The organism is Bradyrhizobium sp. HKCCYLRH3099 (genome assembly GCF_051167855.1).
In the GTDB taxonomy this organism is placed as follows: domain Bacteria; phylum Pseudomonadota; class Alphaproteobacteria; order Rhizobiales; family Xanthobacteraceae; genus Bradyrhizobium.
In genome coordinates this window covers 1-54710 of the sequence record NZ_JBNPTW010000022.1, presented here as the reverse complement: position 1 = coordinate 54710, position 54710 = coordinate 1, and the positions used below count along the sequence as shown (strand labels likewise).

At 65.9% G+C, this 54710-nt stretch carries 57 protein-coding genes (1 of these 57 running past the window's edge); 31 read left to right on the top strand and 26 right to left on the bottom strand.

The window, feature by feature from the left end; all coding sequences use genetic code 11:
• A protein-coding gene (locus ACQR1Y_RS30275) for a tyrosine recombinase XerC (protein ID WP_434879318.1) crosses the window boundary here: on the top strand, positions 1-392 show its final stretch. The gene continues 511 nt to the left of window position 1, outside the view; 392 of the gene's 903 nt are visible here — the last part of the coding sequence; its start codon lies off the left edge, out of view; the stop codon is at positions 390-392.
• Positions 393-473: 81 nt separating this feature from the next.
• A complete protein-coding gene (locus ACQR1Y_RS30270; protein ID WP_172184327.1) occupies positions 474-1064 on the top strand; it encodes a DUF4337 domain-containing protein in 591 nt (196 codons plus the stop codon).
• A gap of 227 nt (positions 1065-1291) precedes the next feature.
• Here ACQR1Y_RS30270 and ACQR1Y_RS30265 read toward each other — a convergent pair whose 3' ends face one another.
• The 11 genes from ACQR1Y_RS30265 to ACQR1Y_RS30215 all read right to left on the bottom strand — a co-directional run bounded on the left by ACQR1Y_RS30265 (position 1292) and on the right by ACQR1Y_RS30215 (position 14888).
• Positions 1292-1831, bottom strand: a complete 540-nt coding sequence (locus tag ACQR1Y_RS30265; RefSeq protein ID WP_434879282.1) for a hypothetical protein — start codon at positions 1829-1831, stop codon at positions 1292-1294.
• Positions 1832-1962: 131 nt separating this feature from the next.
• The gene (lpdA, locus tag ACQR1Y_RS30260; protein ID WP_434879283.1) at positions 1963-3366 is read right to left on the bottom strand and encodes a dihydrolipoyl dehydrogenase; all 1404 of its coding nucleotides are present in this window, start codon (positions 3364-3366) and stop codon (positions 1963-1965) included.
• Between the two features lie 47 nt (positions 3367-3413).
• On the bottom strand, positions 3414-4160 hold the full coding sequence (locus ACQR1Y_RS30255; RefSeq protein ID WP_434879284.1) for an SDR family oxidoreductase: 747 nt from the start codon (positions 4158-4160) through the stop codon (positions 3414-3416).
• Between the two features lie 69 nt (positions 4161-4229).
• Positions 4230-5462 carry a 2-oxoglutarate dehydrogenase complex dihydrolipoyllysine-residue succinyltransferase gene (odhB, locus tag ACQR1Y_RS30250; protein WP_434879285.1) on the bottom strand — a complete coding sequence of 411 codons (1233 nt, stop codon included), beginning with the start codon at positions 5460-5462 and terminating at the stop codon, positions 4230-4232.
• A 144-nt stretch (positions 5463-5606) separates the two neighbouring features.
• Entirely contained in the window at positions 5607-8564 is a 2958-nt protein-coding gene (locus ACQR1Y_RS30245; protein ID WP_434879286.1) for a 2-oxoglutarate dehydrogenase E1 component, read from the bottom strand.
• A gap of 136 nt (positions 8565-8700) precedes the next feature.
• The gene (sucD, locus tag ACQR1Y_RS30240) at positions 8701-9585 is read right to left on the bottom strand and encodes a succinate--CoA ligase subunit alpha (RefSeq protein WP_009031544.1); all 885 of its coding nucleotides are present in this window, start codon (positions 9583-9585) and stop codon (positions 8701-8703) included.
• 55 nt (positions 9586-9640) lie between these two features.
• Positions 9641-10837, bottom strand: a complete 1197-nt coding sequence (gene sucC, locus ACQR1Y_RS30235; protein ID WP_434879287.1) for an ADP-forming succinate--CoA ligase subunit beta — start codon at positions 10835-10837, stop codon at positions 9641-9643.
• A 126-nt stretch (positions 10838-10963) separates the two neighbouring features.
• Positions 10964-11932: a malate dehydrogenase gene (gene mdh, locus ACQR1Y_RS30230; protein ID WP_434879288.1), complete on the bottom strand. Its 969-nt coding sequence runs from the start codon at positions 11930-11932 to the stop codon at positions 10964-10966.
• Positions 11933-12156: 224 nt separating this feature from the next.
• Entirely contained in the window at positions 12157-13338 is a 1182-nt protein-coding gene (gene zapE, locus ACQR1Y_RS30225) for a cell division protein ZapE (protein WP_434879289.1), read from the bottom strand.
• Between the two features lie 172 nt (positions 13339-13510).
• The gene (gene thpR / locus ACQR1Y_RS30220) at positions 13511-14050 is read right to left on the bottom strand and encodes an RNA 2',3'-cyclic phosphodiesterase (protein ID WP_008964385.1); all 540 of its coding nucleotides are present in this window, start codon (positions 14048-14050) and stop codon (positions 13511-13513) included.
• A 205-nt stretch (positions 14051-14255) separates the two neighbouring features.
• Positions 14256-14888 (bottom strand): arylesterase, encoded by a 633-nt coding sequence (locus tag ACQR1Y_RS30215; RefSeq protein ID WP_434879319.1) that lies wholly within the window; start codon positions 14886-14888, stop codon positions 14256-14258.
• A 55-nt stretch (positions 14889-14943) separates the two neighbouring features.
• Here ACQR1Y_RS30215 and ACQR1Y_RS30210 point away from each other — a divergent pair, with 55 nt between their 5' ends.
• From ACQR1Y_RS30210 to ACQR1Y_RS30195, 4 genes are all read left to right on the top strand, one after another.
• Entirely contained in the window at positions 14944-15678 is a 735-nt protein-coding gene (locus ACQR1Y_RS30210; RefSeq protein WP_434879290.1) for an ABC transporter ATP-binding protein, read from the top strand.
• A complete protein-coding gene (locus ACQR1Y_RS30205) occupies positions 15675-18245 on the top strand; it encodes an ABC transporter permease (protein ID WP_434879291.1) in 2571 nt (856 codons plus the stop codon). The genes ACQR1Y_RS30210 and ACQR1Y_RS30205 overlap by 4 nt, the downstream gene beginning before the upstream one ends.
• 293 nt (positions 18246-18538) lie before the next feature.
• Positions 18539-19330 (top strand): Bax inhibitor-1/YccA family protein, encoded by a 792-nt coding sequence (locus tag ACQR1Y_RS30200; RefSeq protein ID WP_250172563.1) that lies wholly within the window; start codon positions 18539-18541, stop codon positions 19328-19330.
• A gap of 155 nt (positions 19331-19485) precedes the next feature.
• Complete coding sequence (locus ACQR1Y_RS30195; protein WP_434879292.1) at positions 19486-20013, top strand: GNAT family N-acetyltransferase; 528 nt, start codon at positions 19486-19488, stop codon at positions 20011-20013.
• A gap of 27 nt (positions 20014-20040) precedes the next feature.
• Here the strand turns inward: ACQR1Y_RS30195 and ACQR1Y_RS30190 are convergent, their stop codons facing one another.
• The 3 genes from ACQR1Y_RS30190 to acnA all read right to left on the bottom strand — a co-directional run bounded on the left by ACQR1Y_RS30190 (position 20041) and on the right by acnA (position 24552).
• Positions 20041-20406: a DUF2794 domain-containing protein gene (locus ACQR1Y_RS30190; protein WP_006609304.1), complete on the bottom strand. Its 366-nt coding sequence runs from the start codon at positions 20404-20406 to the stop codon at positions 20041-20043.
• Between the two features lie 450 nt (positions 20407-20856).
• Positions 20857-21642 carry a DUF1223 domain-containing protein gene (locus ACQR1Y_RS30185; RefSeq protein WP_434860421.1) on the bottom strand — a complete coding sequence of 262 codons (786 nt, stop codon included), beginning with the start codon at positions 21640-21642 and terminating at the stop codon, positions 20857-20859.
• Between the two features lie 189 nt (positions 21643-21831).
• Positions 21832-24552 (bottom strand): aconitate hydratase AcnA, encoded by a 2721-nt coding sequence (gene acnA / locus ACQR1Y_RS30180; protein WP_434879293.1) that lies wholly within the window; start codon positions 24550-24552, stop codon positions 21832-21834.
• A gap of 223 nt (positions 24553-24775) precedes the next feature.
• Between acnA and ccmA the strand changes: the two genes are divergently transcribed.
• From ccmA to ACQR1Y_RS30155, 5 genes are all read left to right on the top strand, one after another.
• Positions 24776-25399 carry a heme ABC exporter ATP-binding protein CcmA gene (ccmA, locus tag ACQR1Y_RS30175; RefSeq protein WP_434879294.1) on the top strand — a complete coding sequence of 208 codons (624 nt, stop codon included), beginning with the start codon at positions 24776-24778 and terminating at the stop codon, positions 25397-25399.
• A 207-nt stretch (positions 25400-25606) separates the two neighbouring features.
• Positions 25607-26275 carry a heme exporter protein CcmB gene (ccmB, locus tag ACQR1Y_RS30170; protein WP_434879295.1) on the top strand — a complete coding sequence of 223 codons (669 nt, stop codon included), beginning with the start codon at positions 25607-25609 and terminating at the stop codon, positions 26273-26275.
• Positions 26276-26367: 92 nt separating this feature from the next.
• The gene (locus ACQR1Y_RS30165) at positions 26368-27144 is read left to right on the top strand and encodes a heme ABC transporter permease (RefSeq protein ID WP_434879296.1); all 777 of its coding nucleotides are present in this window, start codon (positions 26368-26370) and stop codon (positions 27142-27144) included.
• 1 nt (position 27145) lies between these two features.
• Positions 27146-27325, top strand: a complete 180-nt coding sequence (gene ccmD / locus ACQR1Y_RS30160) for a heme exporter protein CcmD (protein WP_434860383.1) — start codon at positions 27146-27148, stop codon at positions 27323-27325.
• The gene (locus ACQR1Y_RS30155; protein ID WP_434860384.1) at positions 27322-27918 is read left to right on the top strand and encodes a DsbE family thiol:disulfide interchange protein; all 597 of its coding nucleotides are present in this window, start codon (positions 27322-27324) and stop codon (positions 27916-27918) included. The genes ccmD and ACQR1Y_RS30155 overlap by 4 nt, the downstream gene beginning before the upstream one ends.
• Before the next feature lie 241 nt (positions 27919-28159).
• On the opposite strand, the gene ACQR1Y_RS30150 is transcribed toward ACQR1Y_RS30155, so the two are convergent.
• Positions 28160-28762 carry a septation protein A gene (locus ACQR1Y_RS30150; RefSeq protein WP_434860385.1) on the bottom strand — a complete coding sequence of 201 codons (603 nt, stop codon included), beginning with the start codon at positions 28760-28762 and terminating at the stop codon, positions 28160-28162.
• A gap of 85 nt (positions 28763-28847) precedes the next feature.
• Positions 28848-29795 (bottom strand): signal recognition particle-docking protein FtsY, encoded by a 948-nt coding sequence (ftsY, locus tag ACQR1Y_RS30145; protein ID WP_434860386.1) that lies wholly within the window; start codon positions 29793-29795, stop codon positions 28848-28850.
• A 60-nt stretch (positions 29796-29855) separates the two neighbouring features.
• On the opposite strand from ftsY, the gene ACQR1Y_RS30140 reads away from it, so the two are divergent.
• Entirely contained in the window at positions 29856-30752 is an 897-nt protein-coding gene (locus ACQR1Y_RS30140) for a pseudouridine synthase (protein WP_434879320.1), read from the top strand.
• 93 nt (positions 30753-30845) lie between these two features.
• Here ACQR1Y_RS30140 and mtaB read toward each other — a convergent pair whose 3' ends face one another.
• Together mtaB and dapF are read right to left on the bottom strand one after the other, a co-directional pair.
• Positions 30846-32180, bottom strand: coding sequence for a tRNA (N(6)-L-threonylcarbamoyladenosine(37)-C(2))-methylthiotransferase MtaB (mtaB, locus tag ACQR1Y_RS30135; protein ID WP_434879297.1), 1335 nt, complete (start codon positions 32178-32180; stop codon positions 30846-30848).
• On the bottom strand, positions 32177-33046 hold the full coding sequence (dapF, locus tag ACQR1Y_RS30130) for a diaminopimelate epimerase (RefSeq protein WP_434879298.1): 870 nt from the start codon (positions 33044-33046) through the stop codon (positions 32177-32179). The genes mtaB and dapF overlap by 4 nt, the downstream gene beginning before the upstream one ends.
• Before the next feature lie 171 nt (positions 33047-33217).
• On the opposite strand from dapF, the gene ACQR1Y_RS30125 reads away from it, so the two are divergent.
• Both ACQR1Y_RS30125 and ACQR1Y_RS30120 read left to right on the top strand, forming a co-directional pair.
• Positions 33218-33973: a GyrI-like domain-containing protein gene (locus ACQR1Y_RS30125; protein WP_434879299.1), complete on the top strand. Its 756-nt coding sequence runs from the start codon at positions 33218-33220 to the stop codon at positions 33971-33973.
• A gap of 8 nt (positions 33974-33981) precedes the next feature.
• Positions 33982-34692: an SIMPL domain-containing protein gene (locus ACQR1Y_RS30120; protein WP_434879300.1), complete on the top strand. Its 711-nt coding sequence runs from the start codon at positions 33982-33984 to the stop codon at positions 34690-34692.
• A gap of 230 nt (positions 34693-34922) precedes the next feature.
• Here the strand turns inward: ACQR1Y_RS30120 and ACQR1Y_RS30115 are convergent, their stop codons facing one another.
• Positions 34923-35915 carry an MBL fold metallo-hydrolase gene (locus ACQR1Y_RS30115; RefSeq protein ID WP_434879301.1) on the bottom strand — a complete coding sequence of 331 codons (993 nt, stop codon included), beginning with the start codon at positions 35913-35915 and terminating at the stop codon, positions 34923-34925.
• Positions 35916-36265: 350 nt separating this feature from the next.
• Between ACQR1Y_RS30115 and ffh the strand changes: the two genes are divergently transcribed.
• The 7 genes from ffh (at position 36266) to ACQR1Y_RS30080 (ending at position 42834) form a co-directional block, all read left to right on the top strand.
• Entirely contained in the window at positions 36266-37813 is a 1548-nt protein-coding gene (gene ffh, locus ACQR1Y_RS30110) for a signal recognition particle protein (RefSeq protein ID WP_434879302.1), read from the top strand.
• Positions 37814-37953: 140 nt separating this feature from the next.
• The gene (gene rpsP, locus ACQR1Y_RS30105) at positions 37954-38286 is read left to right on the top strand and encodes a 30S ribosomal protein S16 (protein WP_434879303.1); all 333 of its coding nucleotides are present in this window, start codon (positions 37954-37956) and stop codon (positions 38284-38286) included.
• 213 nt (positions 38287-38499) lie between these two features.
• Positions 38500-39138: a ribosome maturation factor RimM gene (rimM, locus tag ACQR1Y_RS30100; protein WP_434879321.1), complete on the top strand. Its 639-nt coding sequence runs from the start codon at positions 38500-38502 to the stop codon at positions 39136-39138.
• 206 nt (positions 39139-39344) lie between these two features.
• Positions 39345-40118: a tRNA (guanosine(37)-N1)-methyltransferase TrmD gene (trmD, locus tag ACQR1Y_RS30095; protein ID WP_434879304.1), complete on the top strand. Its 774-nt coding sequence runs from the start codon at positions 39345-39347 to the stop codon at positions 40116-40118.
• 107 nt (positions 40119-40225) lie between these two features.
• Entirely contained in the window at positions 40226-40606 is a 381-nt protein-coding gene (gene rplS / locus ACQR1Y_RS30090; RefSeq protein ID WP_006611497.1) for a 50S ribosomal protein L19, read from the top strand.
• A 409-nt stretch (positions 40607-41015) separates the two neighbouring features.
• The gene (gene leuC / locus ACQR1Y_RS30085) at positions 41016-42422 is read left to right on the top strand and encodes a 3-isopropylmalate dehydratase large subunit (RefSeq protein WP_434860396.1); all 1407 of its coding nucleotides are present in this window, start codon (positions 41016-41018) and stop codon (positions 42420-42422) included.
• A gap of 196 nt (positions 42423-42618) precedes the next feature.
• Positions 42619-42834: a hypothetical protein gene (locus tag ACQR1Y_RS30080; RefSeq protein WP_434860397.1), complete on the top strand. Its 216-nt coding sequence runs from the start codon at positions 42619-42621 to the stop codon at positions 42832-42834.
• 83 nt (positions 42835-42917) lie between these two features.
• Here ACQR1Y_RS30080 and ACQR1Y_RS30075 read toward each other — a convergent pair whose 3' ends face one another.
• Entirely contained in the window at positions 42918-43610 is a 693-nt protein-coding gene (locus ACQR1Y_RS30075) for a hypothetical protein (RefSeq protein ID WP_434860398.1), read from the bottom strand.
• A gap of 211 nt (positions 43611-43821) precedes the next feature.
• On the opposite strand from ACQR1Y_RS30075, the gene ACQR1Y_RS30070 reads away from it, so the two are divergent.
• On the top strand, positions 43822-44085 hold the full coding sequence (locus ACQR1Y_RS30070) for a DUF1330 domain-containing protein (RefSeq protein ID WP_434879305.1): 264 nt from the start codon (positions 43822-43824) through the stop codon (positions 44083-44085).
• A 43-nt stretch (positions 44086-44128) separates the two neighbouring features.
• On the opposite strand, the gene ACQR1Y_RS30065 is transcribed toward ACQR1Y_RS30070, so the two are convergent.
• Positions 44129-44617: a hypothetical protein gene (locus tag ACQR1Y_RS30065; RefSeq protein WP_434879306.1), complete on the bottom strand. Its 489-nt coding sequence runs from the start codon at positions 44615-44617 to the stop codon at positions 44129-44131.
• On the bottom strand, positions 44505-44774 hold the full coding sequence (locus ACQR1Y_RS30060) for a hypothetical protein (RefSeq protein ID WP_434860401.1): 270 nt from the start codon (positions 44772-44774) through the stop codon (positions 44505-44507). Before ACQR1Y_RS30060 ends, ACQR1Y_RS30065 begins: the two co-directional genes overlap by 113 nt.
• Between ACQR1Y_RS30060 and ACQR1Y_RS30055 the strand changes: the two genes are divergently transcribed.
• Positions 44683-44889, top strand: a complete 207-nt coding sequence (locus ACQR1Y_RS30055) for a hypothetical protein (protein WP_434860424.1) — start codon at positions 44683-44685, stop codon at positions 44887-44889. The two genes, ACQR1Y_RS30060 and ACQR1Y_RS30055, sit on opposite strands and share 92 nt — an antisense overlap.
• Positions 44890-45043: 154 nt before the next feature.
• Here ACQR1Y_RS30055 and ACQR1Y_RS30050 read toward each other — a convergent pair whose 3' ends face one another.
• Complete coding sequence (locus tag ACQR1Y_RS30050) at positions 45044-45346, bottom strand: hypothetical protein (protein ID WP_434860422.1); 303 nt, start codon at positions 45344-45346, stop codon at positions 45044-45046.
• Between the two features lie 145 nt (positions 45347-45491).
• On the opposite strand from ACQR1Y_RS30050, the gene ACQR1Y_RS30045 reads away from it, so the two are divergent.
• The 5 genes from ACQR1Y_RS30045 to ACQR1Y_RS30025 all read left to right on the top strand — a co-directional run bounded on the left by ACQR1Y_RS30045 (position 45492) and on the right by ACQR1Y_RS30025 (position 48385).
• On the top strand, positions 45492-45890 hold the full coding sequence (locus ACQR1Y_RS30045) for a metallopeptidase family protein (RefSeq protein WP_434860402.1): 399 nt from the start codon (positions 45492-45494) through the stop codon (positions 45888-45890).
• A gap of 94 nt (positions 45891-45984) precedes the next feature.
• Positions 45985-46587: a 3-isopropylmalate dehydratase small subunit gene (gene leuD / locus ACQR1Y_RS30040; RefSeq protein ID WP_434860403.1), complete on the top strand. Its 603-nt coding sequence runs from the start codon at positions 45985-45987 to the stop codon at positions 46585-46587.
• Between the two features lie 85 nt (positions 46588-46672).
• Positions 46673-47470, top strand: a complete 798-nt coding sequence (locus tag ACQR1Y_RS30035; RefSeq protein WP_434879307.1) for a hypothetical protein — start codon at positions 46673-46675, stop codon at positions 47468-47470.
• A gap of 99 nt (positions 47471-47569) precedes the next feature.
• Entirely contained in the window at positions 47570-47986 is a 417-nt protein-coding gene (locus tag ACQR1Y_RS30030) for a hypothetical protein (protein ID WP_434879308.1), read from the top strand.
• A gap of 27 nt (positions 47987-48013) precedes the next feature.
• Positions 48014-48385, top strand: a complete 372-nt coding sequence (locus ACQR1Y_RS30025; protein ID WP_434879309.1) for a c-type cytochrome — start codon at positions 48014-48016, stop codon at positions 48383-48385.
• 12 nt (positions 48386-48397) lie between these two features.
• Here ACQR1Y_RS30025 and ACQR1Y_RS30020 read toward each other — a convergent pair whose 3' ends face one another.
• A complete protein-coding gene (locus tag ACQR1Y_RS30020) occupies positions 48398-49276 on the bottom strand; it encodes an HpcH/HpaI aldolase/citrate lyase family protein (RefSeq protein ID WP_434879310.1) in 879 nt (292 codons plus the stop codon).
• Between the two features lie 102 nt (positions 49277-49378).
• Between ACQR1Y_RS30020 and ACQR1Y_RS30015 the strand changes: the two genes are divergently transcribed.
• A complete protein-coding gene (locus tag ACQR1Y_RS30015; protein WP_434860408.1) occupies positions 49379-50023 on the top strand; it encodes a carbonic anhydrase in 645 nt (214 codons plus the stop codon).
• Between the two features lie 59 nt (positions 50024-50082).
• Here the strand turns inward: ACQR1Y_RS30015 and ACQR1Y_RS30010 are convergent, their stop codons facing one another.
• Positions 50083-50646 carry a TIGR00645 family protein gene (locus ACQR1Y_RS30010; protein WP_434879322.1) on the bottom strand — a complete coding sequence of 188 codons (564 nt, stop codon included), beginning with the start codon at positions 50644-50646 and terminating at the stop codon, positions 50083-50085.
• A 245-nt stretch (positions 50647-50891) separates the two neighbouring features.
• The gene (locus ACQR1Y_RS30005; RefSeq protein ID WP_434860410.1) at positions 50892-51926 is read right to left on the bottom strand and encodes an aspartate-semialdehyde dehydrogenase; all 1035 of its coding nucleotides are present in this window, start codon (positions 51924-51926) and stop codon (positions 50892-50894) included.
• Between the two features lie 114 nt (positions 51927-52040).
• On the opposite strand from ACQR1Y_RS30005, the gene ACQR1Y_RS30000 reads away from it, so the two are divergent.
• Complete coding sequence (locus ACQR1Y_RS30000) at positions 52041-52844, top strand: hypothetical protein (RefSeq protein WP_434860423.1); 804 nt, start codon at positions 52041-52043, stop codon at positions 52842-52844.
• 228 nt (positions 52845-53072) lie between these two features.
• Positions 53073-53453 carry a hypothetical protein gene (locus tag ACQR1Y_RS29995; RefSeq protein WP_434879311.1) on the top strand — a complete coding sequence of 127 codons (381 nt, stop codon included), beginning with the start codon at positions 53073-53075 and terminating at the stop codon, positions 53451-53453.
• The last annotated feature ends 1257 nt before the right edge of the window (positions 53454-54710 follow it).

Genomic DNA, 54710 nt, shown 5'->3' with positions numbered 1-54710 from the left:
ACGTGCTGATCGTGACCGGCAAGGGCAACAAGACCCGGATGGTGCCGGTGCTGCAGAACGTGCTGGCGCTGATCGACGAATACGCCCGGCTCTGCCCCTACCCGCTGCCGCCTGAAGGCCCGATGTTTCTCGGCGCCAAGGGCGGCCCCTTGAGCCCGCGCATCATCCAGCTCGCGATGGAGCGGCTGCGCGGCGCGCTGGGACTGCCCGACAGCGCGACGCCGCACGCGCTGCGCCATTCCTTCGCGACTCACCTGTTGTCACGCGGCGGCGATCTGCGCGCGATCCAGGAGCTGCTCGGCCACGCCTCGCTGTCGACGACGCAGGTCTATACCGGGATCGATTCCGAGCGCCTGCTGCAGGTCTACGCCTCCGCGCATCCGCGGCGGTGACACGGTTTCGTCACATCGTTTCCCTTGCGCCGCCTCCGCCGTTCCGGCAATCGTTCCGTCGCTTGATCCGGAGGGGAACAGATGGGCGCACATGAAAGCATGGAGCATGCGGAGCATGCCGAGCACGCATCGGGCTCGAACAAGAAGATCGCGCTGCTGATCTCGGTGATCGCGCTGTTCCTGGCGCTGTCTGAGACGCTCGGCAAGGGCGCGCAGACCGAATCGATCAGCAAGAACGTCGAGGCGTCCAATCTCTGGGCGTTCTTCCAGGCGAAGACGGTGCGCCGCACAGTGGTGCAGACCGCGGCCGAGCAGGGCAAGCTGAACCTCCCGGCGCTGCCCGACGAGGCCACCAAAGCCAGCCTGCAGAAGCAGATCGACGACTGGCAGAAGAATGCGGCGCGCTACCGCTCGGAGCCGGAGACCGGCGAAGGCAGCGAGCAGCTCGCCGCCCGCGCCAAGCATGCCGAGGAGGAGCGCGACCTCGCCACGGCGAAGTACCACCACTACGAGCTGGCCTCGGCCGCCTTCCAGATCGGGATCGTGCTGGCGTCGGCGACGATCATCACCGGCATGCTGGTGCTCGCCTGGGCCTCCGGCGCACTGGCGCTGGTCGGCATTGCGATGACGATGCTCGGCCTGTTCCAGCCGCATCTGCTTCATCTGCACTGAGGTCGGCAGGCAGTCGCTTTCCCAGAGCCGCTAGCACCGTCATTCCGGGGCAAGGCCGAAAGGCCTTGAACCCGGAATCTCGACGTGGGCTGGGGTTCTTTTTCAACAATCTCGAGATTCCGGGTTCAATCATCAGCGCGCTGCCACGTTGCGGCTGCGCACTGATGATTGCCCCGGAATGACGGACGGATGGTGGGGGATGAACGGCCTCGCCGCGACAAGCAGCGTCAGCGTGCCTGCACGCTGCGGCGGAAGCGCATGATCTGGCGGATGACGCGGGATGACCAGCCGCCGGTGTTGCCGCCGATGAGGTCGTTGAGGATGCCGCGGGCGCGCTGCTTGATCGGGTCGACCAGCTCGGCCGCCTTCCGGCGCAAGGTCAGCACGGCTTCATAGAGCCAGGCGAACCAGCCCATCTGCAGCAGCTTGGCTCGCGTGACGTCGAAGATGAACGCGGTGATGCCGACGCCGGCCATCTTGCCGAACACGATCGTGACCAGCGCCAGCTTCCACTGGTGATGCATCAACAGCCACATGCCGAGTAGCTTGAGCGGAAACAGCAGCACCACCGGCACGGCGAAGACGACCAGGGTCAGCGCCGGCGACAGCGTCTCGATGCGGGCGGCCAGCCACAGCTTCAGGCGGCGCAGCGGGATCGCGGCGACGATGCGCGCCACGATCGGCTCGAGATGGTCCCACAGCCAGGCTTCGATCAGGAAGATGATCGCAAGCAGGACCCAGAACGGCTGAAGCAGGCGGCGCAGCATGGCTCTCCATCTCGGCCCCGGCCTCAGCAGCGAGGCCGCCATGACCATGCGACCTCGAATCTTGCCGTTTGGTTCAGCGTGGCCGGCAGGCCATTTTGTCGCACCTGCCGATCACGCCCACCGGGCGCCGATCACATGTGGATGGCACGCTTGCCCACTGCAAGTGCGGCTTCCTTGACGGCCTCCGAGCGGGTCGGATGGGCGTGGCAGGTGCGTGCCAGATCCTCGGCCGAGCCACCGAACTCCATCAATACGGCGGCTTCGTGGATCATTTCGCCAGCCTCGCGGCCGATGATGTGGGCGCCGAGCACGCGATCGGTCTTCGCATCGGCGAGGATCTTCACGAAGCCGTCAGTGGTCTGGTTGACCTTGGAACGGCCGTTCGCGGTAAACGGAAACTTACCGACGGTATAGGCGACGCCAGCCTGCTTGAGTTCATCCTCGGTCTTGCCGACGGAGGCGACCTCCGGCGTGGTGTAGACCACGCCCGGAATGATGTCGTAGTTCACATGGCCGGCCTGGCCGGCGAGGATCTCGGCGCACGCGACGCCTTCGTCCTCGGCCTTGTGCGCGAGCATCGGCCCCGCGACGACGTCGCCGATCGCGTAGACGCCGGGAACGCTGGTCGCGAAATGATGATCGATCTGGACGCGGCCGCGGTTGTCGAGCACCACGCCAGCTTCCTGCAGGCCCAGGCCCTCGGTGTAGGGCACGCGGCCGATGGCGACGAGCACGACGTCGGCGTCGATCTTTTCAGGCGCACCGCCGGCGGCCGGCTCGATCGTCGCCGCCAGCGTCGCGCCTGACGTGTCGACGCCGGTGACCTTGGCGCCGAGCTTGAACGCAAAGCCCTGCTTCTCGAGGATGCGCTGGAACTGCTTGGCGATCTCGAGGTCCATGCCCGGCAGGATGCGGTCGAGGAATTCGACCACGGTGACCTTGGCGCCGAGGCGGCGCCACACCGAGCCGAGTTCGAGCCCGATCACGCCGGCGCCGACCACGAGCAGGCTCGACGGCACCTTCTCCAGCGCCAGCGCGCCGGTCGACGAGACGATGCGCTTCTCATCGATCTCGATGCCCTTCAGGCGCGCGATGTCCGAGCCGGTGGCGATCACGATGTTCTTGGTCTCGACGGTCTGCGTAGCGCCGTCCTTGGCCGTCACCTGGACCTTACCGGTGCCAAGGATCTTGCCCTTGCCCTGGAGGACGTCGATCTTGTTCTTCTTCATCAGGAACTCGACACCCTTGGTGTTGCCGTCGATGCCCTGCTGCTTGAAATTCATCATCGAAGGCAGATCGACCTCGGGCTTCGACACCTTGATGCCCATCTTGGCGAAGGAATGCCCGGCCTCCTCGAACAGCTCGGAGGCGTGCAGCAGCGCCTTCGAGGGCATGCAGCCGACATTGAGGCAGGTGCCGCCGAGTGTCGCGTTCTTCTCGACCACCGCCACCTTCATGCCGAGCTGCGCTGCGCGAATGGCGCAGACATAACCACCGGGGCCGGTGCCGATGACGACGAGATCGTAGTTAGCCATGATCGAATGTTCCGTAAGCTTGTAGTCTGAGAGGTTAGCGACGGTCGTCAGCGTCCGCCCGACACGTCCAGAATGGCCGAAGTGACGTAAGAAGCTTCGTCCGACAACAGCCAGACGATGGCATTGGCGATTTCCTCGGAGGTACCGACCCGCTTCATCGGCACCAGCGGGGCCAGACGATGCGCGCGATCGGGCTCACCGCCGGAGGCGTGAATCTCGGTATCGATCAGGCCGGGCCTGATCGCGGCAACGCGAATGCCTTCATTGGCGACCTCGTGGCCGAGGCCGACGGTGAAGGAATCGATTGCGCCCTTCGAGGCCGCGTAGTCGACATAGGTGTTGGGCGAACCAAGCTTGGCCGCGACCGACGACAGGTTGATGATGACCCCACCCTGCCCGCCATGCCGCGTCGACATCCGCTTCACGGCTTCACGTGCGCACAGAATGCTGCCGGTGACATTGACCGCCATCAAGCGCTCGATGCGCTCCGCGCTCATCTCGTCGACGCGCGTCGTCGGGCCGACGATGCCGGCATTGTTGATCAGGGCGCCGAGCGTGCCGAACTTGTCGGCGGCCTTGAACAAAGCGAGGATGTCGGGCTCGCGGCCGACGTCGCATTTCACTGCGATGGCTTTGCCGTTCTTGGCCTCGATCGCCGCCACCGTGCTCTGCGCCGCCGCCTCGTTGGAGGCGTAGCCGACCACGATCTTGAAGCCGCGCGATGCAGCCGCAATGGCGGTGGCGCGCCCGATGCCGCGGCTGCCGCCGGTGATCACTGCAACCCTGTCGGTCATGATGGCCCCCGTTAGGTTTGAGGCGCGCTCTTGGGAAGCGCGCCTCATGTGGTCAAGTCGTCGCTCGGCTTAGAGATCCAGAACGAGCCGCGCCGGATCTTCCAGGCTCTCCTTCACGCGCACCAGGAAGGTCACCGCTTCCTTGCCGTCGATGACGCGGTGGTCGTAGGACAGCGCCAGATACATCATCGGGCGGACCTCGATCTTGCCGCCGACCACGACCGGCCGCTCCTGGATCTTGTGCATGCCGAGAATGCCGGACTGCGGCGCGTTCAGGATCGGGGTCGACATCAGCGAGCCGTAGATGCCGCCATTGGTGATCGTGAAGGTGCCGCCCTGCATCTCGTCGATCTTGAGCTGGCCGTCACGCGCACGGCGGCCGAAATCGGCGATGCCCTTCTCGATGTCGGCGATCGACTTATGGTCGCAGTCGCGCACGACAGGCACGACCAGGCCCTTGTCGGTGCCGACGGCGACGCCGATGTGGTAGTAGTTCTTGTAGATCAGGTCGCTGCCGTCGATCTCGGCGTTGACGGCCGGGATGTCCTTCAGCGCCTGCACGACGGCCTTGGTGAAGAAGCCCATGAAGCCGAGCTTGGAGCCGTGCTTCTTCTCGAACACGTCCTTGTACTGGCTGCGCAGCGCCATGACGTTGGTCATGTCGACCTCGTTGAAGGTCGTCAGCATCGCCGCGGTGTTCTGCACGTCCTTGAGGCGGCGCGCGATGGTCTGGCGCAGCCGGGTCATCTTGACGCGCTCTTCGCGGGCGGCGTCATCGGCCGGCGACGGCGCACGCACCTGCACGGCGGCGGCCGGCTGATTGACCGGGGTCGGCGCCGAGGCGGCGCGCTCGATCGCGGCCAGCATGTCGCCCTTGGTGACGCGGCCGTCCTTGCCGGAGCCCGGAACGGTGGTGGCATCGACGCCGCTCTCGGCCGAGAGCTTGCGCACCGACGGCGCCTGCGGCGTATCGGCAGGCAGCGCCTTGGCGGGCGTGGGCGCGGCGGCCGGAGCAGCCGCAGGCTTCGCCGGAGCCGGCGCAGCGGCGGCCGGCTTGGCGGCGACGGCGCCATCATTGATCTGGCCGAGCAGCGCGCCGACGGCGACGGTCTCGCCGTCCTTGGCGATGATCTCGCCGAGCGTGCCGGCCGACGGCGCGGGCACCTCGATCGTGACCTTGTCGGTCTCGAGCTCGACGAGCGGCTCGTCGACGGCGACGGCGTCGCCCGCCTTCTTGAACCAGCGGCCGATGGTGGCTTCGGTGACGGATTCACCGAGCGTCGGAACGCGAATTTCAGTCATGGTCTCTATCCTCAATAACCCGTGCGGTCATACAGCCCGTCCGCCATCGCCTTGCGGCGAGCAAGCGATGCGACACGGACAATCAACGCGATGGACTGGTACTTGCGCCCCGCAAGGATCTGCGGGGCGCCTTCAAAGGCAGGTTCAGTTCAGGGCTTCGTCGAGCAGCGCCTTGAGCTGGGCGAGATGCTTGGACATCAGGCCCGTGGCAGTCGCAGCCGACGCGGCGCGGCCGGCATAGCGCGGACGCTTGCTCTTAGCCCCGGTCTGGTTCAGCACCCATTCGAGATACGGCTCGATGAAATGCCAGGCGCCCATGTTGCGCGGCTCTTCCTGGCACCACACGACCTCGGCATTCTTGAAGCGGCCGAGCTCGACGACCAGCGCCTTGAGCGGCACGGGATAGAGCTGCTCGATGCGCATCAGATAGACGTCGTTCAGCCCACGCTTCTCGCGCTCGTCATAAAGGTCGTAGTAGACCTTGCCCGAGCACAGCACGATGCGGCGGATCTGATCGTCCGGCACCAGCTTGGTCTTGTCGTCCACCTGCATCTGGGCGTCATCGTACAGGATGCGGTGGAACGTCGTGCCCTTGGCCAGCTCCTCCAGCCGCGACACCGCGCGCTTGTGGCGCAGCAGCGACTTCGGCGTCATCACGATCAGCGGCTTGCGGATCTCGCGGTGCAACTGACGGCGCAGCACGTGGAAGTAGTTCGCCGGCGTGGTCGGGTAGACCACCTGCATGTTGTCCTCGGCGCACATCTGCAGATAGCGCTCGAGACGGGCCGACGAATGCTCCGGACCCTGGCCCTCATAGCCGTGCGGCAGCAGGCAGACGAGACCGGACATGCGCAGCCATTTGCGCTCGCCGGACGAGATGAACTGGTCGAACAGCACCTGGGCGCCGTTGGCGAAGTCGCCGAACTGCGCTTCCCAGAGCGTCAGGGCATTCGGCTCGGCGAGCGAATAGCCGTATTCGAAGCCGAGCACGGCTTCTTCCGAGAGCAGCGAGTTGATGACCTCGAAGTGGCCCTGCTCGGGCGCCAGATGGTTGAACGGCGTGTAGCGGCTCTCGTCCTCCTGGTCGATCAGCACCGAATGGCGCTGCGAGAACGTGCCGCGCTCGCAATCCTGGCCTGACAGGCGCACCTTGTGACCTTCGAGCAGGAGCGAGCAATAGGCCAGAGCTTCGCCCGTGGCCCAGTCGAGCCCGACGCCGCTGTCGATCGCCTTGGCGCGGTTCTCGAGGAAGCGCTGGATCGTGCGGTGCAGGCGGAAGCCGTCCGGCACCTTGGTGATCTTGCGGCCGATCTCCTTGAGACGGTCGATCTCGACACCGGTGACGCCGCGGCGCGCTTCTTCTTCCTGGTCGGCGGACTTCAGGCCCGCCCACTTGCCGTCGAGCCAATCGGCCTTGTTCGGGCGATAGGACGTGCCGGCCTCGAACTCGGCGTCGAGACGGGCGCGCCAGTCGGCCTTGGCCTTGTCGACCTCGCCCTCGGTCATCACGCTCTCGGCGACCAGGCGCTTGGAGTAGATCTCCAGGGTCGTCGCATGGCCGGCGATCTTCTTGTACATCACCGGCTGGGTGAACGCGGGCTCGTCACCTTCGTTGTGGCCATGCCGGCGATAGCAGAACATGTCGATCACGACCGGCTTGTGGAATTTCTGCCGGAACTCGATCGCGACCTTGGCCGCGAACACCACCGCTTCCGGATCGTCGCCGTTCACGTGGAAGATCGGCGCGTCGATCATCTTGGCAACGTCGGACGGATACGGCGACGAGCGCGAATAGCGCGGATAGGTCGTGAAGCCGATCTGGTTGTTCACGATGAAATGAATCGAGCCACCTGTCCGGTAGCCCTTCAGGTCGGACAGCGCGAAGCACTCGGCCACGACGCCCTGGCCGGCGAAGGCCGCGTCGCCATGCATCAAGAGCGGCAGCACCGAGATGCGCATGTCAGGCGGATCGCCGTGCTGGTCCTGCTTCGCGCGGACCTTGCCGAGCACCACGGGGTCGACAATCTCGAGATGCGACGGGTTGGCGGTCAGCGACAGATGGATGCGGTTGCCGTCGAACTCGCGGTCCGACGAGGCGCCGAGGTGATACTTGACGTCGCCCGAACCCTCGACCGCGTCGGGATTGGCCGAGCCGCCCTTGAACTCATGAAACAGCGCGCGGTGCGGCTTGCCCATGACCTGGGTGAGGACGTTGAGGCGGCCGCGATGCGGCATGCCGAGCACGATCTCCTTCACGCCGAGATTGCCGCCGCGCTTGATGATCTGCTCCAGCGCCGGGATCAGCGACTCGCCGCCATCGAGGCCGAAGCGCTTGGTGCCGGTGAACTTGACGTCGCAGAACTTCTCAAAGCCCTCGGCCTCGACCAGCTTCTGCAGGATGGCGCGACGGCCCTCGCGGGTGAACGAGATCTCCTTGTCCGGACCCTCGATGCGCTCCTGAATCCAGGCCTTCTGCGCGGCGTTCGAGATGTGCATGAACTCGACGCCGAGCGTCTGGCAGTAGGTGCGCTCGCAGATCGCGACGATCTCGCGCAGCGAGCCGTATTCGAGGCCGAGCACGTGATCGAGGAAGATCTTGCGGTCGTAATCGGCTTCGGTGAAGCCATAGGAGCGCGGGTCGAGCTCCTCGCGATTCTTCGGCGCCTCGATGCCGAGCGGGTCGAGCTTGGCGTGGAAGTGGCCACGCATGCGGTAGGCGCGGATCAGCATCAACGCGCGGACAGAGTCGCGGGTGGCCTGGTTGACGTCGGCCGGCGACAATTCAACGCCCTTGGTCTGCGCCTTGGCGGCGATCTTCTCGCCGACCTTCTTCTCGACCACGGCCCAGTTGCCGTCCAGAGCCGAGGTCAATTCGTCGCGGGGGGAGACCGGCCAGTTGCTGCGCGCCCAGGAGGGGCCCGAGGCGTTCTTCTGAACGTCGGCCGGCGCGTCCTTCAGGCTCTTGAAGAACTCCTGCCACTCCGGGTCGACCGAAGCGGGGTCCTTCTCGTAGCGCGCGTAGATCTCATCGATGTAGGTGGCATTGGTGCCCTGCAGAAAAGACGACAGGGCGAAGGCGGCGTTCGCATCTTGGCGAGACATGGTAGCGTCCTGGTAATTTCGATGCGCCCATCAAAAACGGCGCAATGCCTGACCCCGTGGAAGGGGTCAGGCTCGGGTTAGGACGGTTTACCTTATTCTTTGTAAAGATGCGCCCCGAAAAGTACTAAACCCTGAATCAGGACTTCAACTTTTCGACGAGCGTTTTGCCGAGGCGTGCGGGCGACGGGGAGACCGTAATACCAGCGGCTTCCATCGCCGCGGTCTTGGATCCGGCATCGCCCTTGCCGCCCGAGATGATCGCGCCGGCATGGCCCATGCGGCGGCCGGGAGGGGCGGTGACGCCGGCGATGAATCCGACCATCGGTTTCTTGCGGCCGCGCTTGGCTTCGTCCTTGATGAACTGCGCCGCGTCCTCCTCGGCCGAGCCGCCGATCTCGCCGATCATGATGATCGACTCGGTCTTGGGGTCGGCCAGGAACATCTCGAGCATGTCGATGAACTCGGTGCCCTTAACCGGGTCGCCGCCGATGCCGACCGCGGTGGTCTGGCCGAGGCCCTCGGAGGTGGTCTGGAACACGGCTTCATAGGTCAGGGTGCCCGAGCGCGACACGATGCCGACCGAGCCGGGCTTGAAGATGTTGGCCGGCATGATGCCGATCTTGCACTCGCCGGCGGTCATGACGCCCGGGCAGTTCGGCCCGATCAGGCGCGACTTGGAGCCCACGAGCGAGCGCTTGACGCGGACCATGTCGAGCACCGGGATGCCCTCGGTGATGCAGACGATGAGCGGCACTTCCGCGTCGATCGCCTCGCAGATCGCATCGGCCGCGCCCGGCGGCGGCACGTAGATCACCGAGGCGTCGGCGCCGGTGGCCTCGCGGGCCTCCTTCACGGTGTCGAACACGGGCAGGCCGAGATGGGTCGAGCCGCCTTTGCCCGGCGAGGTGCCGCCGACCATCTTGGTCCCGTAGGCGATCGCCGCCTCGGAGTGGAAGGTGCCGTTCTTGCCAGTGAAGCCCTGGCAGATGACCTTGGTGTTCTTGTCGATGAGAATGGACATCGTGCTTTCTCTAAAAGCGTTGCGGTGAGGACGAAGCGAGCGCCAGAACCGGCGCTCAGCCTCCCTTGACGGCCTTGACGATCTTCTGCGCGGCGTCGTCGAGATTGTCGGCGGGCAGCACGTTCAGACCGGACTCGCTGATGATCTTCTTGCCGAGATCGACATTGGTGCCTTCGAGGCGCACCACCAGCGGCACCTTCAGGCCGACTTCCTTCACCGCGGCCACGACGCCCTCGGCGATGACATCGCACTTCATGATGCCGCCGAAGATGTTGACCAGGATGCCCTTCACGTTCGGGTCGGCGGTGATGATCTTGAAGGCCGCCGCGACCTTCTCCTTGCTGGCGCCGCCGCCGACGTCGAGGAAGTTGGCGGGCTCCATGCCGTAGAGCTTGATGATGTCCATCGTCGCCATGGCGAGGCCGGCGCCGTTGACCATGCAGCCGATGGTGCCGTCGAGCGCGACGTAGTTGAGGTCGTACTTGGAGGCCTCGATCTCCTTGGCGTCCTCTTCCGTCTCGTCGCGCAGCGCGACGACTTCCGGATGCTTGAACAGCGCGTTGGAGTCGAACGACACCTTGGCGTCGAGAACGCGGAGCTGGCCCTGCTTGGTCACGACCAGCGGGTTGATCTCGAGCATCGCCATGTCCTTGGCGACGAACGCGGTGTAGAGCTGGGTCGTGAGCTTCTCGGCCTGCTTGGCGAGGTCGCCGGTGAGCTTCAGCGCCTTGGCGACGGCGCGGCCGTGATGGCCCATGACGCCGGTGGCCGGGTCGACCGAGAAGGTGATGATCTTCTCAGGCGTGCTGTGCGCGACGTCCTCGATGTTGACGCCGCCTTCGGTCGACACCACGAACGCGACCTTCGAGGTCTCGCGGTCGACCAGCAGCGACAGATAGAATTCCTTGTCGATGTCCGAGCCGTCCTCGATGTAGAGGCGGTTGACCTGCTTGCCATCCGGGCCGGTCTGCACGGTCACCAGGGTCGCGCCGAGCATCTGCTTGGCGAAGGCGTTGACCTCGTCGATCGACTTGGCGAGGCGGACGCCGCCCTTGTCGCCGGCCGAGGCCTCCTTGAACTTGCCCTTGCCACGGCCACCGGCGTGGATCTGGCTCTTCACGACCCAGACCGGACCGCCGAGCGTCTTCGCCGCGGCATCGGAGTCCTCCGGACGGAGAACCGGCATGCCCTTGGAAATCGGCACGCCGAACTCGTGCAGCAGTGCCTTGGCCTGATATTCGTGAATGTTCATAAGCGCTTGCTCCCCGAACCCCCGCTGGGGTGGTGACGTCTAAAAGTGTTTTGCGGATGCTTGGTATACCATATACCAATCATCCTGCAACTCATCGGAGCGGGCTAGGCGCCCGCCCTGCACCCTTCAGCGGCCGAGCAGGTCGGGCGCGATCTTCTTGCAGGCGTCGACCAGGCCCTGCACGGCGGCGACCGACTTGTCGAAGGCTTCGCGGTCCTTGCCGGCCAGCTCGATCTCGACGATGCGCTCGACACCCTTCGAGCCGATCACGACGGGCACGCCGACATACATGTCCTTCACGCCGAACTCGCCGTTGAGATAGGCGGCGCAGGGCAGCACGCGCTTCTTGTCGCGCAGATAGCTCTCGGCCATCGCGATCGCCGAGGCAGCAGGGGCGTAGTAGGCCGAGCCGGTCTTGAGCAGGTTGACGATCTCGGCGCCGCCGTTGCGGGTGCGGTCGACGATCTCGTCGATGCGCGCCTGCGAGGTCCAGCCCATCTTGACCAGGTCGGGCAGCGGAATGCCGGCGACGGTCGAGTACTTGGTCAGCGGCACCATGGTGTCGCCGTGGCCGCCGAGCACGAAGGCGGTGACGTCTTCCACGGACACGTTGAACTCATCGGCCAGGAAGTAGCGGAAGCGGGCGCTGTCGAGCACGCCGGCCATGCCGACGACCTTCTTGGCCGGAAGGCCCGAGGCCTTCTGCAGCGCCCAGACCATCGCGTCGAGCGGGTTGGTGATGCAGATGACGAACGCGTCGGGAGCGTACTTCTTGATGCCGGCGCCGACCTGCTCCATGACCTTGAGGTTGATCGACAGCAGATCGTCGCGGCTCATGCCCGGCTTGCGCGGCACGCCGGCGGTGACGATGCACACCTTGGCGTTGTCGAGCGCCTCGTAGGAGTTGGCGCCGGAGTAGTGGGCATCGAAGCCGTCGACCGGTGAGGACTGCGCGATGTCGAGTGCCTTGCCCTGCGGAACGCCTTCGGCAATGTCGAACATCACGACATCGCCGAGCTCCTTGAGGCCGACGAGGTGAGCCAGCGTTCCGCCGATCTGACCGGAGCCAATCAAAGCAATCTTGTCGCGCGCCATGGCAAATTTTCCTTTGAACCCGAAGGGGTGGGGAGGTTGAAAAGTCGAGTGGGTGGTTATCCCTTTCGCCCGGGCCGTTCAAGTCACGCTATGGCCAATTGACGGGCGTGCCTTGATTTCGATCAGGACCGGGCGGCGGGTGCTGATGATCCTTTCAGCATGATTGACGTGGCCTTTTCGCGGCTGTGTGCCCGGAGCCGGGCGCTGCCGAACCCCGGTGTTTGTCAGGTTTCGACCAGCCCCGTAGAAGTCCCGGAAGCGGCCGAGTCCTTGCGACCGTGCGGCAGGGCCAGATAGGACTCCGACCCCATCTCGATCAGGCGCGACGACGTGCGCTTGAACTCCATGGCCTCGATGCCGTCGGCGGCGACATAGAGCGAGATCGGGTCCGCATCCGCCGAGGCGATCAGCTTGACGGCGTTGTCGTACAAGGTGTCGATGAAGGTAATGAAACGCTTGGCGGCATTGCGCTCGGCGTAGTCCATCACCGGGATGTGGTCGACCAGGATGGTGTGATAGTCGTGCGCGAGCCGCAGATAGTCGGACGCCGCAAGCGGCTTCTCACAAAGGTCCGCAAATCCAAAGCGGGCGACGCCATTGGCCGAGCACGAGACGTGCAGCAGGCGCCCCTTGATGGTGATGTCGCGTGACTTGCACGGGGCGTTGCCGGTCAGCCTCCCCCAGGCCTTGTCGAGCGCGGCGCGCGCAGCGGCGTCGGCCGGCACCAGCCACATCTTCACGCCGGCCAGCTTCTCCAGCCGGAAGTCGGTCCGCGCATCCAGCCGTGCCACATCCATGTGATCGGCGATCTGCTTGATGAAGGGCAGGAACAATGCGCGGTTGAGGCCGCCTTTGTAGAGATCCTCCGGAGCGACGTTGGAGGTCGCGACCACCACGGTGCCGAGTTCGAACAGTTTGGCGAACAGCCGTCCCAGGATCATCGCATCCGCGATGTCGGTGACATGGAATTCGTCGAAGCAGAGCAGCCAGGCCTGGTCGAAGATCGCCTGTGCGGTGAGCCCGATGACATCGGCGTCGGCAAGCTCGCCGCGCGCGATGTTCTGGCGATAGCCGTAGATGCGCTCATGCACCTCGGCCATGAATTCGTGGAAATGCGCGCGGCGCTTGTGCTCGACCGGACAGGTCTGGAAGAACAGGTCCATCAGCATGGTCTTGCCGCGGCCGACCTCGCCATGGACATAGAGGCCGCTCGGCGGCTCGCTCTTGTCGGAAAAGAGGCGACCGAACAGGCTCTGCTTTCGCGCCGGCTTATAGGTGGAGAGGCGCCGCTCCAGCGCCGCCAGGGCATCGGCGACCTCGGCCTGGGCCGGGTCGGCTTCGATCGCGCCGGTGTCGACCAGCGACTGATATTGCGCGCGGAACGCGTCTGAGGGAGTGGACAGCATGAGCCCACTCTAGGTCATGAGACTAACGGAAAATGCAATCCGCAAATGGTGGAAGCCGCCATGCAGCCGGGCCGTGGGATCGTGGTATATGGCACGCAAACGCCACCGCGGGAGTTAGTCCGCGGCTAACGACGTCTGGCTTCCGTCAATCTGGCTCGCGTCAGCCGCAACCTCAGGCGGCGCACAGATCGTAGGCGTCCTCGACGACATAGGGCCCGCCTCCCGTGGAAGCACGGGACGAGAACAGCACGAAACGCTCGGCCATGAACACCCGGCTCGGGAAGTAGCCGCGGACCGAGAGATAGTCGGCCACGTCCTGGCTCGACGCATCGTGCAGCCGCGCCAGCGTCACATGAGGCACGAACTTGCGGCCCTCCGGGTCGAGCCCGATCCGCTGCATCATCCGCTCGAGCTCAGCCTGCAGCTCGATCAGCGGCCGGCTCGGCGCGATGTTGGCAACCACCGCGCGCGGCTTGCGGCCGCCGAAGCTGGAGAGGCCCTGTACCGTCACCTCGAACGGCTTGCGGTTCACCCGCCACAGCATCGCGGCGATCTCGTTGGCGGAGGCGCCGTCGATGTCGCCGATGAAGCGCAAGGTCACGTGATAATTTTCAGGATCGATCCAGCGGGCGCCGGGAAGGCCACCCCGCAGAGTGGAGAGGGTCTGGCCGACTTCGGCCGGGATCTCCAGTCCAGTAAACAGACGCGGCATCGTTTCAGGACTCCCGATGCTGGAGGCTGATCTCGAAAGGTGACGAGATCATGCCTTGACGAGATGATCGACGACGAATCGCCGATGCAACATTCCTACCGAACTTATATGACTCCGCGACGGAAGCAGCGTTAACGCCGTGAAAACCTGCGGAAAACCCGGTCCTTAAGGTTATCGCAAATGTCCGGCCGGCGGCTTCGTTCCGTCATTGCCCACGCAACGGACGCAGGAATGCTTCCGCCGTAGGCAGCATCCGGGACACGATGATGTCGACGCCGGCAGCCGTGGGGTGAATGCCGTCCGCCTGGTTGAGCTTGGCGTCGGCGGCGACGCCGTCGAGGAAGAACGGATAGAGCGGGATGCCGAACTCCTTGGCGAGATCGGGATAGATCGCGTTGAATTTCGCAGCGTAGTCGCTGCCGTAATTCGGCGGCGCCAGCATGCCGCACAGCATGACGGCGATGCCGCGCGCCTTCAGCCTGGTGACGATCTCGGTGAGCGCCTTGCGCGTCACGGCAGGATCGATGCCGCGCAGCGCGTCGTTGGCACCGAGCTCGACGATGACGGCCTCGGTGCCGTCGGGCACCGACCAGTCGAGCCGGTCGCGACCGCCCGACGAGGTGTCGCCGGACACGCCGGCATTGGTCAGGTCGATCGGCAGCCCCTTGGCCTGCAACGCCTTTTGCAGCTTGGACGGAAAGGAATCCGACGCCGAGAGGCCGAGCCCGGCGCTCAAGGAGTCACCGAGCACGACGAGCTTGATGGGCTTCCCGGCGTCAGCGCCCGCGAACACCGGTCCGGCTGTCATCAAGGCGAGCATCAACACGAGTATGTGCACGAAGATGCGTCCGCGCCCCTCGACCCGGCTTGCGGAGTTGCCATATGACCGAGCCATGGACAGTCTCATCGAAACCTCGCGTTTGGCCGGCACTGCGCCGGACACCATTACCATCTCCAACGTCAACCTCTCGCTCGGCACCGGCGCGGCGCGGGTTCATATCCTCAAGGACATCAGCCTGCGGGTGGGACAGGGCGAGACGATCGGCCTGATCGGCCCCTCGGGATCAGGGAAGTCCACGCTGCTGATGGTGATGGCGGGGTTGGAACGTCCGGACAGCGGTCAGGTGGTGGTCAACGGCACCGCTTTCAATGCCCTCGACGAGGACGCCCTGGCCCGGTTCCGCGGCCGCCAGGTGGGCATCGTCTTCCAGTCCTTCCATCTGATCCCGACCATGACCGCGCTGGAGAACGTGGCGGTGCCGCTCGAGCTGGCTGGCCATTCCGGCACCGCCGAGCGCGCCGCCCGCGAGCTGGAGCAGGTCGGGCTCGGCCACCGGCTGCATCACTATCCGACGCAACTGTCCGGCGGCGAGCAGCAGCGCGTGGCGCTGGCCCGCGCGCTGGCGCCAGATCCCGCGATCCTGGTCGCGGACGAGCCAACCGGCAATCTCGACGAGTCGACCGGGCGGCAGATCGTCGACCTCCTGTTCACCAAGCATGCCGAGCGCGGCATGACCCTGGTTCTCGTGACCCATGACAGCGGCCTCGCCCACCGCTGCGACCGCGTGGTGCGGCTGCGTTCGGGCCGGATCGAGGCTGATGGCGCGCACGAGCCCGCCGACGCATGAGCACGATGGCTGAGCCGATCCCTGGCCGTCGCGTGGCGGCGCTGCCCGTGCGCTACGCCTTGCGGGAGCTGCGCGGCGGCTTGCGCGGTTTCTACGTCTTCATCGCCTGCATCGCGCTCGGCGTGCTCGCCATCGCCGGCGTCGGCTCGGTGGCGGCGAGCCTCAACGACGGGCTGGTCCGCGAGGGCCGGACCTTGCTGGGCGGCGATGTCGCCTTCTCGCTGTTTCAGCGCGAGGCCAAGCCGGAGGAGATCGCCTTCCTGCGCCAACGCGGCCAGGTCTCGCTGGCGGCCACGTTGCGCGCCATGGTGCGCGCGGGCGATTCCAAGCTGGCGCTGGTCGAGCTCAAGGCCGTCGACAACGCCTATCCGCTGCTCGGCAAGGCCGAGTTGCAGCCCGACCTGCCGCTGGCCGACATCCTGGCGGAACGGGACGGCTTATTCGGCGCCGCCGCCGATCCGGCGCTCCTGGCGCGGCTCGACCTCAAGGTCGGCGACATCGTCAACATCGACACGGTCCGCTTCCAGATCCGCAGCGCCCTGCAGGCCGAGCCGGACAAGCTGTCCGGCGGCATCGGCCTCGGGCCACGCTTCCTCGTCAGCGAAGCCGGCCTGCGTGCCACGCCGCTGCTGCAGCCAGGCAGCCTGGTGCGCTGGACCTACAGGGTCCGGCTGCCCGACAACGCCACCGACGACCGCGCCGCCGCGTCCTTCATCGCCGACACCCGGCAGACACTGCCATCCGCAGGCTGGGAGATCCGCAGCCGCAGCAACGCCTCGCCGCAGCTGGAGCGGACGATCGGCCGCTTCACGCAGTTCCTGACCCTGGTCGGCCTCGCCGCGCTGCTGGTCGGCGGCGTCGGCGTCGCCAACGCCGTGAAGAGCCATGTCGACCGCCGCACCGAGGTGATCGCGGCCTTCAAGGCGCTCGGCGCCACCAGCCGTGACGTGTTCGGCATCTATCTCGTGCAGGTGATGGTGCTGGCGACGATCGGTTCGATCATCGGACTCTGCGCCGGCGCCGCCTTGCCCTTCGCCATCGTCGGCCTGTTCGGCAAGATCCTGCCGCTGCCGGTGATCCCGGCTGTCCATCCGGACGAGCTGGCGCTGTCGTTCCTCTACGGCCTGCTGACCGCACTGGCGTTCGCTCTGTGGCCGCTCGGGCGCGTCCGCGACGTGCCGGTGGCGGCGCTGTTCCGCGAGGCGGTCATCGCCGAATGGCACCGGCCGCGCTGGAGCTATCTGGCCCTGATCGCCGGTACGGTCGCGCTGCTGATCGCGGTCGTCGTCGGCCTGTCCTACGACAAGAAGATCGCCGCGGTGTTCGTGCTCGCCGCCGCTTTGGTGTTCGTGCTGTTGCGCGGGATCGCGGCTGTCGTGATGGCAATCGCGCGGGCCGTGCCGCGCAGCCGCTTTCCGATGCTGCGGCTCGCCGTCAGCAACATCTACCGGCCGGGCGCGCTGACGCCCTCAGTGGTGCTGTCGCTCGGACTGGGGCTCGCGGTGCTGGTCACCATCACCCAGATCGACGGCAATCTCAGGCGGCAATTTTTGGCGCAGCTGCCGGAGCAGGCGCCGTCGTTCTTCTTCATCGACGTGCCCTCCGGCGACGCTGACCGCTTCCGGGACTTCCTCAAGGGTCTCGCGCCGCAATCCACCGTCGACAACGTGCCGATGCTGCGCGGCCGGATCGTCTCCGCACGCGGCGTGCGCGCCGAGGATCTCAAGGCGACCGCCGACACCGAATGGGTGCTCCAGAGCGACCGCGGCCTGACCTATACCGGCGAGATCCCGAAGGGCTCGAAGGTCGTCGAGGGCGAATGGTGGAGCGACAGCTACAGCGGCCCGCCGCTGGTCTCGATCGAGAAGCGGATCGCCGACGGTCTCGGGCTCAAGCTCGGCGACGACATCGTCGTCAACGTGCTCGGGCGCGACATCACGGCGAAGATCGGCAACATGCGCACGATCGACTGGCAGGGCATGGGCATCAACTTCGTGCTGGTGTTCTCGCCGAATGCGTTCAAGGGCGCGCCCCACACGCACGTCGCCACATTGACCGAGGCCAACTCCGATGCCGCCGAGGACGCTCGCGTCATCCGCAAGGTGGCCGACGCCTTCCCGATGGTGACGAGCGTGCGGGTCCGCGAGGTGATGGAGACGGTGGGATCGGTCGTCTCCAACCTCGCACTTGCCATCCGCGGCGCCAGCGCGGTGACGCTGATCTCGGCCATCCTCGTGCTGGGCGGTGCGCTCGCCGCCGGACATCGCCATCGCGTTTACGACGCCGTCATCCTGAAGACGCTGGGCGCCACGCGGCTGCGCCTGCTCGGCGCCTACGCGCTCGAATATCTGATGATCGGATTTGCCACCGCGGCGTTCGGCGTGATCGCAGGCTCCGTCTCCGCCTGGCTGATCGTGACGCGGCTGATGACGTTGAGCTTCGCCTGGCAGGCCGGCAGCGCCGCGCTGGTCGTGCTCGCCGCGCTGGTGGTGACTGTGGGTCTCGGCCTCGCCGGCACGCTGCTGGCGCTCAACCAGAAGCCGGCAACGGTTCTGAGGAACCTTTAGGCCCCGGACGTTCGTGCCATTGTGCGTTCATGCCGCACGGTTAACGGGATTTTCACGGCGCAAACGCGCGCGGAGCGACATTCAGCCGCGCGTGGAAGCTTGCAGCAAATATGCTAGTTTCCCATTTAGGGAATGGGCTCAGAAGGCTGCCAAAGAGATCTGCCAAAAGATGGCGAATTTGCCGATGACGCAAATTTAATATCGATGGTAGCTTTGATGAGATAGGGTTTTTCGAGAACCGGCTGAAGGTCCTGCCAGGACCGGAGCGCCGGGCAACCAACGGGAATTCGACCATGTCGGACCTAGACCGCAACTATGCTTCACCCTTTGGCCGGGTGGCCGGGCGCGCCGATGCCGCGACCGTCGACGCCGGTCTGCGCGCCTACATGCTGCGCATCTACAATTACATGAGCATCGGCCTGGCCATCACCGGCCTCGCGGCACTCGGCGTCTACATGGCGTCGGTGACCGGCGATCCGGCGGCCGGCGTGTTCAAGTTCGGCAACGCCTATCTGACGCAGTTCGGCTACGCGATGTTCGTGAGCCCGCTGAAATGGCTGTTCATCCTGGCCCCGCTGGTCATGGTGTTCGCGATCTCGGCCGGCATCAACCGCCTCGCGCCGTCGACCGCGCAGATCCTGTTCTGGGTGTTCTCGGCCTTGATGGGCATCTCGCTGTCGTCGATCTTCCTGGTGTACACCCACACCTCGATCGTGCGGGTGTTCTTCATCACCGCGGCGACGTTCGGCGCGCTCAGCCTGTACGGCTACACGACCAAGCGTGACATGACGGGCATGGGCTCGTTCCTGTTCATGGGCCTGATCGGCATCGTGCTGGCGAGCCTCGTGAACCTGTTCCTGGCGAGCTCGATGCTGCAGTTCATCGTGTCGGTGATCGGCGTGTTCGTGTTCGCCGGCCTGACCGCCTGGGACACACAGCGCCTGAAGAACGAGTACATCTACGGCTACGCCTCCGCGGGCGGCGACATCGCCGAGCGCGCAGCGATCACCGGCGCCCTGTCGCTGTACTTGAACTTCATCAACCTGTTCACGCTGCTGCTGCAGCTCCTCGGACAGCGCGACTGATCCATCCGCTCGCAACACGAGCGACCTTCGAAGCCCCGGCCTCAGCGCCGGGGCTTTTCGTTTGTCCAGACGACTGAGAGCATGGCTCGCGCCGGGAGCGGCAGCCATGCTGCGACGATGTTGATCGGCTGCTTCGCCCTGGTATTGTTCCACCCATGTCCAACATCGAGATCCGGCCCACCCAGGAGGCCGACCTTCCCGCCATCACCGCCATTTACGGCCAGGCCGTCCGCGAGGGCACAGCCACCTTCGAGCTCGACCCGCCCGATCTGGCGGAGATGACCCGGCGCTTCCGGGCGCTGAGCGACGGCGGCTTTCCTTACGTCGCTGCCCTGCTGGACAGCGAGGTGGTGGGCTATGCCTATGCCGGGCCTTACCGTCCGCGCCCCGCCTATCGCTTCACGGTCGAGAACTCGGTCTATCTCGCGCCGACCAGCCAGCGCCGCGGCATCGGGATGCGGTTGATGCGGGCCTTGATCGAGGCCTGCGAGGAGCGCGGCTTCCGCCAGATGATCGCCGTCATCGGCGACTCCGCCAATGCCGGTTCGGTCGGCCTGCACACCGCCTGCGGTTTCCAGATGATCGGGACCCATCCGAGTGTCGGCCTGAAATTCGGCCGCTGGCTCGATACGGTCATGATGCAGCGGCCGCTTGGCACCGGCAGCAGCGACGTCCCGGCCTAGGTAACCTCGATCAGCGGGAGAGACGGCTCAGACCAGCGCCGGCTTCGGCGCGATCGCCAGCAGCACCCGCTCCAGCTCGTGGCCGCGGCGCAGGATCAGGCCGGTCGCCGAAATCACGCTGTACATGCCCTGCTTGCGGGCCAGCCGCGGGTCTTTCTCGATACGGTAGAGAGGCACCTCGGACGCCCGGCGGAAGACCGAGAACACGGCCCGGTCGCGCAGGAAGTCGATCGAGTAGTCGCGCCATTCGCCATCGGCGACCATGCGACCATAGAGATTGAGGATACGGTTCAGCTCAAGGCGGTCGAACGTCACCCGGGTCGGCGCTGCGGCCGCGTTGCGCGCCGCCGCGCGATTCTCGCTGGGGTCGGCATCCTCCGGGGTGAGGTTCATGAGCGTCCTCCTGTCATCCGTGTGACATGATCGCGCCAACCGGCGGAAGCCGCAAGGGGCCGTTTTCATTATCGAACTTCGCGGCGCCCGCGTCGAACGCGAGTTCCACGAACACGCAGGCGTCACGGGATCGTTAGCGGAATCATAATCGCGCCGCGTTTCCGCCTACGGACCGCCCCCGATCCTGGGCATAAGATTCGTGTGCGTTGGCCCGGTCCTTTCGGTTCCGGATTCCTCAGCCCCCAGCCCCCCGGGGTCGTCAGGATCGGGTCTATTCACAAGTAAGGCAAAGGGCCAACGCAAGTTGGTCCTTTTGCTTTTTGGCGCGAGCCCATCGATCGAGCCCATGGATCGAGCCCATGGCTTGATGCTGTGATGCGGACCGGCTGCCGCGGAGGGACCGGAGCCTTCCGCAGGCGGATGCGCTGCAAAGATGATCGGGGAGAGGTCTCAGCGCTCGGGAGCGCGCGCCGTCGCCGACGCCCGGCTCACCAGCGGCGGCAGATCGGAAAGGGCAGCGCCGAGCATCAGACCCGGCCGGTCGCGGCTGCCGTCCTGCAGATAGACCACGGCGCCATCGACGCCCTCACGGGCGATCTTGTCGAGCGGAACGCTCCAGTTCATCGGCGACCCATTCCAGTCGCCCAGCTTCATCAAGCCACGGACCACGTTGTAATAGGTGAGCTCCCGGCCGCCATTCTCGCCGCGCGCGACCTGGATCGGGACGACGCGCGCAATCGAGCCGACCCAGACCTCACCATGCTTGCGCGGCGCGTGCTCGCCGGCAGCGGCCACCGCCACTGTGAGCTCCTGGCCCTCGATCGACAGGCTGACCGGGACGGACATCACCGCGCCACCTCGGGCCGTTTCCTCGATCGCCCCTTCGATCGCGTCGCGATCGCTGCCGATCACATGCACGGAGCCGTTGACCACCGCCTGCGGGGTGTAGACCTCACGGTCGCCGCGCGCCCGCGAATAAGCGCGCTGCCGCGCCGTGAAGCGGGAATCGGCCAACGTGTCCTTCCAGCCGAGATAGTCCCAGTAATCGATCGGCAGGGACAGCGCGATGATGGTGGGATCGCGCGCGAGGTCGCCGAGCACCTTGTCGGCCGGCGGACAGGACGAGCAGCCCTGCGACGTGAACAGTTCGATCACCGCACGCGGGTCGGCGGCCGCCGGCCGGACGAAGGCAATGACCGCACAGACACCCAGCGCCGCGCGCGACCACCACGACATCTGTCCACTCATCGCCACTGTCCCGTCTGGACCACCGTCCGCTGCGCCCTAGCGCATCACCCTATCCGCGATGCCGTCCTCGTAGTTAACAAACCGAAAATGCAAAGGAGGCGGCCCTTGTCATAGGCCGCCTCCTTCATCACCCGCTACTCACTTCAGAGTGAGCCAAACTGTCGCATCGCGCTGTGGTTAAGCGGCGAGCTTGCGCAGCACGTAGTGCAGGATGCCGCCGTTCCGGTAGTAGTCCAGCTCGTCCAGCGTATCGATCCGGCAGAGCAGCGGCACCTGCTGCGCCGCACCGTTGGCCGAGATGATCTCGGCGGTCAGGGTCTGGCGCGGCTTCAAGTCGCCCTGGAGGCCCTTGATGGTGACCTTCTCGTCGCCCTTCAGGCCCAGCGACGACCACGACGTGCCCTCCTGGAACGTGAGCGGCAGCACGCCCATGCCGACCAGGTTCGAGCGGTGGATGCGCTCGAAGCTCTGGCAGATCACGGCGCGGACGCCGAGCAGGCGGGTACCCTTGGCGGCCCAGTCGCGCGACGAGCCGTTGCCGTATTCGGCGCCGGCGAACACCACCAGCGGCACGCCCTCTTCCTGGTACTTCATGGCGGCGTCGTAGATCGACATCTGCTCGCCGTCGGGCCAGTGCTTGGTCAGGCCGCCCTCGGGGATGTTGCCGTCGGCGCCCTTGAGCATGAAGTTCTTGATGCGGATGTTGGCGAAGGTGCCGCGCATCATGATCTCGTGATTGCCGCGGCGGGTGCCGTACTGGTTGAAGTCGGCCGGGCGGACCTGATGCTCGCTGAGGAACTTGCCGGCGGGCGAGGTCAGCTTGATCGAACCGGCCGGCGAGATGTGGTCGGTGGTGATCTTGTCGCCGAACAGCGCCAGCACGCGGGCCTCGACGATGTCCTTGATCGGCTCCGGCTCCTTCTTCATGCCCTCGAAATACGGCGGGTTCTGCACGTAGGTCGACGACATGTTCCAGCGATAGGTCTCGCTCTCGACGGTCTTGATCTTGCGCCAATTGGTGTCGCCCTTGAACACGTCGGCGTAGCGCTTCTTGAAGATCGACGCCTTGACGAACTTCTTGACGAAGTCATTGACCTCCTTCGTCGTCGGCCAGATGTCCTTCAGGTAGACCGGCTTCTTGTCCTTGCCGATGCCGATCGGCTCGACCGCGAGGTCCTTGGTCACGGTGCCGGCGAGCGCGTAGGCGACGACCAGCGGCGGCGAGGCCAGGTAGTTCGCCTGCACGTCCGGCGAGACGCGGCCTTCGAAATTGCGGTTGCCCGACAGCACCGCCGCCGCGACGACGCCATTGTCGTTGATCGACTTCGAGATCTCCTCCGGCAGCGGACCCGAATTGCCGATGCAGGTGGTGCAGCCGAAGCCGACCAAGTTGAAGCCGACCTTGTCGAGGTCCTTCTGCAGGCCGGAGTTAGCGAGGTATTCAGCAACCACTTGGCTGCCCGGGGCGAGCGAGGTCTTCACCCACGGCTTGGCCTTGAGGCCCTTGGCGGCGGCGTTGCGGGCCAAGAGGCCGGCGCCGATCAGCACGCTCGGGTTCGAGGTGTTGGTGCAGGAGGTGATGGCGGCGATGACGACGTCGCCATGGCCGATGTCGAAATCCTTGCCCTCGACCGGGAAGCGCTGATCGGCGCCATCCGGCTTCTTGTATTCGCCGGCCAGCGCGGTGGCGAAACCCTCGGCCACCGCGGGGAGCGCGATGCGGCCTTCAGGACGCTTCGGACCGGCCATCGACGGCACGACGTCGCCGAGATCGAGATTCAGCGTCTCGGTGAACACCGGGTCTGGCGACTTGGCGGTACGGAAGAGGCCCTGCGCCTTGGCATAGGCTTCGACCAGCGCGACGCGCGGTCCCTTGCGGCCCGAGGTCTTGAGATAGTCGATGGTCGCAGTGTCGACGGGGAAGAAGCCGCAGGTCGCGCCGTATTCGGGGGCCATGTTGGCGATGGTCGACTTGTCGGCGACCGAGAGATGGTCGAGGCCGGGGCCGAAGAACTCGACGAACTTGCCGACGACGCCGAGCTTGCGCAGCATCTGGGTCACGGTCAGCACGAGGTCGGTGGCGGTGACGCCTTCCTTCAGCGCGCCGGTCAGCTTGAAGCCGACGACGTCAGGCAGCAGCATCGACAGCGGCTGGCCGAGCATGCAGGCCTCGGCCTCGATGCCGCCGACGCCCCAGCCGAGCACGGCCAGACCATTGACCATGGTGGTGTGCGAATCAGTTCCGACCAGCGAGTCCGGATAGGCGACCTCGAAGGTGCCCTTGGTGCGGCCGACCGTCATCTTCTCCTTCTTGGTCCAGACCGTCTGCGCCAGGTATTCGAGGTTGACCTGGTGGCAGATGCCGGTGCCCGGGGGCACGACGGAGAAGTTCGAGAACGCCTTCTGGCCCCACTTCAGAAATTCGTAGCGCTCCTGGTTCTGCTTGTACTCCTCGGCGACGTTCTTGCCGAACGCCTTGTTGTCACCGAAGTAGTTCACGATCACCGAGTGGTCGATGACGAGGTCGACCGGCACCAGCGGGTTGATCTTCTCGGCATCGCCGCCGAGCGCCTGCATCGCATTGCGCATCGCGGCGAGGTCGACCACGGCGGGGACACCGGTGAAATCCTGCATCAGCACGCGCGCCGGGCGGAAGGCGATCTCGTGCTCCAGCGACTTCTTGCGCAGCCATTTCGACACCGCGACGATGTCGTCCTTGGTGACGGTGCGGCCGTCCTCGTTACGCAAGAGGTTCTCGAGCAGCACCTTCATCGAGTACGGCAGCTTCGAGATGTCCTTGAGACCGTTCTTCTCGGCTGTGGGCAAGCTGTAATAGATGTAGCTCTTCGTTCCGACCTTGAGGGTCTTGCGACACTTGAAGCTGTCGAGCGAGGTCATGCGTGGGAATCCCAATTGATCTGTATACCCTGAGGGGGTATTTTCGAACCGTCAGCGCGAGGCGCCGGATGGCTTGCAGCGGGCGATTGTGTGCTGCATCAAGGTCGGGCTTATAGAAGCTTTCTAACTGCGTCGCTACAGAGACAATCAAGTCCTGGCGTGGCATCACCCACAAATTCTCGCACGCTAGCCATCAATTTCGTAAGGGCTGTCACGACGCGCCATGCAGCAGTCTCCACCACCGTCTCCAAGGCTGTTCGGACACGACGTCAGATGCGTGCGCGGCGGCCGCGAGGTGTTCTCAAGCCTTGCCTTCGAGGCCCGCGCGGGCGAGGCGCTCGCCGTGACCGGGCACAATGGCGCGGGCAAGACCTCGCTGCTGCGGCTGATCGCGGGCCTCCTGCTGCCGGCCGGCGGCACCATCGCCATCGAGGGCGGCGAGGGTGAGCTGACGGTGCCCGAGCAGGCGCATTATCTCGGCCACCGCGACGCGCTGAAGCCGGCGCTCAGTGTGCGCGAGAACCTGACGTTCTGGGCCGACTTCCTCGGCGGCGGAATGACGCGGCCAATTCCGGATTGCCTGGCCGCCGTCGGCATCGCCCACGCGATCGATCTGCCGGCGGGCTATCTCTCCGCCGGCCAGCGCCGCCGCCTGTCCCTGGCCCGCCTGCTTGCCGTGCCGCGCCTGCTGTGGCTGCTGGACGAGCCGACAGCCGCGCTCGACGTCGCCGGACAGGCGATGTTCGCAGGGCTGATGCGCGAGCATCTCGCCGGCGGCGGCCTGATCGTCGCAGCGACGCATGGCCCGCTGGGCATCGACACGCGAGAGCTGCGGATTGGAAATTGAGCTGATGTTCATGGGACAGGCAACTCTTCGCCACGGCGCCGCTGCGCTCCCCTCCCCCTTGCGGGGAGGGGTTGGGGGTGGGGGTCCCAGCAAAGACTGCCCGTGTGGACCCCCACCCCCGACCCCTCCCCGCAGGGGGGAGGGGAGCGCAGCCAGCTCGGAGCAGCAGGATCGCTCCCAAGCATTTCTCCGGAAGGCCCACTCCGCATGACCGCCCTCGGTGCCCTCATCCGCCGCGACATCCGGATCGCGCTGCGCATCGGCGGCGGTGCGCTGATCGGCGTGCTGTTCTTCCTCACCGTCGTCGTGCTGATGCCGTTCGCCGTCGGCCCCGACCTCGCCCTGCTTACCCGCCTCGGCCCGGCCATTCTCTGGCTCGGCGCCCTGCTCGCCAGCCTGCTGACGCTCGACCGCCTGTTCACGGCCGACCACGAGGACGGCTCGCTCGACCTGATCATCATGAGCCGCACCCCGCTGGAGCTCGCCTGCGCCGCGAAGGCGCTGGCGCATTGGCTCGCCGCCGGGCTGCCGCTGGTGATCGCGACCCCCGTGCTCGGCCTGCTGCTCAACCTCGATGCCACCGCCACCGGCGCCGTCGCGCTGACCCTGCTCGCCGGCACGCCGGCGCTGACCTTCATCGGCATGACCGGCGCGGCCCTTGCGGTGACGATGTCGCGCGGCGGCCTGCTGCTGGCCGTTCTGGTCCTGCCGCTGTCCATTCCAGTCCTTATCTTCGGCGTCGCAGCGTCGCAGGCTGCCATTGTCGGCCCGCTGCCGTTCGGGGCGCCGTTCTCGATCCTCTGCGCGCTGTCGCTGGTCAGCTTCGTGATCGGCCCGTTCGCAGCTGCAACCAGCCTGCGCAACGGCCTGGACTAACGGAACACCGGCGGGGTTTGACCATGATCAACTCTTGGCCAGCCGCGCCGTGCTGATGGACTGCAACCGCTTCCGCCTTTAACAAGGTTTTCATGTCGCTGATCGACCTCGCCAATCCCACCAGGTTCCTTGCGCTCGCCGCGCGCCTCTTGCCGTGGCTGGCGCTGGTCACCGTCGTGCTGCTGGGCGCCGGCCTGTATCTCTCGGCGCTGGCGCCGGACGACTACCAGCAGGGCGCGACCGTCAAGATCATGTTCATCCACGTGCCCAATGCGTGGCTGTCGATGTTCGTCTGGGGCGTCATGAGCATCGCCTCGCTCGGCACGCTGGTGTGGCGGCATCCGCTCGCCGACGTCGCCGCCAAGGCCGCCGCGCCGATCGGCGCCAGCTTCACCTTCCTGGCGCTACTCACCGGCTCGCTGTGGGGCCGGCCGATGTGGGGCACCTATTGGGAATGGGACGCGCGGCTGACCTCGGTGCTGATCCTGTTCCTGATGTATCTCGGCCTGATGGCGCTGTGGCGTTCGGTCGAGGATCCGACCCGCGCCGCGCGCGCCGCCGCCGTGCTGACCTTGGTCGGCGCGATCAACCTGCCGATCATCAAGTTCTCGGTCGACTGGTGGAACACCTTGCATCAGCCGGCCTCGGTGATGCGGATGGGCGGCCCGGCGCTCGACAAGTCGTTCCTGATCCCGCTGCTGGTGATGGCGATCGGTTTCTCGCTCCTGTTCATCACCCTGCATGTGGCCGCGATGCGCAACGAGATCCTGCGCCGGCGCGTACGCAGCCTGCAGATGATGCAGGCGCGCGCGTATCAAGGCAGTGCGCCGTCCGGCGGCACGACCAGCCAGGCCGTGGGAGCGACGTGAGATGGACCTCGGCCCCTACACCTCCTTCATCGCCACCTCCTATCTCGCCGCAGCGCTGGTCGTCGTGCTGCTGATCGCCTGGATCGCGATCGACTACCGCACCCAGAAGGCGCGACTGCGCGCGCTCGAGGAGAGCGGCATCAGCCGCCGCTCCGGCCGCGCCGCCACGGACACGCCATGACCGATCAAACCGCCCCCGAGGCCGCGCCGCGCCGGCGCTCGCTGTTGATGCTGCTGCCGCTCGTGATGTTTCTCGGGCTGGCGGCGCTGTTCTGGTTCCGGCTCGGCAATGGCGATCCCTCGCGGATTCCATCGGCGCTGATCGGCCGTCCCGCGCCGAGCACGCCGCTGCCGGCTCTCCCCGAGCTCGCCAAGGACGGCACGGCTGTGCCCGGGCTCGATCCGGCCGTGCTCAAGGGCAAGGTCAGCATCGTCAACGTCTGGGCCTCCTGGTGCGTGCCCTGCCACGACGAGGCGCCGCTGCTGGTCGACCTCGGCCGCGACAAGCGCTTCCAGATCATCGGCATCAACTACAAGGACGGCGCCGACAACGCCCGCCGCTTCCTCGGCCGCTACGGCAATCCCTATGACGTCGTCGGCGTCGACGGCAACGGCCGCGCCGGCATCGAATGGGGCGTCTACGGCGTGCCGGAGACGTTCGTGGTGGGGCGTGAGGGCACCATCGTCTACAAGCTGGTCGGCCCGATCACGGCGCAGAATATCGACGCCGTGCTGAAGCCGGAGATCGAGAAGGCGCTGAAGACGGGCGGTTAGTCGGCCCACCGTGCAAGCGATGCTGCGCTGACGGCGGACTCCGAATCGAAATGTCGGCCCCGCTCTTTCCTCCCGTCATTCCGGGGCGGCGCGAAGCGACGAGCCCGGAATCCATAGCCACGAGCGGTCATGTGGCGAAGACCAGCGCCACGACCATCTCGCGTCCTATGCTGTTTCGTGGCTATGGATTCCGGGCTCGCGCCGCTACGCGGCGCGCCCCGGAATGACGGCTCTGAGAAAGCTACCCCTTGCTCACATCCCCTTCCGCCGCATCGCTGGCGGCCAGCGAGGCCGGGTCCTGGTGGTAGCGCTTGATCAGCGGCATCTGGGCGATGGCGAAGATCATGGTCAGCGGCAGCACGCCGAAGGCCTTGAAGCCGACCCAGAAGTCCGTGCTCTGGGTCCGCCAGATGATCTCGTTCAGCACCGCCATCGCGGCGAAGAACAGCGCCCAGCGGAAGGTCAGGATACGCCAGCCCGCGGGCGTCAGATTGAACACCTGATCGAACATGATGGCGATGAAGGAGCGGTTGAACAGCAGCCCGCCGCCGAGCACGGCCGCGAACAGGCCGTAGATGATGGTCGGCTTGACCTTGATGAAGGTCTCGTCGTGCAGCACCAGCGTCAACGTGCCGAACACGATCACGACGACGGCGGTGACCAGCGCCATCAGCGGAATGTGCTTCGTCACCACATAGGACGCGATCAGCGCCGCGATGATCGCGACCATGAAGGCGCCGGTCGCGGCGAACAGATTGAACTTGGCGTTGACGACGAAGAAGACGATCAGCGGACCGAGTTCGGTGGCCAGCTTGAACAGCGGATGCGGCTGGGTCTTGTCCATTCCATGTCCTGTTGGCTGTCGTCAGCGGCGACGCAGCTGGTCCCGTGGTCTTCGATTCGCAACACGCCGGAGCGGCGCAGCGACATCAATCCTCGATGCCGGCGATCGCCCGCGCGAAATCCTTGGCGGCGAACGGCTGCAGATCCTCGACGCCTTCGCCGACGCCGATGAAGTGCACCGGCAATTTGAACTTCTCCGACAGCGCCACGAGGATGCCGCCGCGCGCGGTGCCGTCGAGCTTGGTCATCACCAGGCCCGTGACGCCAGCCGTACGATGGAACGCCTCGACCTGCGACAGCGCATTTTGTCCCACGGTGGCGTCGAGCACGAGCAGCACCGCATGCGGCGCCGAGGCGTCGACCTTGCGAATGACGCGCACGACCTTTTCGAGCTCGTTCATCAGCTCGGCCTTGTTCTGCAGCCGGCCGGCGGTATCGATCAGCAGGATGTCGCGCCCCTGCTCCTTGGCGGCAGTAATGGCGGTAAAGGCGAGGCTTGCGGAATCCGAGCCTTGCGCGCCGGCGATCACGGGTGCCCTGGTGCGCTCGCCCCAGACCTTGAGCTGCTCGATGGCGGCGGCGCGGAACGTGTCGCCCGCGGCCAGCATCACCTGCTTGCCTTCGGAGGCGAATTTCTGCGCCAGCTTGCCGATGGTCGTGGTCTTGCCGGACCCGTTGACGCCGACGACAAGAATGACGAACGGCTTGTGGCCGGACTCGATCGTGAGCGGCTTCGCCACCGGCACCAGCACCTTCTCGACCTCGGTCGCGACGACGGATTTCACCTCGTCGGCACTGATCGCCTTGTCGTAGCGCCCGGCGCCGACGGCCTCGGCGATCCGCGCGGCTACGCTGGTGCCGAGATCGGCGCGCAGGAGCACGTCCTCGATGTCGTCGAGCATCGCGCGGTCGAGCTTGCGCTTGGTGACGAGATCGGCCACGGCGGTGCCGAGCGCGCCGGAGGTGCGCTTCAGGCCGTCCGATAGCCGCCGCCACCACGACCGCTTGGGTGTTTCGGAGGTGGTATCGTTCATGGCGTGGTGTTAGCCCTTTCCTCCCGCAAACGAAAGCCTTGCACCCGCAATACGGTTTCCATGGACATTAACCAACCCACCGATGAGGAGATGCTCGCCCGCGTGCTCCACCGCGACGGGGTGATGCTGGTGATCGACAAGCCGGCCGGCATTCCCGTGCACAAGGGACCGAAGGGCGGACCGAACCTCGAAGCCTCGTTCGACGCGCTCCGCTTTGGCCTGCCGCGTCCGCCGGTGCTCGCGCATCGGCTCGACAAGGACACCTCCGGCTGTCTGGTGCTCGGCCGTCACCGCAAGGCAACGGCCTCGCTCGGGCTTTTGTTCAAGCACGGCAAGATTTCCAAGACGTACTGGGCGGTGGTCGAAGGCGGCCCGGAGGCTGACGAAGGCATCATCGAGCTGCCGCTGGCCAAGCTGAATGCGGAGCGCGGCTGGTGGCAGAAGCCGGATCCGAACGGGCAGCCGGCGGTGACGAAATGGCGGGTGCTGGGGCGATCGTACGCGCCTGCCAGTGCGTCCCCACACTCCGCTCCTTCTTGCGGCACCGCCTCCCCTCCCCCTTGCGGGGAGGGGTCGGGGGTGGGGGTCCCCGCAGGCAGTCTCGCCCGGAGCCACCCCCCACCCCAACCCTCCCCCGCAAGGGGGGAGGGAGCAGACCGCGCGGCTGGCGAGGGCGGGGCTTCATCAGCTAAGGCGACCAGACTCACCTGGCTCGCCATGGAACCCATCACCGGCCGCACCCACCAGCTCCGCGTGCACTCCGCCGCCTCCGGCTGGCCGATCTTCGGCGACAACATCTACGGCAACGGCCCGCGCTTCGGCGAGCCGCGGCTGCATCTGCATGCGCGCGAGATTTCGATTCCACTGTCGAAGAACAAGCCGCCGGTGCACGTCGTCTCGCCGGCGCCGCTGCACATGCACGAGCGGCTGCGGCTGTGCGGGTGGAATGGCGAGTGACGCGGCTCAGGCGCATGTGAGACCCTTCACTCTCGCCCACACCACAGCTGTCATCGCCCGGCTCGACCGGGCGATCCAGTATTCCAGAGGCGGTTATTGCTGACCGAAAGGCCGCGGCGTACTGGATCGCCCGGTCAAGCCGGGCGATGACACCGAGGGTGGGGCTGACAGCTTCCCGCCATCATGGCCGGCGATCACTAGCCGCTGCACTGAGCCCGGCTCGGCACCAGTGACTGACACCGGCAGATAATGCTCCGTCCGCCCCTGCGTTGCGCTCTCGATCAGCACCTCGCGCGCGCAGCCGATCTCGACATCCAGCCGCCGCCGCAACGCCGCCTCTCCCGCCGCCCGCAGTCGCCGCGCACGGTCGCGGATGACAGTGCCATCCACCTGCGGCATGCGCGCGGCCGGCGTGCCCGGACGCGGCGAATAGGGGAAGACGTGGAGAAACGTCAGCCCGCATTCCTCGACCAGCTCGAGCGAGCCGGAAAACATCTCCTCGGTCTCGGTCGGAAAGCCCGCGATCAGATCGGCGCCCAGCGCGATGTCCGGCCGCAATTTCCGCACCTGATTGCAGAACGCGATCGCGTCGGCGCGCGCGTGCCGCCGCTTCATCCGCTTCAGGATCAGGTCATCGCCGGCCTGCAATGACAGATGCAAATGCGGCATCAGCCTGGCATCCTCGGCGAGCGCATCGAGCAGATCGGAATCCGCCTCGATCGAATCGATCGAGGAGATGCGCAACCGTTTCAGCTCGGGCACGTGACGCAGGATCCGCTTCACCAGCCGACCGAGCTTCGGCGTGCCGGGCAAGTCGGCGCCATAGCTCGTGAGATCGACCCCGGTCAGCACGATCTCGGCATGGCCGCGCGCGGCCAGCGTCCTTACCTGATCGACCACGGCCCCCATTGGCACCGAGCGTGAATTGCCGCGGCCGTAAGGGATGATGCAAAAGGTGCAGCGGTGGTCGCAGCCATTCTGGACCTGGACGAACACGCGCGGCAGACCGTGCTGAAAACCATCGACGAGGTGCGGCGCCATCTCGGTCACGGCCATGATGTCGGAGACCGCCACTTTCTCTGACGCATCGATGCCGAAGCGCGGCGCCGCCAGCACCTGCGCGGTCGCGCGCCATGCCTGCGGCTGCAGCTTGTCCTCGTTGCCGATCACACGATCGACCTCGGGCATATCAGCGAACATCGCGCTTTGTGTCTGCGCCGCGCAGCCGGTCACGACGATGCGCGCCGTCGGACGCTCGCGTTTCAGCTTGCGGATCGATTGCCGCGCCTGCGCCACGGCCTCGTTGGTCACGGCGCAGCTGTTGATGACGACGATATCGTCCGCGCCCGCAGCCTCGGCGTGGCGCGCGATCAGCTCGGATTCGAACGCGTTGAGCCGGCAGCCGAAGGTGACGACATCGACGCTCATGCGACGCTGGCGAACAGCTCTGGCTCGAACCGGCCCTCGAACTCGAACGTCGCGGTGCCCGTCATCAGCACATGGTCGTCGCGCTCGCGCCATTCGATGGTCAGTTCGCCACCCGGCAGCGTCATGTGCACGAGCCGATTGGCGCGCTTCAGCCGGGCGGCAGCCACCGCCGTCGCGCACGCCGCCGAGCCGCAGGCCCTGGTCAGCCCCGCGCCGCGCTCCCAGGTGCGCATCGTGATGTGGTCGCGATCGACGATCTGGGCGAGGGTGATGTTGGCGCGCTCCGGGAAGATCGGATGGTTTTCCAACAGCGGTCCGAAGCGTTCTAGGTCGTAGGAATTGACGTCGTTGTCGACCCAGAACACCGCGTGCGGATTGCCCATGCTGACGACCGACGGCGAATGCAGGATCGGCGCATCGATCGGGCCGATCTGCAGTTCGATGTAGCGGGTGTCGCGGAATTCCTCCGCCAGCGGGATCTCCTGCCAGCCGAACTTCGGCGCGCCCATGTCGACGGTGTAGAGCTCGGGCGACGGCCCCTGCCAGCAGTTCAAAAGGCCCGCGCGGGTCTCGAACGTCGCGCTGGTCTGGCCGGTCTTGCCGAACACCTGGCTCACCACGCAGCGCATGCCGTTGCCGCAGGCGCCCGACTCCGAGCCGTCATTGTTGTAGATCCGGATGAACGCCTCGGTACCGTCGAAGCGCGGCCGCTGCAGCACCATCAACTGGTCGTAGGGAACGCGGGACGCAACCGCCCGCGCCTCGTCCGGCGTGACGACATGCTTCACGTCGCGCAGGTCCAGCACGACGATCTCGTTGCCGATCCCGTTCATCTTGACGAAGCTGTGGTTGGCCAGCGGGCTCATGAAAATATCCAAATTGTGTCCGTCTTATATGGCGAATGGCGCCGCATTGACCAGTCCGCAGGGGGACATGACGCATCTGTCATGGGACGCCGCGCCGCCGAGCATGTTAGGACCGCACGTTCGCCGGCACGCGCCCTGCGCAGGAGCAGCACGGCACTGGAGAATAGTCGCATGAATCTCAGCACTTTCCGCATCGTTCTGGCCGTGGGCTCGGTCGCGTTGGCGCTGGGTGGCCCGCTGGCCCGGGCGCAGGCACCGTCGGCCTCCCCGGCTCCGGCGGCCTCGCCGGCCCCTGCCCCGAGCGCGATGCCGGCGCCCGCCGCCTCTCCCGCTGCATCCGCGAGTCCGGCTCCCGCGGCCAGCCCGTCGCCGGCCGCCAGCGCCAGCCCGTCGCCGTCATCGTCGCCCGCCGCCGCCCAGGCGCCGGCTCCCACGACGCCGCCGGCCGCCGCCCCCGCGCAGAGCGCCGACGCCTTCGGCGACGAGATCAAGCTCGAGGCCAAGAAGGTTGTCCAGATCAAGGGCACCGCGAACTGGGACAATGCGTTCGATACGCTGATCGATTCGTTCAAGGCGCTGTCGACCACCTTGGACAAGCAGGGCGTCAAGCCCGCCGGCAACGGCATGATCGTCTACACCTCGACCGACGACAACGGCTTCACCTTCTTCGCCGAGATCCCGATCGAGCAGGAGCCGAAGGCGCTCGGCAAGGGCATGAGCATCGGCCAGTCGCCCGAGGGCAAGGCGCTGAAATTCGTGCATCGCGGCTCCTACGACAACATGGACAACACCTACGAGGCGATCACCAACCATCTCGACGAGCGCCGGCTGGAGGCCAAGGACACCTTCATCGAGGAGTACCTGACCGATCCCCTCAAGACGGCCGAGGACAAGCTCGTCATCAACGTCTACGTGCCGCTGAAGTGAGCGCCATCATGATCAGACCGCTGCTCGTCGCCGCGCTCGTAGCGTCAACCGATCTGCCGGTGCTGGCGGATGACATCGCCCGGCAGGACACGCCAGCGATCACGGTCAGCGGCGAAGGCAGCGTGACGGCGCCGCCGGATCTCGCGCAGATCGACGCCGGCGTCGCGTCCGACGCCAAGACCGCGCGCGAGGCTGCCGAGGCCAACAACACCGCGATGGCCAGGGTGTTGCAAGCGCTGAAGACGGCGGGGATCGCCGACAAGGATGTGCAGACCTCGCGGCTGTCGCTGCAGCCGCAATATGCCCAGAACCGGCCGGGCCAGCCGGCCGTGACCGGCTATCGTGCGAGCAATCGCGTCACCATCAAGCTTCACGACGTCGCCAAGGTGGCGAACGTGATCGATACGGTGGTGGCCGCTGGCGCCAATGATGTCGGCAACGTCTTCTTCAGCGTCGCCGAGCCGTCCAAGCTGCTCGACCAGGCGCGCGAGAAGGCCGTCACTGACGCCCGCCGCAAGGCCGAAATCTACGCCAAGGCCGCCGGCGTCACGCTCGGACAGCCGCTCAACATCGCCGAGGACGGCGCACCGACGCCGGTGTTCCGCGCCAAGACGTTTGCGGCGCCGATGGCTGCGGGGGCACCGACGCCGGTCGCGCAGGGCGAGGAGACGCTGTCGGTCACGGTGAGCGTAACCTGGGCGATCAAGGCGGGGCAGTAAGTAACAAGTCTTCGTCTCTGTATGAGACGCGACGCCGGCGCTCCACAACCGGTGTCGTCCCGGCCTCCGCGCCGGGACCCATACTCCGCGGCGGATGTTGTCGCGCGAGATGGAGCTGTCAGTCATCGCCACACTAAGTTCGGTGGTTATGGGTCCCGGGTCGGCGTCTGCCGGCGCTTCGCGCCGTCGGACTTGCCCGGGACGACACCGTTTTTGGTGCGACGGTCTGGCTAGATCTCCACCACCTGTCCTGGCTTCAGCACGCCGAACCGCTCGCGCGGGATGCCGGCGGAATCGAGCGCGGCATGCAGCGCATGCACCGGCGCGTCGATGGCCTCGTCCGTCAGTTGGAACGTGCCGTGGTGATGCGCCAGCGCGGTCTCGGCGCCGCAGTCCTGCAGCGCCTGCACGGCATCCTCGGGGTTCATGTGCTGGTCGCGCATGAACCAGCGCGGCTCGTAGGCGCCGATCGGCAGGATCGCCAGTCTGATAGGTGAATGCGCTTCGGCGACGCGCCTGAAATGCGCACCCGTGCCGTAGCCGGAATCACAGACGATGTAGAGCTTGCCGCGCGGGGTCTCCAGGACGAAGCTCGCCCACAGCGCCTTGTTACGATCGAAGATGCCGCGCGCCGTCCAGTGCCGCGTCGGGACCAGGGTCACCGCGACCTCGTCGTTCAGCGTCACGCGGTCGTGCCAGTCATAGGCCTCGGCGCGAATCTTCGCATCGGCATCGGTCATCGTCAGGTCGTTGCCCAGCGGCGTCACGACGCGCGGCGAAAAGCGCGCGGTCAGCTTCGACAGCGTGCGGATGTCGAGATGATCGTAGTGCCCATGCGACACCAGCACGACGTCGATATGCGGCAGCGCCTCGAAGGCGATGCCGGGGTCGTTGTGCCGGCGCGGGCCGGCGAAGGAGAATGGTGAGACACGCTCCGACCAGACGGGATCGATCAGGATGTTGAGCCCGCCGGTCTGGACCAGCCAGCTGGCATGGCCGATGAAGGACAGCCGCACCGTCTCGCCATCGATCCGGTGCGGCGGGGTATCGGCATGCGGGCTCGGCGCCCACGCGGGCCATTTCGAGCGCTTGCCGTTGCGGTCGAACTGCCAGCGCAGCACCTGGCCGAGGGATTTGGGCGGAACGCCGTCGGGATCGTAGAAGCGCTTGCCGTCGAAATGGTCGGTGACGGGGCCGGAATAGTTCCTGGAACGGCGCAGCAAGGGTGTCCTCGCAAGGAAAGCTGACACGGGAAAGCTCAACTGGCGCAGGAGGTAAGCAGCGTCCTAGGGTCCGGCAACGGCCCCGCGGGAAGCAAGTTTCCTTGACTTTTCCACCTGCGGGGGGTTTAACGCGGCCGAATTTCGGAAAGTTTCGTCTTTTCGAGCCACCGCCCGGTCCTGGAGGCCGGAGGTCAACGCCCGACAGCGCTGTGCGCCCTCGGGCGCAAAGGTGTTTGGACTGACGGTTTCGGCCGACGGGCCGAGGTCTATATGCTCGTCATGGGCCGCAGCAAGCGGCGATGACGGGCGGCAACGAAGCGGGCGCCCGACAAGGGCAAAGGATAACGGCATTGTTCGACAATCTGTCGGAAAGGCTTGGCGGCATTCTCGATCGGCTGACGGGGCGCGGTTCGCTCTCGGAAGCCGATGTCGACGCCGCGATGCGCGAGGTCCGCCGGGCGCTGCTCGAGGCCGACGTCGCGCTGGAGGTTGTCCGCAGCTTCACCGACCGCGTGCGCGAGCAGGCGATCGGCGCCACCGTCGTCAAGTCGGTCACGCCCGGCCAGATGGTCGTGAAGATCGTCCATGACGAGCTGGTCAAGACGCTCGGCGACGAGGGCCAGACCATCGACCTCAATGCCGTGCCGCCGGTGCCGATCATGATGGTCGGCCTGCAGGGCTCCGGCAAGACCACCACGACGGCCAAGCTCGCGCGCCGCATGGTCCAGCGCGACAAGCGCAAGGTGCTGATGGCCTCGCTCGACGTCTATCGTCCGGCCGCCATGGAGCAGCTCGCGGTGCTCGGCCGCGACCTGGACATCCCGACCCTTCCCATCGTCGCCGGCCAGATGCCGCCGCAGATCGCGCGCCGCGCCATCGAGGCCGCCAAGCTCGGCGGCTATGACGTGGTGCTGCTCGACACCGCCGGCCGCACCACGCTCGACGAGGACATGATGAAGGAGGCGGCCGAGATCAAGGCGGTCGCCAATCCGCACGAGGTGCTGCTGGTCGCGGACTCCCTGACCGGCCAGGACGCCGTCAACCTCGCCCGCTCGTTCGACCAGCGCGTCGGCCTCACCGGCATCGCGCTGACCCGTATCGACGGCGACGGCCGCGGCGGTGCCGCGCTGTCGATGCGCGCGGTCACCGGCAAGCCGATCAAGCTGCTCGGCACCGGCGAAAAGACCGACGCGCTGGAGGACTTCTATCCCTCGCGTATCGCCGGCCGCATCCTCGGCATGGGCGACATCGTCTCGCTGGTCGAGAAGGCCGCGGCGAACATCGACGCCGAGAAGGCCGCGCGCGCCGCCGAGAAGATGCGCAAGGGTCAGTTCGACCTCAACGACATGCGCGAGCAGCTGCTGCAGATGTCGCAGATGGGCGGCATCAGCGGTCTCATGGGCATGATGCCCGGCATCTCCAAGATGAAGAACCAGATCGCGGCGGCCGGGATCGACGACAAGATCCTCAAGCGCCAGGTCGCAATCATCGATTCAATGACGCGCGAGGAGCGCAAACATCCCGACCTGCTCAAGGCGAGCCGCAAGAAGCGCATCGCGGCCGGCTCCGGCCAGAGCGTCGAGCACGTCAACAAGCTGCTCAAGATGCACCGGAACATGGCCGACGTGATGAAGGCCATGGGCTCCGGCAAGCGCGGCCCGCTCGCCGGCATCGCCCAGGCGATGGGATTCGGCGGCGGTGGCGGCATGCCCTCACCGGAGCAGCTCAAGGCGCTCGCCGACAAGATGCCGGGCGGCATGCCCGGCGGCCTACCGAATTTGCCGAAGGATCTTCCCGCCGGACTGCGCGGCGGTTTGCCCAATCTGCCGGGCCTCACCGGCCTCAGCGGCAAGCCGACGCTGCCCGGCCTAGGCCTGCCTCCGGGGAAGAAGAAATGACCTCACTCCCGTCATTGCGAGCGAAGCGAAGCAATCCAGGGCGTCACGCGCGACCCTGGATTGCTTCGTCGCTTCGCTCCTCGCAATGACGACCTCTATCCAACCTTCATATCAATCCATCGACACCTAGGAGAACTTTCATGTCCGTCGTCATTCGTCTCGCCCGTGCCGGCACCAAGAAGCGCCCGGTCTATCATGTCGTCGTCGCCGACTCGCGCTTCCCGCGTGACGGCCGCTTCATCGAGCGTCTCGGCTACTTCAATCCGCTGATGGCGAAGGACAACGAGGCGCGCCTCAAGCTCGACATGGAGAAGGTGAAGGCTTGGCTCACCAAGGGCGCGCAGCCGTCCGACCGCGTCGCCCGCTTCCTCGATGCCGCCGGCGTCAAGAAGCGCGAAGCCCGCAACAACCCCGAGAAGGCCGTGCCGCGCAAGGAGCGCAAGGCGCAGGCCGAAGCCGCTGCCAAGGGCTAAGCCTGTCGTTGAGGGGTAAGCTGTCGCCACAAGCAAGGTGTCCCCCCTCTCCCCGTTCTTACGGGGAGAGGGTCGGGGTGAGGGGCAGCCCCACCCAGTGGCGCAAGTTGTTAGACCTGTACCCCCTCACCCGGATTGCATCTGACGATGCAATCCGACCTCTCCCCGCAGGCGGGGAGAGGTACGCACCCAATACGCATCTGGACCAGGAATATGAGCGCGCCTAGCGGCCGACACGGGGCTCCAGACGATAGCGGCAGCAAACTGATCTGCGTCGCCAGGATCGGCGCCGCGCACGGCGTGCGCGGCGAGGTTCGCTTGTGGACCTTCACCGAGGATCCGCTGGCCGTGCTGCATTACGGCCCGCTGACGACAAAGGACGGCAGCCGCTCGTTCGAGGTCGCCAAGGCGCGCGAGGCCAAGGATCATCTCGTCGCCAGCTTCAGGGGCGTTACCGACCGCAATGCCGCCGAGCGCCTCAACGGGCTCGAGCTCTACGTGCCGCGCGATCGGCTGCCCGAGACGGATGATGACGAATACTACCACGCCGATCTGATCGGGCTTGCCGCCGAGACCACGGCGGGCGCACCGCTCGGCCGCGTGCTCGCCATCCATAACTTCGGCGCCGGCGACATCATCGAGATCGCCCCGCCCTCCGGCAGCACCTTGATGCTGCCGTTTACCAACGCCGTGGTGCCGACGGTGGATCTCGCGGGCGGGCGGGTGATTATCGAGTTGCCTGATGAGATTGACGGCGAGGATCGAGCTTCGGCCGATGAATCGGCGTCGGCTGGGGACGATGCTGCCGCCCAAAACTCAGCTCGTCATCCCCGCGAAAGCGGGGATCCATAGCCACCGCGGCTGATTGGCATGCGCGGAACTGGCCGCGTGCCACTTTCCGACATCACGCGGTATGGGTCCCGGATCGGCGCCGCGACGCGCTGACGCGCGTCACGGCTTGTCCGGGACAACTCCGGTGGTGGAGCATCGGCCGCGAGATAACGGCGCCGCATTGATCGGGGCTCGATCTTGCTTCGCCGCTGCCGTAACAGAGCGCAATGACCACTTCGCCCTCTCCCACCGCGCCCTGGCGCGCGACTGTGCTGACGCTGTTTCCGGAGATGTTTCCCGGGCCGCTCGGCGTGAGCCTCGCCGGCCGCGCGCTGGCATCAGGTATTTGGTCGCTGGAGGCGCGCGACATCCGGGCCTCGGCCACCGACAAGCATCGCAGCGTCGATGACACGCCGGCCGGCGGCGGTCCTGGCATGGTGCTCCGCGCCGACGTCCTCGCCGCCGCGATCGACGCAGCGGCCATCGCGCCGGAACGGCCGAAGCTCCTGATGAGCCCGCGCGGTCGGCCATTGACCCAGGCCTTCGTCCGCGAGCTCGCCGCCGGCGCCGGACCGCTGATCATCTGCGGCCGGTTCGAGGGCATCGACCAGCGCGTGATCGACGCCCGCGAGCTGATCGAGGTGTCGATCGGCGACTACGTGCTGTCGGGCGGCGAGATCGCGGCGCTGGTGCTGATCGACGCCTGCGTACGGCTGCTGCCGGGCGTGATGGGCAAGCTCGAATCCGGCACCGACGAGAGCTTTTCCGACGGCCTCCTCGAATATCCGCAATACACCCGGCCGCAGGTCTTCGAGGGCCGTCCCATTCCGGATGTGCTTACCTCCGGCGACCACGCCAAGGTCGCCGCCTGGCGGCGCGCCCAAGCTGAAGCCCTGACGGAAGCGCGACGGCCGGACTTATGGGCCGAATGGCAGGCGCGACGGCCCCGAGAACAAACGAGGACCAGCCAAAAAGCGCCAAAAAGCACGACAGACGGGTGACAAGCCTCGCGCTTTGCCTTATAGGAGCGCCCAATTCCGCAAGTGACGGCAGGAACAAGCGCAGCCCGCGTGACCCGGCTGGGCGCGCCGCCGATGGAGATTTACCCGTGAACCTGATTCAGCAGCTCGAAAAAGAGCAGTTCGACAAGCTGTCCGCCAACAAGACCATTCCGGAGTTCGGCCCGGGCGACACCGTGATCGTGAACGTGAAGGTGGTCGAAGGCGAGCGCACCCGCGTGCAGGCCTATGAAGGCGTTTGCATCGGCCGCTCTGGCGGTGGCATCAACGAGAGCTTCACCGTCCGCAAGATCTCCTACGGCGAGGGCGTGGAGCGCGTGTTCCCGATCCTGTCCCCGATGATCGACTCGATCAAGGTCGTGCGCCGCGGCAAGGTGCGTCGCGCCAAGCTGTATTACCTGCGCCAGCTGCGCGGCAAGTCGGCCCGCATCGTCGAGAAGCAGGACCGCCAGACCGCCGTCAACGAGTAATCGTTGCTTCCGATGGATTGACGAAAAGCGCGGGCTGGCCCCGCGCTTTTTTGTTTTGGACCACCGTCATTGCGAGCGAAGCGAAGCAATCCAGTGTCCTTGCCGTGGCCCCTGGATTGCTTCGTCGCTTCGCTCCTCGCAATGACGGCGGGCGCAAACGCATCTCGCACTCCGCGGCTCGCGTGCTATATATCTCCCTGAAATGGTTCTAGATCGCACCAGCATGGCCTGCCGCCGCGTCGTCATCGACGATCATAGCCGGCTGCCCGGGCGGTTCTTCGGACGGTTCGCGACGTCGGCGACCTCCGAGCTTAGGCGCGCGCTGTAAGCCGCAGCGCCTCGTCCTGCTTGTTCGCGCGTGGCGGTCACGCGCTCAGTTTCAAACCTTCATTCCCGGGAGCATTCGCTCATGTCGAAGCCGACCACCCTGTACGACAAGATCTGGAACGACCATCTGGTGCACGAAGCCGAGGACGGCACCTGCCTGCTCTACATCGACCGCCATCTGGTCCACGAGGTCACTTCGCCTCAGGCCTTCGAGGGCCTGCGCATGACCGGCCGCAAGGTGCACGCGCCGGAAAAGACGCTGGCCGTGGTCGACCACAACGTGCCGACCACCGACCGCTCCAAGCCGAACCCGGATCCGGAGAGCATCGAGCAGATCAAGACGCTGGCCGAGAACGCCAAGGACTTCGGCATCGAATATTACAACGAGTTCGACCGCCGCCAGGGCATCGTCCACGTCATCGGCCCGGAGCAGGGTTTTACGCTGCCCGGCACCACGATCGTCTGCGGTGACAGCCACACCTCGACGCATGGCGCGTTCGGCGCGCTGGCGCACGGCATCGGCACCTCCGAGGTCGAGCACGTGCTGGCGACACAGACGCTGATCCAGAAGAAGGCGAAGAACATGCGCGTCACCGTCGACGGCAAGCTGCCGGACGGCGTGACGGGCAAGGACATCATCCTCGCCATCATCGGCGAGATCGGCACCGCCGGCGGCACCGGCTACGTGCTGGAATATGCCGGCGAGGCGATTCGCGCGCTGTCGATGGAAGGCCGCATGACCGTCTGCAACATGTCGATCGAGGGCGGCGCCCGCGCCGGCCTGGTCGCGCCGGACGAGAAGGCCTATGACTTCCTGCGCGGCCGTCCCAAGGCGCCGCAGGGCGCGGCCTGGGATGCGGCGATGCGCTATTGGGAGACCCTGCGTTCCGACGAGGGCGCGCATTTCGACCATGAGCTGCGGCTCGACGCCGCCAAGCTGCCGCCGATCGTCACCTGGGGCACCTCGCCCGAGGACGTGATCTCGGTGACCGGCATGGTGCCGGATCCGGACAAGATCGCCGACGAGGCCAAGCGCATCTCCAAGCATCGCGCGTTGAAGTACATGGGCCTGACCGCGGGCACGAAGATCACCGACATCAAGCTCGACCGCGTGTTCATCGGCTCCTGCACCAATGGCCGCATCGAGGATCTGCGCGCCGCCGCCAAGATCGCCGAGGGCAAGACCGTGTCGGGTCATGTCAACGCGATGGTCGTGCCGGGCTCGGGCATCGTCAAGGAACAGGCCGAGGCTGAAGGTCTGGACAAGATCTTCATCAAGGCCGGCTTCGAATGGCGCGAGCCGGGCTGCTCGATGTGCCTCGCCATGAACCCGGACAAGCTGGCGCCGGAAGAGCGCTGCGCCTCGACCTCGAACCGCAACTTCGAGGGCCGCCAGGGCTTCAAGGGCCGCACCCATCTGGTGTCGCCCGCGATGGCCGCGGCCGCCGCGATCGCCGGCCACTTCGTCGACGTGCGCGACTGGCGCTGAGATCTGTCTTCGCCGGCGCAGCAGAGCTGCACGGCGACTGAGCTTGAGACGAACGCGGCGGCTTCGAAAGAAGCCGTCGCGTTTTCATTTCGACTCAACGTCGATGCTGATCGGCAAGAGCTCCTTAAAGCTCTTCACGCACAATCCTACCGCCGGACGCACCGCGCCGGCGGAGGAACGTGCCGAGGAGCCCGTGATGGCCGAGAAGCCGGAATACGTCGACCTCATCCGTGATGCGACGCGTCAGCGCCGCAAGACGCCGCCCGCCAAGATCATCGCCAAGGCCGAAGAGCCGAAGGAGGAGCGCCGGCTGTCGAACTGGCCGCCCGGCCGGTTTGCCAAATGGCGGATCGAGACGCTTGTGCCGTGGAAGCTGACGGTGAAGAACTGGCAGTTCAAGGATTGGCTCTGAGCGGTACGCCGAACACATGCCGCTGAAACGACAGAAGGACGCCGTTCGGCGTCCTTCGTCGTCTCGATCAGGCCGTCAGTTCGTCAGTAGTAGCGCCAGTGATGGCGGTGGTGACGATGGTGCCAACGGTGATGATGGCGCCAGTGATGACCACGCCAGTGCCGGTGATGGCAGATGCGGCGCGGGCCGTAATAGGTGTAGACGATCCGGCAACGGCGATACGGGTAGTAGTAGGCCGTCGTGTAGGTCGGGGTGTAGTAGCTGCGATAGCCGTAGAAGTGCCGGCGATGATGGTGGTAGTACGGCCGATAGCCGTAATGCGGATAATGATGGTAGCCGCCGCCATGGAAGACCGGCCGCGGACCGCCGCCACCATGGAACACCGGGCCTCCGCCGTGGAACACGGGACGCGGACCGCCGCCTCCGAAGTGATGACCTCCGCCACCGTGGAAGACGTGACCACCGCCGCCACCGCGGAAGCCATGAAAGCCGCCGCCTCCGCCGTGGAAACCACCGCCACCGCCATGAAAACCACCGCCACCGTGGAAGCCGCCTCCGCCACCATGGAAGCCACCGCCACCATGATGACCGAAGCCGCCACGCACCTGGATGGTCAACGCATCAGGCGCGGCCTGCGTCACAGGCCGAGCGCCGGGACTCACGGGCGACATGGCCGAAGCCGGCCGGCTGGACGCACCCGCAATTACAAACAGTGCCGCCGCCGCAAGACTGAGGCGACGAACAAGACCAGCATGCTGGTCCTTCATCCTCATCATGGTCCCTTCTCCCTGAATGCCGTGAAATAGCGATGGACCCATGCAGCGCCCTTGCTGGTCGTCCGATCGGTGGCTTGGCGCACCCCCAACATGAACGTAGAGATAGCGACGTGAATGCGGCATGAATGATGCACGCTGCGCGGGCATCTGCGGCGTGGCGTCGCGGCAGAGGACCAGCGCATGAATGTCTATGTCGTCGTGCAACTGAAAGATGACCGACCGCGCTGCCTATGATCGTTATCAGGCGCGCTTCTTCGACGTGTTCCGAAAGTTCAACGGCCGTCTGCTCGCGGCCGACGAAGCACCGGTCTTGATCGAAGGCGATTGGGACGGCGACAAGGTCGTGCTGATGTCGTTTCCGGATGCGAACGATTTTCGTGCCTGGGCGGAGTCACCCGAATATCGGGAGATCGCGAGGGATCGCGAAGCGGGCGCTCAGTCGGTCGTGCTGCTCGTGCAGGGGTTTCGCACCTGAGCGCGGTCATGCGCTCAGCGAACGCATCGCAGCGATGGCGGCCTTAGTCGACGAAGGGCGTGAACAGCACGAAAGGTCCCGGCGGATAAGCGGGTGCGTACGCGATCGGGCGTCCGTAGTAGCGCGGCGAGGGCGCGGTCGATCGGGCAACTCTCGACGAACGATCGTGCTGGCGCGCGCCGAACGCAACGGCGGCCGCGGAGTCGCTCGCATCTACGCTGAAGGACGCAGCCAACGCCGGCGAAGTCGCAGCCGAGCTTGCAAGCAGCATCGACAGCGTGACGATGCCGATCCCGAGCCAGGTTTTGCTGATGGAGGTTTTCATGGCGGCCTCCCTTACCAGCCCGCCATCAAGGTACAGGCCCGCGACGCGGGCCTGTTTGATTTCGATCATGGACTGCAAAGCAGCGACCATCCGCTCACCAGCGGTGGTGTCCACGCCCGTGGTGCCCACGCCAATGGTGGCGATGCGGGTGCCAATGACGCCGAGGATGCCAGTAGTGACGGCGAGGATGCCAATGGCGACGGCCATGCCAATGCGCCTGGGTCGTCTCCTGCGTCGTGCCCTGCTGCACCGCCGTCGCGGCGCCGGGATTGATGAGCGACAGCGCCTGCGCGCGTTCGGCCGGCGCAGCCATCGCAAGAACGGCACCAATGGCCGCGATGCCCAACAGCTTTGTCACAGTCATGAACTTCTCCTTCGATCGCCTGACCTCACGTCGGGCACCACATATCCGCCGCGTCAGCTTCCTGAAGGGCGGCCGCAGCAGCGCGACGCAGGTCAGTCTCGAACGAGCGACGTGAATGGGGGATGAAGACCTGCGCGAGGGCAGAATGCGCAAATGTCGCGCGCGGTTCCGCCGCACCGCGCGACATATCCGCACTGCGTCGGCGGAGTCACACGCAACAGACCGCGCGAATCAGGCTTTATTCGTAGAATCGACTCGGCCGACGATTGTCAGCCACGGCGCCAGACGCAGCTCACATGCGGGACGATCACGGTGCCGCTCGGGCGATGCTCCGGAACATAACTGGCATTGCAAACCCGCACGGCGTTCGGACCGGGATTGTAACGCGGCACCACGTCGGGCTCCCAATGACCTTCATAGCGCGGATAGATCTGGATCCGCCGCTGCCGGCGCTGCGCGGAGACATCGGTGCTTGCCTCGCGCTCGACGGCGGGGCGCGCGCCCTGCTCCGCTCGCGCGGCCATCGGAATGGAGATCGCGACCATCGCTGCCAACGCCGTCCCGGCGAGCATCATCGACGTCTGTCTCATGTGTCCCAAACCCCCAATTCGCGCGTTGCGACGGTCGCCGTTTTCATCCCCTGCGTCAACCGGCGCGCGGCCACACATCGCATAGAACCTGGATGCAAGATGATCAAAGCCGGGCTAGAAGGCGGCAATGTGGACCGATCTGAAAGCCCCCTCGCTCGCCGACATGGAAGCCATGGCGCACGAGATGTTCGAGCGTCTGCCCGCGCATTTCCGTGGGATGTGCGAGGGCGTCATCATCCGGGTCGACGACTTCCCGACCGAGGAGGTGCTCGACGAGATGGAGGCGGAGAGCGAGTTCGACCTGCTCGGCCTGTTCCAGGGCACCGGGCTCCCATTCCGCAGCAATGACGACCTGCCGCGCCTGCCCAACATGATCTGGCTGTACCGCCGCCCGATCCTGGACTACTGGGCCGAGCACGATGAGAGCTTCGGCCACATCGTCCGCCACGTCCTGATCCACGAGATCGGCCATCATTTCGGGATGTCGGACGAGGACATGGAGGCGATCGAGGCCGCCGCCGACTGACCGGCACGGCCGATTTTCCGGGCAATTTGACTTTATCCGTCCCGCCAATCGGGCTAAACAGCGGCCTGCCCGATATTCTCGAAGGTGCTCCCCGATGGACAAGTTCACCACGCTGGAAGGCGTCGCCGCGCCGCTGAAGATCATCAATGTCGACACCGACATGATCATCCCCAAGCAGTACCTGAAGACCATCAAGCGCACCGGGCTCGGCAAGGGCCTGTTCTCGGAGCAGCGCTACAAGGACGATGGCAGCGAGAATCCGGATTTCGTGCTCAACCAGCCGGCCTATCGCAACTCGAAGATCCTGGTCGCCGGCGACAATTTCGGCTGCGGCTCGAGCCGTGAGCACGCCCCCTGGGCCCTGCTCGATTTCGGCATCCGCTGCGTGATCTCGACCTCGTTCGGCGACATCTTCTACAATAACTGCTTCAAGAACGGCATCCTTCCGATCCGCGTGTCGCAGGCCGATCTCGACAAGCTGTTCGACGACGCCGAGCGCGGCGCCAACGCGACCCTGACGATCGACCTCGCCGCCCAGGAAATCCGCGGCCCCGATGGCGGCACCGTCAAGTTCGAGATCGATCCGTTCCGCAAGCATTGCCTGCTCAACGGGCTCGACGATATCGGACTGACGCTCGAGAAGAAGGCCTCGATCGACAGCTACGAGGCCAAGCTGGCCGAGCGCGCCTGGGCCTGATCCCCGTCTGACCGAACAGAGTTCGCGGGCCCCGGACCTCGGTCCGGGGCCTTGTTTCGAGAGCATCCCGAGCACAGGTCCGCCGTTGACGCGCGTATTGCCCGAGGTCGTCACCTTCTGGCGCGGACCGCTCGACCGGCTGCGCCAGACCTGCCTGCGCTCGCAGTTGGCCGCCGGCCACAAGGTTACCGTCTACAGCTTCGATCCGCTGCCCGGCCTGCCCGACGGCATCCGCAATGAAGCGGCCGAGGCGGTCCTGCCCTATGCGTTCTCCGAACGGCTGCGGCCGGCGCAGCCCGACGGCAGCTGGCGCGACTGGACGACGTTGCAGTTCAGCGACTTCTTCCGCATGCGGCTGATGGCGCAACGCGCCGGTCTCTGGCTCGATGCCGACGTGCTGCTGCTGCGCCCGGTCGAGATCGATCCCGCCTTGCCCTATTTCGCTTGGGAGCGGCCGCGGCAGCTTGGCAATTCCGTGCTGTATCTGCCGTCGGACGATCCGATCGTGGCCGAATTCGCCGCGCTGATGGCGCAGGACGAATTGACTCCGAACTGGCTGTCGCTGCGCCACCGCCTCACCTTCGCAGCTCGCCGCCTGCGCGGCGGCTCCGACCGGCTGTCCGACATCCGCGTCGCCATCTTCGGCCCGGCGGCCCTGACCGCGCTGGCGCGCCGCCACGGCTCGCTCCAGCATGCGCTGCCGAAGCGCAGCTTCTATGCGGTCCATGCCGAGCCGAAGGCGTTCTTCGACCCTAGCGACTTCTCCGGCCTGATCGGCGACCCCGGCATCATCGGCCTGCACATCTCGCCGAAGGGCCGCGGCGGCGAGGCGCCGATTCCCGGCAGCCTCTACCACTGGGCCGTGGAGCGCTTCGGCGCCTGAAGATCTGCGCCCGCGGCAGGGCCGCTGTGCTGCTTGATCTACCGCAACGTCGGATTGCCGGCCCGGTGATTGATTGGTTTCAATCATCGGAGACGCGCCATGTCCGCCCAATCGAAGCCCTATCCTCGCGTGCAATACCTGATCGACACCTTCGCCCAGTGGCTCAAGCACCGGCGTGAGCTCAGCGAACTCAGGCAGCTCGACCGCGACGATTTCGAGCGCATCGCGATGGACCTCCAGGTCACGCCTGGCGATCTCGACGAGCTTGTGCGCCATGGCGAGCATGCGGCCGACGAGCTGCCCTTGATGCTCAAGGCGCTCGGCATCGACGAGGCCGCACTGGCGCGCGCCGAGCCGCTGGTGCTGCGCGACATGGAGCGGGTCTGCGCCATGTGCAAGGACAAGATCCGCTGCCATCGCGATCTCGCACATGGGACGTCCAGCGAGCATTACGAGGAGTACTGCCTCAACGCGCCGACCATCGACCGGCTGGACGCCGAGATCGTCAAGCACTGATCGCCCTCCTGTCGACGGAGCACAGCGATGAGCATGCCCAACCTGCACCGCCACACTTGGCTTCATGTCGGCGTCGCGATCGTGCTCGCGCTCGCCGCGATGCTCCTCATCCGGCTGCACTATGCCAACGGCGCGACGCCGGCCGCCGACAGCGTGCAGGCGGGCCGCAAGCTGGCGGAAGCCTGGTGCAGCCCGTGCCACGCCATCGATGCGAGCGGTGCACGCAGCCGGACCGCGACGGCGCCGGATTTCGTCGCGGTGGCCAACATGCCGTCGACCACCGAGCTGGCGCTGAAGGTTTTCCTCCAGAGCAGCCACCCGACGATGCCGAACGTCATCCTGACGGCCGAGCAGCGCGGCGACCTCGTCAACTACATCCTCAGCCTCAAGCGGAGCTGAGGCCCGGTCCTCCTACTTCGCCATCTCGGCGATCGCGTCGGCAATCGCGATCGTGCGCTTGGCCATCTCGGCATGCAGCCGCTCGACCATGCGGCCGTCGATCTGGATCGCGCCGCGCGAGGCATTCTCCGGCAGCTCGAAGGCGGCGAGGATCTTGCGGGCCTCGGCGACCTCGGCCGTCGGCGGCGTGAAGATCGCGTTGCAGGTGTCGATCTGACCGGGATGGATCAGCGTCTTGCCGTCGAAACCGAGATCGCGGGCCTGGATGCACTCCTGCGAGAAGCCGTCGGTGTTGGCGAAGTCGCTGTAGGGCCCGTCGAGAATTTCCAGCCCATGCGCGCGCGTCGCCAGGATGCAGTGGCTGATCATCGGCAGCATCGTCGAGCGGCCCGGCACCATGCGGATGCGGGTCTCGCGCGAAATGTCATTGGGGCCGAACACGAAGCCGGCGAGCCTTGAGCCGTCCTCATGCACGGTGGCCGCGAGCAGGTCGGCGTCGAGCACGGCGCGCGCGGTCTCGATCATCGCCCACACTTTCAGCGCCGGATCGGCGCCGACCTCGGCGAGGCGGCTCGTCACCAGGCGCAGATCATCGACCGTCGACACCTTGGGAACCAGGATGCCGTCGGTCGCGGTCTGGCCGGCCATGGCGACGTCGTCGCTCCACCACGCCGTGTCCAGGCTGTTGATGCGGATCAGCAGCTCGCGCTTGCCGTAGCCGTCGGCGGCGACCGCCTTGGCGATCTGCTCGCGCGCCGCCGCCTTGGCGTCGGGAGCCACGGAATCCTCGAGATCCAGGATCAGGCCGTCAGCCGGCAGGTTCCGTCCCTTCTCCAGTGCGCGGGCATTGGAGCCGGGCATGAACAAGAGACTGCGGCGCGGGCGGATCATTTCGGCGTTTCCCTTGGTTTATTGAGCCGGCCCGCGATACCATTTCGGCCACCGGGCCGGAAGGCTTGTTCCCGCAGGCCACGTGTGTTTAAGGCAGGGCCCATGATCTCGTTTCCGCAACGTCTGCTCGAAGGCTATCGCGCCTTCACCACCCAGCGCCTTCCCACCGAACAGAGCCGCTATCTGGAGCTGTCCGAGCGCGGCCAGTCGCCCGAAGTGATGGTGATCGGCTGCTGCGATTCCCGCGTCTCGCCCGAGGTGATCTTCGACGTCGGCCCCGGCGAATTGTTCGTGCTCCGGAACATCGCCAACCTCGTGCCGATCTATCAGCCCGACGCCAACGCCCACGGCGTGTCGGCCGCGCTGGAATATGCCGTCACGGTGCTGAAGGTGAAGCACATCGTGATCCTCGGCCATGCCCAATGCGGCGGCATCCGCGCCTTCGTCGACAAGGCGGCGCCGCTGTCGCCGGGCGACTTCATCGGCCGCTGGATGTCGATGTTCATCAAGCCCGGCGAGGTCGTCGAGCAGCGCGACCATGAGAGCTTTCAGGACTTCGTCACCCGGATCGAGAAGGCGGCGGTGTTCCGCAGCCTCGAGAACCTGATGACCTTCCCGTTCGTGCGCAGCCGCGTCGAGGCCGGCGACCTGCAATTGCACGGCGCCTATTTCGGTGTGTCCGAGGGCTCGCTGTTCGTGCTCGACAAGGCGAGCAAGGAATTCAAGAGCGCGCGGACCGTCGCGTAGCGAGGCGGGAGGAGCGAGACGCTGGTCGACGGTCGTCACCCTTCGCTACTCGCCCCTCATCAATGATCTCCCGACCACCGGTCTGAGAGCGCCAGCATCACCGTCGACACCACGAAGGTCATGTGCACGCCGACCAACCAGCCGAGCTTGACCGAGTCGTAGCCGGCGTCGAGATTCATGAACGCCTTGAGCAGCTGGATCGCCGAGATCGCGACGATCGAGGCCAGCAGCTTCTGCTTCAGCCCGGCGAAATCGACCTTGGTCATCCATTCCGGCCAGTCCGGATGGCCGCCGGGATCGATGCGCGAGACGAAGTTCTCGTAGCCGGAGAACACCACGATCAGAACGAGATTGCCGGTCAGGCAGACGTCGATCAGGCTGAGCACGCCGAGGATGATGTCGCTCTCCTTGGCGGTCGGCAGATGGACCACGCTCTCCCACAGCAGCAGCACGAACTTGAACAGCAGCACGACGAGGCTGACGACGAGGCCGACATAGAACGGCGCCATCAGCCAGCGGCTCTTGAACAGGAAGCCTTCGAGCCCGCGCTCGAGCGGACCGGGCGCGTGCTTTGACGGCACGGTCGCAGGCGCCTCTGATCCGGTCTTGCTGCTCTCAGCCAATTTCGACCCCACCCGAATCCGCTCGGTCATTCCACCGGGACTCGCCCGCAAACGACCCTTCTGATTAGTTACGCCGTCATGCCCGGGCTTGTCCCGGGCATCCACGTCGTCCTCAGTATGCCGAACGACGTGGATGGCCGGGACAAGCCCGGCCATGACGACTTAGAGACAGACGATCCCCAAACATCCATTGTCATATGCGACGGCCATGATGCTTACCCGGGCGACGGCGCACCGTCAGTCTATCATGCCGCCTTCTTCTTGGCGGTGATCAGCTTGCGGTTGATCAGGACTTCGGCGATCTGGATGGCGTTCAGCGCGGCGCCCTTGCGGAGGTTGTCGGAGACGCACCAGAAGGCGAGGCCGTTCTCGACCGTGCCGTCCTCGCGGATGCGGCTGATATAGGTGGCGTCCTCGCCGGCGGCCTCATAGGGCGTCACGTAGCCGCCCGGCTCATGCTTGTCGATCACGAGGCAGCCCGGCGCGTTGCGCAGGATGTTGCGGGCCTCGTCGGCCGTGATCGGGTTCTCGAACTCGACATTGACGGCTTCGGAATGGCCGACGAACACCGGCACGCGCACGCAGGTCGCGGTCAGCTTGATCTTCGGATCGAGGATCTTCTTGGTCTCCGCCATCATCTTCCACTCTTCCTTGGTGAAGCCGTCTTCCATGAAGACGTCGATCTGCGGAATGACGTTGAAGGCGATGCGCTTGGGAAACTTGTTATTGACCAGCTCGTCGTTGGTGTAGACGGCCTTGGTCTGCGAGAACAATTCGTCCATCGCGTCCTTGCCGGCGCCGGATACCGACTGATAGGTCGACACCACCACGCGCTTGATGGTCGCCTTGTCGTGCAGCGGCTTCAGCGCGACGACGAGCTGCGCGGTCGAGCAGTTCGGGTTGGCGATGATGTTCTTCTTGTTGAAGCCGGCGGTGGCATCGGCATTCACCTCCGGCACGATCAGCGGCACGTCCGGATCCATGCGCCAGGCCGACGAATTGTCGATCACCACGGCGCCGGCGGCGCCGATCTTCGGCGACCATTCCTTCGAGACCGTTCCGCCCGCGGACATCAGGCAGATGTCGACATCGGCAAAATCGTAGTGCTCGAGCGCCTTGCACTTCAGGGTGCGGTCGCCATAGGACACCTCGACGCCGACGCTGCGGCGTGACGCCAGCGCCACGACCTCGTCGGCGGGGAATTGGCGCTCATCGAGAATGTTGAGCATTTCCCGTCCGACATTGCCGGTCGCGCCGACCACTGCGACTTTGTAACCCATCGTTCACTCTCCGAAGAAATTTGGCCGATCGCGCGTGCAAGCGGAAACGGAAGCGGCAGCGCTTCTATGCGAGAAACGTCCCTGACACAACGTTACCACGACGTCTCGCATTCGATGCATCCCGATTCGGCCAGAACAGCCGCCACCACGCGTTCCGCATCCGTCCTGCAGGGGCTCACGAGCTTCGCGGACGAGGTCTGCGGCACCTTCGCGCGCCTGTTCGCCTATGTGGGGGCTCTGGCGCTGATCGCCATGCTCGGCGTGGCCGGCTGGAACCATCTCGAGGCCGGCGAGGACATTCCGTCCGGCCGCGCCGGCTGGACGCTGGCCGACGGCGCGGTGCCGGCCTTCTCGCTGCGCCTGACCGACCAGCCCGACAAGACCGCCACCTACACCGTGCTCACCCATCCTTCGGGCGGCCGCAAGGACGTGCTGCGCTGGGGCGAGCCGGCCGATCGGCCGGCGGCCGAGCTCGAGATCTACCGTTTCGGCCCGGAGCGCGATCCGCCGCAGGATCCTCGCGCCGATCTCGCAACCCGGATGGGACGCAACTCCGCGTCCGACCTCGAGACCGCCGGCGTGGTCGAGAGCCGGTTCGGACCGGTCAGCCTGGTGCGGCAGGCCGGCGCGCCCGAAGGCGCCGGAGCCTGCCTCGGCTTCCTCAAGACCATCGCCGAACCGGCCCTGCGCATCTCTGGATGGTCGTGCCAGGGCGTGACGATGCCGGCGCGCCGCGCGATGGTGGGCTGCATGCTCAACCGGCTGACCTTGCTGGCCTCCGACCAGGATCGGGCGCTGAGCCAGCTGTTCATGGGCCCCGATCAGCGCCGCGGCGGCTGCGATGGTCCGGCGGTGACGACCACGGCCGGCGACTGGGTGACGTCTCCCGCCAATCCGAGGCTGCGCGGCGCGCTGTGAATGGCTGCCTGCGTCTTGTTGTTGCGGGGTGTTGCTGCGCCGCGCCCCAGGGACCGCATCAGCCGCCAAGTGACGGATTTTGATGCAACTTTCCCGCCACAGCCGGAATTTATCTTCCCTGAGGTCGCGGGAATGACCTTGTGATGCCACAGCCGACCCAGATATTGTGCTGGCCAAATCATGCGCATGGCGAGCGCCCGCCCCTTTTGGCGCGAGGAAGAGGACGTGATGATTCAATTTTCTGCTGCGACCCGGGTCATGACCTTGGCGGTGATCGCCGCGACCGGTCTTGCCGTCACGTCTGTTGCCGTCACCTCCGCTGAAGCCGCTCCCGCCAAGCGCCGCGCCGCGGCGGTTTATTCCAACGGCCCGAACTACTCGTACCAGTCCGGCCCGCGCACCCGCATCTACATCACCCGCCGCTCCTTCCTCGACGGCGGCACCGAAGTGCTGCCCGGTGAGCGCAAGTACACCGACTACGCCTATCCGCCGGCCATCGGCTATCCGTCGTTCGCCCGCGAAAACCTCAACCGCCCGATCGACCGCCAGCCGTTGATGGCGCCGTCCGATCTCGGCGGCTATCCGACCCGGATTCCGATCCCCTACTGAGGGCTGAGGCATCATCCGATCACCAAGGCCGGGCTTTCGCCCGGCTTTTTTGTTTCCAGAGACGGCCGTGATCCCTCGAAGGGCCGCGGCGTACTGGATGGTCGCCTTCGCGGGCATAACGATCGAGAGGCCAAGGACACGCTTCAAGGACACGCTTCAAGGACACGCTTCAAGGACACGCTTCAAGGACACACATCAAGGACACACATCAAGGACACACATCAAGGACACGCATTCAAGCAAACGCATCCTCGCACCCGCTCATCGCGTCCGAGTGTTGCTGCTCTCGCCGCCCCTATCGAAGACAAGGGCGCAGGGAAGGCCGGGCCTCGGCTGAGGCCCGTGGCCCGCCTGCGAAAAACAATGCAGGCGGCAGGAACCACAGGTACAGCCGGATTCGACCCGGCCCTCCCTGCGCGATGGTTTTCACGCTTACTCTGCGCTCTCCCCGGTGTCCGGCCTGTTAGCCACCGTCGTCAGCGTGATGCACCAGGGCATCGCCGCGACTTGACGCCAGCATCGGGGCGCCAGGACCACGCAGCTTCACGTCCGCAAGAGCCTCGTTCGTCCGCACATCCCTCAAGGACATGCTGCGCGCCCTCACAGCCACCGCATCCCCGCCTAACGCCTCGTGACGATCGCGAAACGCCCCTCGTGGCGAAGCGGGATGAGAGGAGAGAAACATGGATTCTGGAAACGCGAAAGAGGAATTTTTGGCGTCAGCGGGGCGGCCGGGCTCAGCCGATTGATGGCGCGGGCGAAATCAGTTTTTCGGCGCCGCGGATTCTCAGCTGAAAAATCGGCGATCGAGCGTGCTTGCCGACGCTAATCGCGCAGAACAACGACCTGATTTGCCCGACGGGCGGCCCACATTGCGCCTCGCAAGAAGGCGCGTTCGAGCCTGTACTGATGAGTTGATCGAGCTGCATCCCCAGCGACGGTGCGCTCCCCTCCCCCTTGCGGGGAGGGGTCGGGGGTGGGGGTCTCCGGGCGATGCGGCCGATGAGTCTCCACGCGAGAACGAGACGCGCATGCGCTGCGAACGAAGCGCATTGAGGTGACGACTGACGATGACTGATTTGGAAAGATAAGCCGGTGCCCCAAGCACGCTCACTGGGTTGACCGACCGGGTTGATCCCTGACATTTTGAACCGGGCTGACTCCTGACAGTATTCGATCGCTGCTGGCTTGTCTCCGCCGTTTCCTGCGCGACGCGGAGCCGCGCACGCGGCGGAGCAAAGCGCAGGAAACGGCGGT

Coding starts and splice junctions, on each gene's coding strand:
- ACQR1Y_RS30270 (WP_172184327.1), top strand. CDS start 474: ATGGGCGCACATGAAAGCATGGAGCATGCGGAGCATGCCGAGCACGCA.
- ACQR1Y_RS30265 (WP_434879282.1), bottom strand. CDS start 1,831: ATGCTGCGCCGCCTGCTTCAGCCGTTCTGGGTCCTGCTTGCGATCATC.
- lpdA (WP_434879283.1), bottom strand. CDS start 3,366: ATGGCTAACTACGATCTCGTCGTCATCGGCACCGGCCCCGGTGGTTAT.
- ACQR1Y_RS30255 (WP_434879284.1), bottom strand. CDS start 4,160: ATGACCGACAGGGTTGCAGTGATCACCGGCGGCAGCCGCGGCATCGGG.
- odhB (WP_434879285.1), bottom strand. CDS start 5,462: ATGACTGAAATTCGCGTTCCGACGCTCGGTGAATCCGTCACCGAAGCC.
- ACQR1Y_RS30245 (WP_434879286.1), bottom strand. CDS start 8,564: ATGTCTCGCCAAGATGCGAACGCCGCCTTCGCCCTGTCGTCTTTTCTG.
- sucD (WP_009031544.1), bottom strand. CDS start 9,585: ATGTCCATTCTCATCGACAAGAACACCAAGGTCATCTGCCAGGGCTTC.
- sucC (WP_434879287.1), bottom strand. CDS start 10,837: ATGAACATTCACGAATATCAGGCCAAGGCACTGCTGCACGAGTTCGGC.
- mdh (WP_434879288.1), bottom strand. CDS start 11,932: ATGGCGCGCGACAAGATTGCTTTGATTGGCTCCGGTCAGATCGGCGGA.
- zapE (WP_434879289.1), bottom strand. CDS start 13,338: ATGCTGTCCACTCCCTCAGACGCGTTCCGCGCGCAATATCAGTCGCTG.
- thpR (WP_008964385.1), bottom strand. CDS start 14,050: ATGCCGCGTCTGTTTACTGGACTGGAGATCCCGGCCGAAGTCGGCCAG.
- ACQR1Y_RS30210 (WP_434879290.1), top strand. CDS start 14,944: ATGGACAGTCTCATCGAAACCTCGCGTTTGGCCGGCACTGCGCCGGAC.
- ACQR1Y_RS30205 (WP_434879291.1), top strand. CDS start 15,675: ATGAGCACGATGGCTGAGCCGATCCCTGGCCGTCGCGTGGCGGCGCTG.
- ACQR1Y_RS30200 (WP_250172563.1), top strand. CDS start 18,539: ATGTCGGACCTAGACCGCAACTATGCTTCACCCTTTGGCCGGGTGGCC.
- ACQR1Y_RS30195 (WP_434879292.1), top strand. CDS start 19,486: ATGTCCAACATCGAGATCCGGCCCACCCAGGAGGCCGACCTTCCCGCC.
- ACQR1Y_RS30190 (WP_006609304.1), bottom strand. CDS start 20,406: ATGAACCTCACCCCGGAGGATGCCGACCCCAGCGAGAATCGCGCGGCG.
- ACQR1Y_RS30185 (WP_434860421.1), bottom strand. CDS start 21,642: ATGTCGTGGTGGTCGCGCGCGGCGCTGGGTGTCTGTGCGGTCATTGCC.
- acnA (WP_434879293.1), bottom strand. CDS start 24,552: ATGACCTCGCTCGACAGCTTCAAGTGTCGCAAGACCCTCAAGGTCGGA.
- ccmA (WP_434879294.1), top strand. CDS start 24,776: ATGCAGCAGTCTCCACCACCGTCTCCAAGGCTGTTCGGACACGACGTC.
- ccmB (WP_434879295.1), top strand. CDS start 25,607: ATGACCGCCCTCGGTGCCCTCATCCGCCGCGACATCCGGATCGCGCTG.
- ACQR1Y_RS30165 (WP_434879296.1), top strand. CDS start 26,368: ATGTCGCTGATCGACCTCGCCAATCCCACCAGGTTCCTTGCGCTCGCC.
- ccmD (WP_434860383.1), top strand. CDS start 27,146: ATGGACCTCGGCCCCTACACCTCCTTCATCGCCACCTCCTATCTCGCC.
- ACQR1Y_RS30155 (WP_434860384.1), top strand. CDS start 27,322: ATGACCGATCAAACCGCCCCCGAGGCCGCGCCGCGCCGGCGCTCGCTG.
- ACQR1Y_RS30150 (WP_434860385.1), bottom strand. CDS start 28,762: ATGGACAAGACCCAGCCGCATCCGCTGTTCAAGCTGGCCACCGAACTC.
- ftsY (WP_434860386.1), bottom strand. CDS start 29,795: ATGAACGATACCACCTCCGAAACACCCAAGCGGTCGTGGTGGCGGCGG.
- ACQR1Y_RS30140 (WP_434879320.1), top strand. CDS start 29,856: ATGGACATTAACCAACCCACCGATGAGGAGATGCTCGCCCGCGTGCTC.
- mtaB (WP_434879297.1), bottom strand. CDS start 32,180: ATGAGCGTCGATGTCGTCACCTTCGGCTGCCGGCTCAACGCGTTCGAA.
- dapF (WP_434879298.1), bottom strand. CDS start 33,046: ATGAGCCCGCTGGCCAACCACAGCTTCGTCAAGATGAACGGGATCGGC.
- ACQR1Y_RS30125 (WP_434879299.1), top strand. CDS start 33,218: ATGAATCTCAGCACTTTCCGCATCGTTCTGGCCGTGGGCTCGGTCGCG.
- ACQR1Y_RS30120 (WP_434879300.1), top strand. CDS start 33,982: ATGATCAGACCGCTGCTCGTCGCCGCGCTCGTAGCGTCAACCGATCTG.
- rpsP (WP_434879303.1), top strand. CDS start 37,954: ATGTCCGTCGTCATTCGTCTCGCCCGTGCCGGCACCAAGAAGCGCCCG.
- rimM (WP_434879321.1), top strand. CDS start 38,500: ATGAGCGCGCCTAGCGGCCGACACGGGGCTCCAGACGATAGCGGCAGC.
- trmD (WP_434879304.1), top strand. CDS start 39,345: ATGACCACTTCGCCCTCTCCCACCGCGCCCTGGCGCGCGACTGTGCTG.
- leuC (WP_434860396.1), top strand. CDS start 41,016: ATGTCGAAGCCGACCACCCTGTACGACAAGATCTGGAACGACCATCTG.
- ACQR1Y_RS30080 (WP_434860397.1), top strand. CDS start 42,619: ATGGCCGAGAAGCCGGAATACGTCGACCTCATCCGTGATGCGACGCGT.
- ACQR1Y_RS30075 (WP_434860398.1), bottom strand. CDS start 43,610: ATGATGAGGATGAAGGACCAGCATGCTGGTCTTGTTCGTCGCCTCAGT.
- ACQR1Y_RS30070 (WP_434879305.1), top strand. CDS start 43,822: ATGACCGACCGCGCTGCCTATGATCGTTATCAGGCGCGCTTCTTCGAC.
- ACQR1Y_RS30065 (WP_434879306.1), bottom strand. CDS start 44,617: ATGGCCGTCGCCATTGGCATCCTCGCCGTCACTACTGGCATCCTCGGC.
- ACQR1Y_RS30055 (WP_434860424.1), top strand. CDS start 44,683: ATGAGCGACAGCGCCTGCGCGCGTTCGGCCGGCGCAGCCATCGCAAGA.
- ACQR1Y_RS30060 (WP_434860401.1), bottom strand. CDS start 44,774: ATGACTGTGACAAAGCTGTTGGGCATCGCGGCCATTGGTGCCGTTCTT.
- ACQR1Y_RS30050 (WP_434860422.1), bottom strand. CDS start 45,346: ATGCTCGCCGGGACGGCGTTGGCAGCGATGGTCGCGATCTCCATTCCG.
- ACQR1Y_RS30045 (WP_434860402.1), top strand. CDS start 45,492: ATGTGGACCGATCTGAAAGCCCCCTCGCTCGCCGACATGGAAGCCATG.
- leuD (WP_434860403.1), top strand. CDS start 45,985: ATGGACAAGTTCACCACGCTGGAAGGCGTCGCCGCGCCGCTGAAGATC.
- ACQR1Y_RS30030 (WP_434879308.1), top strand. CDS start 47,570: ATGTCCGCCCAATCGAAGCCCTATCCTCGCGTGCAATACCTGATCGAC.
- ACQR1Y_RS30025 (WP_434879309.1), top strand. CDS start 48,014: ATGAGCATGCCCAACCTGCACCGCCACACTTGGCTTCATGTCGGCGTC.
- ACQR1Y_RS30020 (WP_434879310.1), bottom strand. CDS start 49,276: ATGATCCGCCCGCGCCGCAGTCTCTTGTTCATGCCCGGCTCCAATGCC.
- ACQR1Y_RS30015 (WP_434860408.1), top strand. CDS start 49,379: ATGATCTCGTTTCCGCAACGTCTGCTCGAAGGCTATCGCGCCTTCACC.
- ACQR1Y_RS30005 (WP_434860410.1), bottom strand. CDS start 51,926: ATGGGTTACAAAGTCGCAGTGGTCGGCGCGACCGGCAATGTCGGACGG.
- ACQR1Y_RS30000 (WP_434860423.1), top strand. CDS start 52,041: ATGCATCCCGATTCGGCCAGAACAGCCGCCACCACGCGTTCCGCATCC.
- ACQR1Y_RS29995 (WP_434879311.1), top strand. CDS start 53,073: ATGATTCAATTTTCTGCTGCGACCCGGGTCATGACCTTGGCGGTGATC.